This window comes from Halosolutus sp. YCN4 (assembly GCF_059736495.1).
On the sequence record NZ_JCASSM010000002.1, the window covers coordinates 837,392 to 885,878 of the forward strand.

At 66.6% G+C, this 48,487-nt stretch carries 46 protein-coding genes and 2 tRNA genes (1 of these 48 only partly in view); 28 read left to right on the top strand and 20 right to left on the bottom strand.

Annotated elements, in window-relative coordinates:
* Both AC6I6X_RS10425 and AC6I6X_RS10430 read left to right on the top strand, forming a co-directional pair.
* On the top strand, nt 1–152 hold the 3' portion of the coding sequence (locus tag AC6I6X_RS10425) for a molybdopterin molybdotransferase MoeA (RefSeq protein WP_497930441.1). 1,075 nt of this gene lie to the left of the window's left edge; only the last 152 of its 1,227 coding nucleotides appear in the window; its start codon lies off the left edge, out of view; the stop codon is at nt 150–152.
* Entirely contained in the window at nt 149–814 is a 666-nt protein-coding gene (locus tag AC6I6X_RS10430; protein ID WP_497930442.1) for a nucleotidyltransferase family protein, read from the top strand. Before AC6I6X_RS10425 ends, AC6I6X_RS10430 begins: the two co-directional genes overlap by 4 nt.
* Nucleotides 815–871: 57 nt before the next feature.
* Here the strand turns inward: AC6I6X_RS10430 and AC6I6X_RS10435 are convergent, their stop codons facing one another.
* Together AC6I6X_RS10435 and AC6I6X_RS10440 are read right to left on the bottom strand one after the other, a co-directional pair.
* Nucleotides 872–1,678, bottom strand: a complete 807-nt coding sequence (locus AC6I6X_RS10435; protein ID WP_497930443.1) for a hypothetical protein — start codon at nt 1,676–1,678, stop codon at nt 872–874.
* A gap of 164 nt (nt 1,679–1,842) precedes the next feature.
* Nucleotides 1,843–2,028 (bottom strand): 30S ribosomal protein S17e, encoded by a 186-nt coding sequence (locus AC6I6X_RS10440; RefSeq protein ID WP_497930444.1) that lies wholly within the window; start codon nt 2,026–2,028, stop codon nt 1,843–1,845.
* A gap of 304 nt (nt 2,029–2,332) precedes the next feature.
* Between AC6I6X_RS10440 and AC6I6X_RS10445 the strand changes: the two genes are divergently transcribed.
* Nucleotides 2,333–2,575 carry a DUF7979 domain-containing protein gene (locus tag AC6I6X_RS10445; RefSeq protein WP_497930445.1) on the top strand — a complete coding sequence of 81 codons (243 nt, stop codon included), beginning with the start codon at nt 2,333–2,335 and terminating at the stop codon, nt 2,573–2,575.
* A 73-nt stretch (nt 2,576–2,648) separates the two neighbouring features.
* Here the strand turns inward: AC6I6X_RS10445 and AC6I6X_RS10450 are convergent, their stop codons facing one another.
* The 5 genes from AC6I6X_RS10450 to AC6I6X_RS10470 all read right to left on the bottom strand — a co-directional run bounded on the left by AC6I6X_RS10450 (nt 2,649) and on the right by AC6I6X_RS10470 (nt 7,645).
* Nucleotides 2,649–2,813, bottom strand: coding sequence for a DUF8073 domain-containing protein (locus tag AC6I6X_RS10450; protein ID WP_497930446.1), 165 nt, complete (start codon nt 2,811–2,813; stop codon nt 2,649–2,651).
* A gap of 170 nt (nt 2,814–2,983) precedes the next feature.
* Nucleotides 2,984–3,166, bottom strand: a complete 183-nt coding sequence (locus AC6I6X_RS10455; RefSeq protein ID WP_497930447.1) for a 30S ribosomal protein S17e — start codon at nt 3,164–3,166, stop codon at nt 2,984–2,986.
* Nucleotides 3,167–3,362: 196 nt separating this feature from the next.
* Nucleotides 3,363–5,159 carry an archaea-specific SMC-related protein gene (locus AC6I6X_RS10460; RefSeq protein WP_497930448.1) on the bottom strand — a complete coding sequence of 599 codons (1,797 nt, stop codon included), beginning with the start codon at nt 5,157–5,159 and terminating at the stop codon, nt 3,363–3,365.
* Nucleotides 5,156–5,806 (bottom strand): rod-determining factor RdfA, encoded by a 651-nt coding sequence (gene rdfA, locus AC6I6X_RS10465; protein WP_497930449.1) that lies wholly within the window; start codon nt 5,804–5,806, stop codon nt 5,156–5,158. The genes AC6I6X_RS10460 and rdfA overlap by 4 nt, the downstream gene beginning before the upstream one ends.
* Before the next feature lie 540 nt (nt 5,807–6,346).
* Nucleotides 6,347–7,645: an amidohydrolase family protein gene (locus AC6I6X_RS10470; RefSeq protein WP_497930451.1), complete on the bottom strand. Its 1,299-nt coding sequence runs from the start codon at nt 7,643–7,645 to the stop codon at nt 6,347–6,349.
* Between the two features lie 150 nt (nt 7,646–7,795).
* Here AC6I6X_RS10470 and AC6I6X_RS10475 point away from each other — a divergent pair, with 150 nt between their 5' ends.
* Both AC6I6X_RS10475 and thrC read left to right on the top strand, forming a co-directional pair.
* Nucleotides 7,796–9,151, top strand: a complete 1,356-nt coding sequence (locus tag AC6I6X_RS10475) for a dihydroorotase (RefSeq protein WP_497930452.1) — start codon at nt 7,796–7,798, stop codon at nt 9,149–9,151.
* 183 nt (nt 9,152–9,334) lie between these two features.
* Nucleotides 9,335–10,594 (top strand): threonine synthase, encoded by a 1,260-nt coding sequence (gene thrC / locus AC6I6X_RS10480; RefSeq protein ID WP_497930453.1) that lies wholly within the window; start codon nt 9,335–9,337, stop codon nt 10,592–10,594.
* A gap of 187 nt (nt 10,595–10,781) precedes the next feature.
* On the opposite strand, the gene AC6I6X_RS10485 is transcribed toward thrC, so the two are convergent.
* Nucleotides 10,782–11,819: an LLM class flavin-dependent oxidoreductase gene (locus AC6I6X_RS10485; protein WP_497930454.1), complete on the bottom strand. Its 1,038-nt coding sequence runs from the start codon at nt 11,817–11,819 to the stop codon at nt 10,782–10,784.
* 249 nt (nt 11,820–12,068) lie between these two features.
* A complete protein-coding gene (locus tag AC6I6X_RS10490) occupies nt 12,069–13,709 on the bottom strand; it encodes an N-acyl-D-amino-acid deacylase family protein (protein ID WP_497930455.1) in 1,641 nt (546 codons plus the stop codon).
* Between the two features lie 122 nt (nt 13,710–13,831).
* Between AC6I6X_RS10490 and AC6I6X_RS10495 the strand changes: the two genes are divergently transcribed.
* The 3 genes from AC6I6X_RS10495 (at nt 13,832) to AC6I6X_RS10505 (ending at nt 16,933) form a co-directional block, all read left to right on the top strand.
* Entirely contained in the window at nt 13,832–15,064 is a 1,233-nt protein-coding gene (locus tag AC6I6X_RS10495) for a Zn-dependent hydrolase (RefSeq protein ID WP_497930456.1), read from the top strand.
* A 112-nt stretch (nt 15,065–15,176) separates the two neighbouring features.
* On the top strand, nt 15,177–16,505 hold the full coding sequence (locus tag AC6I6X_RS10500; protein WP_497930457.1) for a 5'-deoxyadenosine deaminase: 1,329 nt from the start codon (nt 15,177–15,179) through the stop codon (nt 16,503–16,505).
* Nucleotides 16,506–16,636: 131 nt separating this feature from the next.
* Nucleotides 16,637–16,933, top strand: coding sequence for a sulfurtransferase TusA family protein (locus AC6I6X_RS10505; RefSeq protein WP_497930458.1), 297 nt, complete (start codon nt 16,637–16,639; stop codon nt 16,931–16,933).
* Between the two features lie 173 nt (nt 16,934–17,106).
* Here AC6I6X_RS10505 and AC6I6X_RS10510 read toward each other — a convergent pair whose 3' ends face one another.
* The 5 genes from AC6I6X_RS10510 to AC6I6X_RS10530 all read right to left on the bottom strand — a co-directional run bounded on the left by AC6I6X_RS10510 (nt 17,107) and on the right by AC6I6X_RS10530 (nt 23,852).
* Nucleotides 17,107–19,479, bottom strand: coding sequence for a xanthine dehydrogenase family protein molybdopterin-binding subunit (locus AC6I6X_RS10510; RefSeq protein WP_497930506.1), 2,373 nt, complete (start codon nt 19,477–19,479; stop codon nt 17,107–17,109).
* Between the two features lie 164 nt (nt 19,480–19,643).
* Nucleotides 19,644–20,213 carry a (2Fe-2S)-binding protein gene (locus AC6I6X_RS10515; RefSeq protein ID WP_497930459.1) on the bottom strand — a complete coding sequence of 190 codons (570 nt, stop codon included), beginning with the start codon at nt 20,211–20,213 and terminating at the stop codon, nt 19,644–19,646.
* A 180-nt stretch (nt 20,214–20,393) separates the two neighbouring features.
* Nucleotides 20,394–22,838 (bottom strand): xanthine dehydrogenase family protein molybdopterin-binding subunit, encoded by a 2,445-nt coding sequence (locus AC6I6X_RS10520; protein ID WP_497930460.1) that lies wholly within the window; start codon nt 22,836–22,838, stop codon nt 20,394–20,396.
* Nucleotides 22,831–23,370, bottom strand: a complete 540-nt coding sequence (locus AC6I6X_RS10525; RefSeq protein ID WP_497930461.1) for a (2Fe-2S)-binding protein — start codon at nt 23,368–23,370, stop codon at nt 22,831–22,833. Before AC6I6X_RS10525 ends, AC6I6X_RS10520 begins: the two co-directional genes overlap by 8 nt.
* Nucleotides 23,371–23,471: 101 nt before the next feature.
* On the bottom strand, nt 23,472–23,852 hold the full coding sequence (locus AC6I6X_RS10530; protein ID WP_497930463.1) for a Rid family detoxifying hydrolase: 381 nt from the start codon (nt 23,850–23,852) through the stop codon (nt 23,472–23,474).
* Between the two features lie 224 nt (nt 23,853–24,076).
* On the opposite strand from AC6I6X_RS10530, the gene AC6I6X_RS10535 reads away from it, so the two are divergent.
* The 7 genes from AC6I6X_RS10535 (at nt 24,077) to yqeB (ending at nt 31,532) form a co-directional block, all read left to right on the top strand.
* Nucleotides 24,077–25,483 (top strand): NCS2 family permease, encoded by a 1,407-nt coding sequence (locus tag AC6I6X_RS10535; RefSeq protein ID WP_497930464.1) that lies wholly within the window; start codon nt 24,077–24,079, stop codon nt 25,481–25,483.
* A gap of 175 nt (nt 25,484–25,658) precedes the next feature.
* Nucleotides 25,659–27,044, top strand: a complete 1,386-nt coding sequence (locus AC6I6X_RS10540; protein WP_497930465.1) for a uracil-xanthine permease family protein — start codon at nt 25,659–25,661, stop codon at nt 27,042–27,044.
* A 125-nt stretch (nt 27,045–27,169) separates the two neighbouring features.
* Nucleotides 27,170–28,840: an adenine deaminase gene (ade, locus tag AC6I6X_RS10545; protein ID WP_497930466.1), complete on the top strand. Its 1,671-nt coding sequence runs from the start codon at nt 27,170–27,172 to the stop codon at nt 28,838–28,840.
* 148 nt (nt 28,841–28,988) lie between these two features.
* Nucleotides 28,989–29,360, top strand: coding sequence for a DsrE/DsrF/TusD sulfur relay family protein (locus AC6I6X_RS10550; RefSeq protein ID WP_497930467.1), 372 nt, complete (start codon nt 28,989–28,991; stop codon nt 29,358–29,360).
* Nucleotides 29,357–29,710, top strand: coding sequence for a DsrE family protein (locus AC6I6X_RS10555; protein WP_497930468.1), 354 nt, complete (start codon nt 29,357–29,359; stop codon nt 29,708–29,710). Before AC6I6X_RS10550 ends, AC6I6X_RS10555 begins: the two co-directional genes overlap by 4 nt.
* Nucleotides 29,711–29,712: 2 nt before the next feature.
* Entirely contained in the window at nt 29,713–29,958 is a 246-nt protein-coding gene (locus AC6I6X_RS10560) for a hypothetical protein (RefSeq protein WP_497930469.1), read from the top strand.
* Nucleotides 29,955–31,532: a selenium-dependent molybdenum cofactor biosynthesis protein YqeB gene (gene yqeB / locus AC6I6X_RS10565; protein ID WP_497930470.1), complete on the top strand. Its 1,578-nt coding sequence runs from the start codon at nt 29,955–29,957 to the stop codon at nt 31,530–31,532. Before AC6I6X_RS10560 ends, yqeB begins: the two co-directional genes overlap by 4 nt.
* Nucleotides 31,533–31,597: 65 nt before the next feature.
* Here the strand turns inward: yqeB and selD are convergent, their stop codons facing one another.
* Both selD and AC6I6X_RS10575 read right to left on the bottom strand, forming a co-directional pair.
* On the bottom strand, nt 31,598–32,626 hold the full coding sequence (gene selD, locus AC6I6X_RS10570) for a selenide, water dikinase SelD (RefSeq protein ID WP_497930471.1): 1,029 nt from the start codon (nt 32,624–32,626) through the stop codon (nt 31,598–31,600).
* On the bottom strand, nt 32,623–32,877 hold the full coding sequence (locus AC6I6X_RS10575; protein ID WP_497930472.1) for a sulfurtransferase TusA family protein: 255 nt from the start codon (nt 32,875–32,877) through the stop codon (nt 32,623–32,625). The genes selD and AC6I6X_RS10575 overlap by 4 nt, the downstream gene beginning before the upstream one ends.
* A 140-nt stretch (nt 32,878–33,017) precedes the next feature.
* Here AC6I6X_RS10575 and yqeC point away from each other — a divergent pair, with 140 nt between their 5' ends.
* Together yqeC and hpt are read left to right on the top strand one after the other, a co-directional pair.
* A complete protein-coding gene (gene yqeC, locus AC6I6X_RS10580) occupies nt 33,018–33,770 on the top strand; it encodes a selenium cofactor biosynthesis protein YqeC (protein ID WP_497930473.1) in 753 nt (250 codons plus the stop codon).
* A gap of 205 nt (nt 33,771–33,975) precedes the next feature.
* Nucleotides 33,976–34,572, top strand: coding sequence for a hypoxanthine/guanine phosphoribosyltransferase (hpt, locus tag AC6I6X_RS10585; protein WP_497930474.1), 597 nt, complete (start codon nt 33,976–33,978; stop codon nt 34,570–34,572).
* A 914-nt stretch (nt 34,573–35,486) separates the two neighbouring features.
* Here hpt and AC6I6X_RS10590 read toward each other — a convergent pair.
* Together AC6I6X_RS10590 and AC6I6X_RS10595 are read right to left on the bottom strand one after the other, a co-directional pair.
* Nucleotides 35,487–35,560: transfer RNA gene (locus AC6I6X_RS10590), tRNA-Ile, on the bottom strand.
* A 68-nt stretch (nt 35,561–35,628) separates the two neighbouring features.
* Nucleotides 35,629–36,237 (bottom strand): FxsA family protein, encoded by a 609-nt coding sequence (locus tag AC6I6X_RS10595; RefSeq protein ID WP_497930475.1) that lies wholly within the window; start codon nt 36,235–36,237, stop codon nt 35,629–35,631.
* Nucleotides 36,238–36,485: 248 nt separating this feature from the next.
* Here AC6I6X_RS10595 and AC6I6X_RS10600 point away from each other — a divergent pair, with 248 nt between their 5' ends.
* Nucleotides 36,486–38,132: a DUF255 domain-containing protein gene (locus AC6I6X_RS10600; RefSeq protein ID WP_497930476.1), complete on the top strand. Its 1,647-nt coding sequence runs from the start codon at nt 36,486–36,488 to the stop codon at nt 38,130–38,132.
* A gap of 82 nt (nt 38,133–38,214) precedes the next feature.
* Nucleotides 38,215–39,018, top strand: a complete 804-nt coding sequence (locus AC6I6X_RS10605; protein ID WP_497930477.1) for a TrmB family transcriptional regulator — start codon at nt 38,215–38,217, stop codon at nt 39,016–39,018.
* A gap of 83 nt (nt 39,019–39,101) precedes the next feature.
* Here AC6I6X_RS10605 and mptA read toward each other — a convergent pair whose 3' ends face one another.
* The gene (mptA, locus tag AC6I6X_RS10610; protein ID WP_497930478.1) at nt 39,102–40,034 is read right to left on the bottom strand and encodes a GTP cyclohydrolase MptA; all 933 of its coding nucleotides are present in this window, start codon (nt 40,032–40,034) and stop codon (nt 39,102–39,104) included.
* 341 nt (nt 40,035–40,375) lie between these two features.
* Here mptA and AC6I6X_RS10615 point away from each other — a divergent pair, with 341 nt between their 5' ends.
* The 4 genes from AC6I6X_RS10615 (at nt 40,376) to AC6I6X_RS10630 (ending at nt 43,833) form a co-directional block, all read left to right on the top strand.
* A complete protein-coding gene (locus AC6I6X_RS10615) occupies nt 40,376–41,296 on the top strand; it encodes a nucleotidyltransferase domain-containing protein (protein WP_497930479.1) in 921 nt (306 codons plus the stop codon).
* Nucleotides 41,297–41,675: 379 nt separating this feature from the next.
* Nucleotides 41,676–42,410, top strand: coding sequence for a DNA-directed RNA polymerase subunit epsilon (locus AC6I6X_RS10620; RefSeq protein ID WP_497930480.1), 735 nt, complete (start codon nt 41,676–41,678; stop codon nt 42,408–42,410).
* Between the two features lie 98 nt (nt 42,411–42,508).
* The gene (locus AC6I6X_RS10625; RefSeq protein WP_497930481.1) at nt 42,509–43,060 is read left to right on the top strand and encodes a cysteine hydrolase family protein; all 552 of its coding nucleotides are present in this window, start codon (nt 42,509–42,511) and stop codon (nt 43,058–43,060) included.
* 137 nt (nt 43,061–43,197) lie between these two features.
* A complete protein-coding gene (locus AC6I6X_RS10630; RefSeq protein ID WP_497930482.1) occupies nt 43,198–43,833 on the top strand; it encodes a DsbA family oxidoreductase in 636 nt (211 codons plus the stop codon).
* Between the two features lie 31 nt (nt 43,834–43,864).
* Here AC6I6X_RS10630 and AC6I6X_RS10635 read toward each other — a convergent pair whose 3' ends face one another.
* Nucleotides 43,865–44,695: an NAD(+)/NADH kinase gene (locus AC6I6X_RS10635; RefSeq protein WP_497930483.1), complete on the bottom strand. Its 831-nt coding sequence runs from the start codon at nt 44,693–44,695 to the stop codon at nt 43,865–43,867.
* 304 nt (nt 44,696–44,999) lie between these two features.
* Between AC6I6X_RS10635 and AC6I6X_RS10640 the strand changes: the two genes are divergently transcribed.
* The 5 genes from AC6I6X_RS10640 (at nt 45,000) to AC6I6X_RS10660 (ending at nt 48,079) form a co-directional block, all read left to right on the top strand.
* Entirely contained in the window at nt 45,000–45,239 is a 240-nt protein-coding gene (locus tag AC6I6X_RS10640; protein ID WP_497930484.1) for an amphi-Trp domain-containing protein, read from the top strand.
* Nucleotides 45,240–45,242: 3 nt separating this feature from the next.
* Complete coding sequence (locus tag AC6I6X_RS10645) at nt 45,243–45,605, top strand: hypothetical protein (RefSeq protein ID WP_497930485.1); 363 nt, start codon at nt 45,243–45,245, stop codon at nt 45,603–45,605.
* A gap of 240 nt (nt 45,606–45,845) precedes the next feature.
* The gene (locus AC6I6X_RS10650; protein ID WP_497930486.1) at nt 45,846–46,274 is read left to right on the top strand and encodes a universal stress protein; all 429 of its coding nucleotides are present in this window, start codon (nt 45,846–45,848) and stop codon (nt 46,272–46,274) included.
* Between the two features lie 126 nt (nt 46,275–46,400).
* Entirely contained in the window at nt 46,401–47,858 is a 1,458-nt protein-coding gene (locus AC6I6X_RS10655; protein ID WP_497930507.1) for a hypothetical protein, read from the top strand.
* 150 nt (nt 47,859–48,008) lie between these two features.
* A tRNA-Gly gene (locus tag AC6I6X_RS10660) sits at nt 48,009–48,079 on the top strand.
* Nucleotides 48,080–48,487: the final 408 nt, after the last annotated feature.

Sequence of the window (48,487 nt, forward strand, 5' to 3'; positions counted from 1 at the left end):
ACTCGCCGCTCCGGGTGTACGACGAGCAGTTCGATCCGAGCGTCCTGTCCTCGAGCACGCGCGCGAGTCGCGCGGACGGACTCGTCGTCACTCGAGAACCGCTCGAAAAGGGCGCGGACGTCGACGTCGTTCCGTATCCGGTGCTCGAATGACCCGGGAGACGCTTCCGGTGGTCGACCCACCGCCGGTCGCGGAGACCGACCCGGACGCCGCCGTCCAGGGGATCGTCCTCGCGGCGGGGACCAGCAGTCGGTACGGATCGGCGAACAAGCTACTCGACCCCCTCGACGGTGGCCCGCTGGTTCGACACGCGGTCGCGACGCTCGTCGACTCCCGACTCGACGCGATCGCGGTCGTCCTGGGCCACGACGCCGATCGCGTTCGGGCGGCGCTCGAAGCGTACGACGACGAGGTCCGATTCCTTCGCAACGGCGACTACGAGCGCGGGCAGAGCACGTCGGTTCGGGCGGGCGTCGAGAGGGCTCGCGAGACGGGCGCCGACGCGGTCCTCTTCGCGCTCGGCGATATGCCGTCCGTCGCTCCCGCGACGATCGATACCCTCGTCGCTGCGTACGATCGCGAATACGGGTCAGTGCTCGCGGCCGGCTACGACGGGTCCCGGGGCAACCCCGTCCTGTTCGGCTCCCGGCACTTCGACGCGCTCGAGTCCGTGTCGGGCGACGTCGGCGGCCGCGACGTCCTTCGACGGGCGTCCGATGCGGCCGTCGTCGAGACGGGGGATCCCGGCGTTCTTCGCGACGTCGATCGGCCGGCGGACCTGGAGCGCGTGACTCGCGATTCGGACCCCTCGTAAGAACGCGTCGAGTACGCGGTGCGACCGGCCGCCCCGATCGAGTCGACGACGGGCGCGTTACGGCTCGTCCGCCTCCTCCGCGAGGTAGAGGCTTCGGCGAAGGAGCAGCGGCATGAGCGTCCCCGTCCCCATGATCTCCGTCTCCGATCGGTCCCTGTCGCTCTCGGACCGCCGGACCCGGTAGGAGTCGAGTTCGTTCCGGTTGTCGGTCACGCGTTCGATCACCTCGAGTACGTCCCCGGTCATCTCGTCCCGGTAGGTCGTGCCGGGTTCGACGCCGATGACCGGGACGTCCGCCGGCCAGTCCCAGTCGAAGTCGCGAACGTACTGTCCGAACTGCCAGACGAGATGCTCGAGATCGGTGTCGTCGTCGGTCACCTCCACCGCGAGGTGCTCGAGTTTGCGATCCCAGTAGTCGATCACGCAGGTCTTGAGATCGTCCTGTAGCGCCTCCTCGACGAGCCGTTTTTCGATCGGATACCCGATCTCGATGCCGACGATCGCGTGGTGGTCGAGGTGCGTGAGACAGCGCTGACACTCCATCTCGTAGACGGGGATCCGCAACGGGTTCTCGACGGAGAGGTGGGCCATCTCTTTGCCACAGTTCGGACACCAGAGGAACAGGACCCCGCTGTCGACGGTCGTGAGTTCGTCGAAGACGGTCAAATCGTCGAACGCCTTCTCTCCGGGCAACGACTCAGGTTCCGCCGGTTCCTCGGTCGACGTGGTGGCGTTTGCGAACTGTGCCAACTCGTGGTCTTTCAGCAGGGACTTGATGACCGAATCGTGCGACGAGTGCGATTCCGCGTCCCGGATCTCCTCCAGTTGCGCTTTCGTCCACTCCCGTATCCTGATCGTGGCCATTGACTATACGCTCCGTATACACACGGATAATTGTTTCTCCCGTTTACCGCGTCGCACGCGGCGGCGAGGGGGTCTGTCGATCCGCGCGCGTGGCGACGGGGTCTGTTGACCCGATCCGTGTCATGGTTGTCGATTCGGTTCGTGCCGTCGACGCGACCGTCGGATCACTGGCCGTCGTCGCGCTTTCGAGTGACGTAGCCGGCGATCCGATTTCGAACGCGCTTCGATTCGACGTCCGTGAGCTTCTCTACCTGGGACTTGTTCTCCTCGAAATCGGCCGAGAAGACGTCCGGATACCGCTCGAGAAGCGTATCTCCCACGCTGATGATGTGCTCCGAGTCGTCGAGCATTCTTCTGTGTGAGTGTGCGTGCCAAACACAATAACGTTTGCCAGACGATCACAGACGTGACCCGCCGTGCGAGTTCCCGTCCGGGACAGTTCGATCGCGACCCCCTGGCCGACCATCGTATCGCGGCCAGTACCCGTCCCGGCCACTGCCGTACACGCATTCACTACTCTCCGTGTACTGACCGGATTCGGTGCCCTCCCGTCCGTCGATCGGCACGACCGAGTCCGACGACGGTTACGATCGGTTACCGGCGCCGGTATCTTGATTAACCGGGACCGAATCTGTGTGGGTGGTAGCAAGTAGCATGAGTTCTCGAGTCACCGTTACCAGAATCGAATCGATACCCTCGTCGCTCGACGTTCGACACATCGACGAACTCTCGGAGCGGGCCAGGGACTGCTTCTATCGAGTGGTCTCCGAGGGCACCCCCGTCGCCGTCGACGCGGAGGTCGAGGCGGAACTCGCCCAGTACGACGTGGTCAAGTTCACCGAGTACTATCGCGTTTCGCTGACCAGTTCTCACGCGAGCGGTCACGTTACCGCCTGAGTCTCGCGGATCGATCGGTGAGGGTACGTCCCGCCCGGGACGCGGAACGTCTCGGCGTTTCGACCCCGTCGCGTCACTCGCCCGTCGTTCGCTCGTCTTGAATCCGCTTCGCCACATCGGAGACGGTCACGTCGTCGCAAGAATCGCCCAGTCGGACGGTGACGAATCCGATACTCCCGAGTTCGTTCAGCACCCGCCGCGTCTGCTCGCACTCGAGGTCGAGCGCGCGGGCGACCATATCGGCTTGTTATCTAGCACCATACAATCGGTGGGACGGAAAACATTCTCCAGTTCCTGCCGAGCGAGGACGGCGTCCCGTTCGACCGTGACTCATGAGACCGCACGCCGCGGCCCGTGCTACGACGCACGACGGGCGTTCCCGGACCCGTACGAAACCGGCGCGGGGAGTCACTTCGACTGTTTCTGCCGGGTGATGTAGCCGGCGACGCGGTTCCGGAGGCGGTTCGAACCGACCGAGGTCGTGTTCCGGACGACCTGCTTGTTCGCGCTGAATTCGGCCGTGAACGCATTCGGATACTGCTTGAGGAGCCGATTACCGATGTCCATCACGTCGTTGGGATCGGATGTCATTCGACACCGTTCGTTCCCCCGAGACGAGAATAAAGGCTTTGCTCGCGGCGTCTCTCGTGGGCTATCGAAAGCACGGACGGCCCTCGCGACGACTCGGTATCGGATCGACGGCGTCATACGGATCGCTGTACCGATGTACCGGCGCAACCGCCGCTCGGATCACGGTTGCGCCGGAAATGACTTACAGTAAACCGTATCAGTCGGCGTCGATCGACTCGCGACTCGCGACCGACCAATCCGTCGGATCGATCGTCCGCCCGTCGCTGGTCGTGTGTTCCGGATAGGTGGTGAACACGAGGTACTCCGTCCGTTCGTTCAGGTACTCGACGAGCGTCCGCAGGTTCTCGTCCGCGAGGCTCCCGACGCCGTCGACGAGCATGATCGGCACTGCCTCGTCGACGTCGAACGACTCGTACCCCGCGAGCGCGGCGATGAACCCGATCAGTTCGAGTTCGCCTTCGCTGAGCGCGTCGAGGTCCGCTTCGCGTCCCTCGCGGGCCACCACAAGGTCGAAGTCGCGGGTCAGGTGTGCCGACTCGAATCCGGTTTCGAAGCGCTCGCTGATCTCCTGGATCGAGTCGCTGAACTCGTTTCGTGCCTGCTGTTTGATCTCCTGTTTGCGGTTGCGGAGGTCCTCGATCTCCTCCCGAATCGCCGCCCGCTCGTCTTCCAGCACCTCGATCTGGTCGGCCCGGGATTCGAGTTCCTCGAATTCGTTCCGCGCGTCTTCCAGTTCCGCCTCCCGGTACTTGATCTCGCTTTCGACGTCGGTGAGCCGATCGACCTGCTCGTCGACCGTCTCGCTGAGCCGCTCGACGCGGTCGTCCGCACGCTCGAAGCGGTCACGGGTCTCCTCGAGACTCTGTCGTCGATCGGCGAGTTTCTCTTCGAGGTCCTCGATTTCGGTCTCCAGGTCCCGTTTTCGCCGCCGCGCCTGGGCACGTTCCTCCCGTCGCGCCTCGAGTTCCTCGACCCGGTCACGGTGGGTCTCCAGCCGGGTTCGATTCTCGGTGATCTTCTCCCCGAGCGCGTCCAGTCGGTCCTCGAGGGCCGCCCGGTCCACGTCCGTCCCGCAGGTCCAGCAGACGACGGCGTCGCCGGTGAGTTCCCGGTTGACGTCGGTGATGAGATCGACCCGGTTCTCCTCGAGAACCATCTCGTTGGCCGAGTAGACGGTCTGCAACACCTCCAGGACCCGCTTTGCCTCCTGGCGGTTCTCGCGGGCCGCCTCGAGTTCGGATTCGACGGTACCGTCGTCCTCGATCTCGATGTCGTCGAGTTCCGCGCGACGATCCTCGAGGCGCGTCTCGATGCGGTCGATCGTCTGCGTGAGCCGTTCGAGTTTGTTCTTCGCCTGACTGCGTTCCGACTGGGCCTGGCTCAACTCGCCCTGGACCGAATCGGGCTGGTCCGCGTCCACGTCGCCTGCGGCGTCCGCCAGTTCCTCGCGGCGATCGCGGAGGTCCTCGACGTCGTTCTCGAGTTGCGTCACGCGCTCCTGGATCGCGGGGAGCCGTTTGCGCGCCTCCCTGGCCTGTGCCAGTTCGGAGTCGACCCGCTCGCGCTCGCGCTTGCGATCCGCGATCTGTGCGTCGATGTCCTGGAAGTCGAGCGGCCGTAGCAACACGTCTTCCAGGTTCTCCCCCGAGCGAACGGCCCGGCGCACCTCGTTTCGCTCGCCGAGACAGGCGAACAGCGCGGTCCGGGCGACGTCGTACTTGGACTCGAGGTACGGCGTGCCCTCGGCGTTCACGACGCCGTTTCTCCGGTGGAGTTCGACGTCGACGGTCTTTTCGGGGGTCTGAAGGTGGACGCGCCCGTGATCTTTCCCTTCGGTGAGCGTCGTCGCCGTTCCGAGGGCGGTTTTGAGCGCCTCGATGAAACTCGATTTTCCCTGCCAGTTCGATCCCTTGACCGCGTTCAGTCCGGGTTCGAGTCGTGCACTGCCCTCGTAAATGCCGGCGATGTTCTCGATGTCGACGTCCCAGGTCATGCGTGTGTCTCCGTGCTCGCGCTCGTCTCGCTGTGCTCGTCGCAAACGTAGCCGCGGTCGAGGGCCACCTCGAGCGGAACTCGCGTGGGGCACTCGTCGCATCGCAGGTGAATCTGGACCTCGACGGACGACGAGTCCGTCCCGGCGAGTTCGCCCTTGGTCGCGAGCGACGAGAGCGCCTCGTCGACCTTTTCGGTGACGACCTGCCGGGCCACGGCGACGCTGTCGCGCTCCCAGTCCGTGCGAGCGCTCGATCGATCTTTGCTCCCCGCCAGGCAGTCGTTCAGGTGGGTCCGCATCGTCCCCCAGGACACCATGTCCTCGAGGAGGGCCTCGCCGTCGATTCCGGTCGCCGAGAGCCGTTCTGTCGTCTCCTCGCGGACCAGGTCGTCGTCGCCGGTCAACGCCTCGTAGTCGGCGTCGATCCGCGCCTCGTGGGCCTCCCGCCCGTGCTCGTCGTAGACTCGCTTGAGGAGTCGCTTGTTGAACCACTCGGTCAGGCGTCGATAGCCGACCGCGGAGTGTCCGTCGTCCCCCGTCCAGCGCGCGAGCAGGCCGTCGTGTAGCGACTCGTGGCGAGGATCGGCCGTCTCGAGATCGTAGCGATCGATCGTCGCGTCGACCTTACACCCGTATTCGGGAGCCATCCGATCGACTCTTCCGTCCGGGATCTTATAAGCCTGACTATGCGTATACGGCCCGTTGGCGGCCGCTGGCCCCGATTGCTGGCGACGACTCCGTTCGAGGATCGACCCCGACCGGTACCACTGGCACCACTATCGTCGGCGGGTGGTTCCCCTCGTCATGATATACACCCTTAGGGTGTATATCCTGATCGCTGATCCGCCCGGTCGAGTGAAATCACACCCTTAGGGTGTATATTCGATCGCGTTCCGCGATGTGAGGGGCGGAGCGACTCGCCGCGTCTCGGGTCCACCCGTCAGTGCCTGCTCGTGGCGTTCATCGGCGTGTACGCCTCTGCTACGCGCTCGTCACCGGGCTCCGTCCGGTGACACGGAAACCGGTACGGAGGAGCGTCGATCGCACACGGACGGCTGACGGGTTGAACGCGCGGGAACTGATGGCTGGCCGGCGATTCTCGGCACTCGTACGGATTGCTGTAACGATGTACCGGCGCAATCGCCGTCAGGATCGCGGTTGCGCCGGAAATGACTTACAGTAAACCGTCAGAGTCGCTCCCACAGCTCGGCGCTGGCGGCACCGACCGCCGCCACGTCTTCGTCGTCGACGGCGTGGACGCCCTCGCCGCGCTCGTAGACGACGTCCCCGTCGACGATCGTCCGAGTGACGTCGGCCCGACTCGCCGCGCTCACGACGTAGTAGGGCGCGCTCTCTCGCAGGACGGGGTTCGGCCCGAGATCGAGGGTGACGAAGTCGCCCCGCTTCCCCGCCTCGATGCTCCCGATCCGGTCGTCCATCCCCATCACGGCCGCGCTCCCGATCGTCGCCCACTCGAGCGCGGTCGCCATGTCGAACCCGCTCGGGTCGTTCTGCTTCAGTTTGTGGATCCCGACGGCGGTGCGCATCGTCTCGAACATGTCGGGATCCCAGCCGTCGTCCCCGATGCCGATCGTCACGTCCTCTTCCTGCATCTTCTCGACGTTCGCGATCCCGACCGCGTTGTTCGTGTTCGAGTAGGGGTTGTGCGCCACGGCGACGTCGTTCTCGGCGAGCACCTCGATCTCCTCGTCGGTCGCGTGGACGCAGTGTGCGGCGATGACGTCGGCGTCGAAGAACCCCATCGACTCGAGCGCGTGGACCGGGCGCTCGCCGTACTCCTCGATCGATCGATGGACGTCGACCAGCCCCTCCTCGAGGTGGATCTGGATCGGGCGATCGTCTGCAGTTGCGCGATCGACGCACTCGCGGACGACCTCCTCCGGGTTCGTAAACAGCGTGTGGAGGCAGTAGTGGCCGGTCACGCGATCGTACTCGCCTTCCTCCTCGTCGATGAACCGTCGATTCTCGTCGAGGCCCGCCGTGGCTTCGTCCCGCGAGTTCCGCGCCGTCGTTTCGAACGCGATCAGGCCGCGGATCGGCGTCTGAGCGACGCCTTCGGCGACGGCGTCCAGGCCGCCCGGGAGGGTGTTCGGCCCGGAGTAGTTGTCACAGAACGCGGTGACGCCGCCCTCGAGCATCTCGTTGCACGATCCGAGCGCCGAGAGGCGCGCGTCCGCCATCGTGAACGCTTCGTCTACGTTCCACCAGATGTCGACCAGCGCCTCGTAGAAACTCCGCGGCGACGCCTCGAGCGGCGCACCCCGGATCGGCAGCGCGTACATGTGGGTGTGGCAGTTGACTAGCCCGGGGATGACGACCTCCGAGCGCGCGTCGACGACGTCCTCGCCCGACGCGTATCCGTCCGCGACGTCGACGATTTCGCCGTCCTCGACGACGACGTGTACCTCTTCTCTGACCTCGCGCTCGTCGTTCACGGTGACGAGCGTCCCTGCGTTGAGTATCACAACGTGTGACTCTCTATCAATCCCCAAAAAACTATCTCCGGTCCGTCTCACGCCAGTTCGGGGCTTGGAACCGGTATCGCGGCACTTCAGGGGTCGGAACGGTACAGCAGACCTGAACTGTTATGAGACTCCCGCATGAGTGTACGAACCATGACGGACTGTCTCGTGGAGAACGCGCAGATCGTGACGAACGCGGGCCTCCAGCGCGGATCGATCGCGATCGAGGACGGGTCGATCGCAGCGATCGGACCGGACCTGTCTGTGTCCGGGGCCGACGCGGAGACGGTCGTCCGGGCCGACGGGATGGTCGCGCTCCCGGGCGCGATCGACGTGCACACCCACATGCACGACGCGGACCTGTTCCCGAAAGACATCGACATCGGGACACAGACCGCGAGCGCCGTCGCGGGCGGGGTGACGACCGTCGTCGAACTCCCGACGCAGACGTCCGTCACCACACCCGCGGCACTTCGAGAGAAACGGGCCACGTGCGAGGGACGGGCCCGCGTCGACTTCGGACTCGTCGCTGGAAACTTCCAGGGCGGCGACGTCGACGTCGAGGGGTTCCTCGAGGCCGGCGTGCCGGCGTTCAAGACCTTCACGGCGGAGCCGTACCGCGCGGACGACGCGGCGATCCTCGAACTCATGACCGAGGTGGGTGCCGCCGGCGGCACGGTCCGCGTTCACTGCGAGTCGCAGGCGATACTCGACGACGCGCGAGCGCGACTCGACGGAACCGATCCGGAACTCTACCCACAATCGCGCCCGCTCGAGGCCGAACTCGAGGCGATCGGCCGCGTGGGGTGGCTCGCGGAGTACGCGGACTGTTCCCTGCACGTCGTCCACATTTCGAGCGGAAGCGGGGCGACGGTTGCCGATCGATTTGCGTCCCGCGCAAAGGTTCCGGTGACTCTCGAGACGTGCCCGCAGTACCTCGCGTTCTCCGCGGACGACGTCGCGGACAAAGGGCCGTTCCTGAAGGTCAACCCCGGGCTGAAGTCCGCGGCCGAGGTCGATCGGCTCTGGCAGGCGGTCCGGGACGGCACGATCGACCTCGTCGCGACGGATCACTTCCCGACGCACCGGGAGGACCGCGAACGGGGCTGGGACGACATCTGGGAGCCCTACGCCGGCTTGCCGGGCGTCGAGACGATGCTCGAGTTCCTCGCCAACGAAGGGGTCGACGAAGGTCGTCTCTCGTGGCCGCGGCTCCTCGAACTCGTCTGTGCCCGACCCGCACGCGAGGCCGGGGTCTTCCCGCGAAAGGGCTCGCTCGCGGTGGGGACTGACGCCGACCTCGTCCTGCTCCGGAACGACGCCCACGAGGTTTCGGCGGACGACCTGGCGTACAACGGCGGTTGGACCCCCTTCGAGGGGCGGACCTGGAACTGGCGGGTCGATACGGTCATCGCCGACGGAGCGATCGCGGCGCGCGATCACGACGTGCTCGCGGAACCGGGCGACGGCTCGTTCCTTCCGCGGGGTCCTCGCGCGTCGGCGGAGTAACGGATCGGCCGGCCGATCGGCGACACGGGCCGATCGATCGGTCGGCACGCCGTCGACCCCGCCCCGTACACGCGGCGTATACCCCCGCGAACGCCCGGGACGGGGACGCGAATTTCGGTGGCACACGGCCTTGCAGGCCAACGGAGGCGAGTCTTTATGTGAGCCGCCTCTGTTGTTCAGGACATGGCGATGGACCACGTAACCACGCTCGAGTGTACCATCTGCGGGCGAGAGTACGATCCGGACCAGGTCATCTACACCTGTCCGGAAGAGGAGGGCGTCTCGGGCATTCTCGAAGTGAAGTACGATTACGACGTCATCCACGACAACTTCGACGCCGACCTCGACGGCAGCATCGACAGCCAGTGGAAGTACGAGGCGTTCCTGCCGGTCGACGACGACGCCGATATCGTGACGCTCAACGAGGGCGGGACGGACCTCTTTGACGCCCCCAATCTCAGCGAGGAACTCGGGGTCGAGACGCTCGTCAAGGACGACGGCCGGAACCCGACCGGCTGTTTCAAGGACCGCGCGAGTTCCGTCGCGGTGACGAAAGCGAAACACGCCGGCCGGGACATCATCACCTGCGCGTCGACCGGCAACGCCGCGGCCTCGCTGTCGGGCTACGCCGCCCGCGGGGGGCTGGACTGCCGGATCTTCGTCCCCGGCGACGCCCCCGCCGGCAAACTCGCCCAGCCGCTCGTCTACGGCGCGGACGTGCTGGCGGTCGAGGGCTCCTACGACGAGGCCTACGACCTGAGCGTCGAGGTCACCGACGAGTACGGCTGGTACAACCGCAACGCCGCGATCAACCCCTTCCAGGTCGAGGGCAAACGTACCGTCGGCCACGAACTCGCCGAACAGTCCACGGTCCGCGGCGAGATTCCGGACTGGGTCGTCTTCTCGATGGGCGACGGCTGTACGATCGCCGGCGCCTGGAAAGGGTTCCGCGAGTTCTACGACCTCGGCTACGTCGAGGACACGCCGAAGATGCTCGGCGTCCAGGCCGAGGGGGCGTCCGCGATCCACGACGCGTTCCACGATCACGACGACGTCGACGACATCGCCGACACGCTGGCCGACAGCATCGCCGTCGGTCGGCCGCGGAACACGATCAAGGCCTGCCGTGCGCTGGAGGAGAGCGGCGGTACCTCCCTGCTCGTCGCGGACGAGGAGATCCTCGAGGCCGAGAAACTGCTGGGAAGCACCGAGGGGATCTACACGGAACCGGCCGGTGCGACGCCGCTCGCCGGCGTCAGGCGCGCGATCGAGGACGGAATCATCGACTCGGACGAGACGGTCGTCGTCAACTCCACCGGCTTCGGCCTCAAGGACACCGAGAGCGCGAAACGGGCCACCGGCGACGTGATGCGGATCGATCCCGACATCGCCGAGGTCCAGCAACGCTACGACGTCCCGGAGTCGGCTGCGGCCGACGACTGAGATCGGTCGCGTCGCCTCCGATCGTCGCTTCGGCGACGAATCGGCCGTCCCCGGATCGTCGCCGCCGACCGGCGAATCGAACTCGGTCCGTCGTCGATTCGTCCGTCACTGCCCGTTCGATTTCGTCGAAAATTCGCACGTTCAGCCCGAAACGCACGCAGCAGTGCCCATCGCGGCGATCGAGTCCTCAGCGGTAGCCGTCCGCGAACTCGTCGATCATGAGCTTCGGATCGTCGCCCAGCGGGTAGAGGATCGGGCAGAGACAGCCGTTGTCGGCGTACTCCCGGACCTTCTCGCGACACTGCTCGGGGCGGCCGCTGGCCGTCAGCTTGTGGACGACCTCGTCCGGGATGAGGTCCATCCCTTTCTGGATGTCGTCCTTGTCGGCCGGCCAGCCGCCGATCGCCTCGCCGACCTCGTCGATCAGGTCCTGGCTCACGCCGCTGGCTTTCATGATGTGGGGCTGCTGGCCGAGATACTGCGTGATGAGTTCCCTGGCGTTGTCCAGGGCCTGCTCCTCGTCGTGGTCCATCGAACAGACGATCAGTTGCGGACGATCGATCTCGTCGAGCGAGCGATCGGATCGGTCCGCCCCGGTCGCGAGCGCGTCGAGGGCCTTCTGGTTGTACTCGGGGCTGACGAGGTAGTTCATGAGCGCGCCGTCGGCGAAGTGGCCGGTCAACTCCATCATCTTGAACCCGGTCGCGCCGACGTAGACGGGGACGGTGCGGGGCCCGGCGTCGCCGTGGACGACGTCGAGTTCGATGTCGCGGACGGAGACGTGGTCGCCGTCGTAGGTCACGTTCTCCATGTCGAGCAGTCGTTTCGTCACCTCGACGGTCTCGCGCATCGCTCGCGGCGCGTCCGATCGATCGACGCCGACCTTCTCCGCGAGGGGATCCCACCAGGCACCGATCCCGCAGAGGATCCGGTCCGGGCCGGCCAGTTCCTCGAGGGTGCTCATCGTCTGTGCGATGAGGGCCGTGTTGCGCGTCCAGTTGTTGATGACCCCGGAGCCGATCTTGATGTCGTCGGTGACGGCGGCGTAGGCCGCCATGGGAGTGATGGCGTCCCGGGCGAGGCGAGATTCGGCCTGCCAGACCTCGTCGAAGCCCTGCTCCTCGGCGTACTGTACCAGTTCCATGTTCTCCCGGATGGGGTGTTTGTCCTGAAGGTAGAGTCCGACTCTGTCGCTCCCGTCGCTTGCCTCGTGACTGTAGCTCATGGAGTCGTCCCCAAATAGCATAGCAGGTGATATATAACTATGGGGGGGAGGTAGCACGGGTCTGGGCCGACGGGGCCGCGCCCGTCCGGCGGGACCGATCGATCTCGGTCCCCGTCCGGCCCCTCGAAACAACAGTACCTCGCGGCGAGCACCTCTGCAATGTGCTTCGCGGCGATCGAATGTCGCACACACCGGGTGCGCAGAGGCGGTCGAAGACAGCCTGTGTCGAGCAAAGACGGTGTGTGACGTTCAGAACGAATCGCGGGATCGAGTCGGACGGGTCCGGCCGTCCCACTCCTCGGTCGATCGGAGCACGGAACCGTTGCGGACGCCGGTCGGATCGCCGCCCTCGACGGCGATTTCACCGCCGACGAGGACGTATTCGAAGTCCTCGGTGAGCCGGTAGGGATCCTCGTAGGTCGGTCGTTCGACGACCGCGTCGGGATCGAAGACGACCAGGTCGGCCACGTAGCCCTCCTTCACGTAGCCCCGATCGGGGAGGCCGAGCAGGTCCGCCGGTCGTCCCGCGGCCTTGTACACCATCCGTTCGAGCGACAGCGTCCCCCGTTCCCGGACGTATCGTTCGAGGATCCGGGGGAACGTGCCGATCGCACGCGGGTGGGGTTTGCCGCCGAAGATGCCGTCGGTACAGAACGTCCCGCGGGGGTCGTCGAGGAAGCGCTCGATGTCCTCCTCGGCCATGACGAAGTCGGCCATCGTCACGTCGAGGTCCTCCTCGACGAGCAGGTCGCACATCGCGTCGACCGGGTCGCGGTTCCGTTCGGCGGCGATGTCGGCGATCGTTTCGCCCTGATGCCGTCCGCTCGCCGTTCGCGTGATCAGGATGTTGTCCCACGTGCCCGCCGCACGAGCGAGGTTCTCCCAGTCGCTCTCGTCGTCGTCGATGTCGGCGGCGATCCGATCGCGCACGGAGGCCTCGCGAAGGCGCTCGCGTATCGCCGCCGAGTCCCCCTGTCGCGCCCACGGGGGTAACAGCGCCGTGAGCATCGTCGATCCGGCGGTGTAGGGGTACTGGTCGAAGGAGACGCGTTGCCCCCGTGCTTCGGCCTCGTCGAACAGCGAGCGGACGTCCTCCGAGGCACCCCAGTTGTGCTGTCCGCCGACCTTGAGGTGCGAGACGTGGGCGTCACAGCCCCCGCGGTGACAGATGTCGAGGTAGCGCTCGATCGACTCGACGACGTGGTCGGTCTCGTTCCAGACGTGCGAGATCATGAACGAGTCCCGATCGCCGAGGGTCGCCGCGAGCGCCTCCAGTTCGGGGTCGCGACCGTAGGAACTCGGCGGGTAGATCATCCCCTTCGAGAGGCCGAACGCCCCCTCGTCCAGCGCGGTCCCCAGTTCGGCCCGGACCGTCTCGAGTTCGCCGTCGGAGAGCGGCCGATCCTCGAAGCCGGCCACGAGCGATCGGAGGTTCCCGTGCGGGGCGTAGACGGCGCAGTTGACGGCGGGGTCGGCGTCGCCCAGTTCGTCGAGATACCCTGCGACGGTCGACCACGGCCACTCCCCCTCGATCCGGCCGTCGAGCGACTGGATCCGGTTCGCCCACTCCGCCTTCAGGTCCGTCGGGACGGGTGCGACGCTGACGCCGTCCTGGCCGAGGACCTCCGTCGTGACGCCCTGGGTCACTTTCTCCGGCGCTCCGGGTTTGTCGAACAGTCGCAGTTCCGAGTGGGCGTGCATGTCGATGAAGCCCGGCGCGAGAACCGTGCCGTCGAGGTCGATCTCGCGATCAGCACCGGCGGGATCGGGAGCGATTCGACGGATTCGACCACCTTCGACGAGGACGCTGGCGGTGACGGTGTCGCCGCCGCTCCCGTCGAGAACCCGCGCACTGCGGAACTCTATGGACTCGGTGCTCGGAGCCGACATACCAGAGGTATCGTGTATCGGCGATTTGATTCTTTTGGTCGTCACACCCTCGACGGACCGATCGGAGCGCCACACTGCAGTTCGTCGGAATGTTAAAGACCGTGGGCTCGGTGTGATGGCATATGACAGACGCCACGATCGACGAGCGCCGGTTCCGCGATCGGTTCGACGAGTTCAACGAGATCGGCGCGACCGACGCCGGCGGCGTGAATCGCCCCTCGCTCTCCGACGAGAACAAGCGGGCGCGCGATACGCTGGTCGAGTGGTTCCGCGACGCGGGGCTCGAGGTGCGCATCGACGAGATGGGGAACGTCTTCGGCCGCCGCGAGGGGCGCGATCCGGAGGCGAACGCGGTCCTGTTCGGGTCGCACGTCGACAGCCAGTACAACGGCGGCCGGTACGACGGCGTCGTCGGCGTTCTCGGCGCGCTCGAGGTCGTCGAGGCGTTCGACGACGCCGGGGTCGAGACCGATCGGCCGCTCGAGATCGTCGCCTGGAGCAACGAGGAGGGCATCCGGTTCCAGCCGGACATGCTCGGTAGCGGCGTCTACACCGGCGTCTTCGACCTCGAGTACGCCTACGATCGGGAGGACAAGGAGGGGAACCGGTTCGGGGACGAACTCGAACGGATCGGGTACAGGGGCGAGGAACCCTGCGAACCGGACGATCTGCACTGCTACTTCGAACTGCACGTCGAACAGGGGCCGTTCCTCGAACAGGCGGACCTGAGCGTCGGCGTCGTCGAGGGCGTCTTCGGCTTCTCGTGGATGAACGCCGCCTTCGAGGGCCAGGCCAACCACGCCGGCCCGACGCCGATGAACATGCGCCACGACGCGTTCGTCGCCACGGCGGACGTGACGTCGGCCGTCCGCGAGATCACGGCCACCGAGGGGACCGACCTCGTCGGGACGGTCGGTAGCGTCGACGTCTGGCCCAACGCGATCAACGTCATTCCCGAGCGCGTCGAGTTCACCCTCGACTTCCGATCGTACGACAACGCCGTGGTCGACGCGGCCGTCGAACGCATCCAGGACGAGATCGAGTGGGCGGCAGAGCGCGAGGGTCTCGAGTACGAGTTCGAGGAGATCATGCGGGTCGACGCCGATCCGTTCGACGACGAGTGCATCGAGACCGTCGCGCGGGCGGCCGAGGATGCCGGCTGCGAGTACACGCGACTGGTGAGCGGCGCGGGCCACGACGCCAACTACCTCAACAAGATCGCGCCGACCAGCATGATCTTCGTCCCGAGCGTCGACGGCATCAGTCACCGGGAGAGCGAGTACACCGAGTGGGAGGACGTCGTCGCCGGCGTGGAGGTCCTCCTCCGGGCCGTGAACGAGCAAGCGTCCGCCTGAGGGGCCGCGTCCGTCTGCGGCCCCGATCGCGATCCGCGCGATCGGGTTCCCGGACCCGTCCGCGACCCGGCAGTAGCAACCATTTTCAATTTCGACGACGAGTGGGTGACGTATGCTACTATCCGGAACGGTGATCGCGGACGCCGACACCGTCATCGAGGAGGGGTGCGTGGTCGTCGCGGGGTCGCGGATCGAGGCGGTCGGCCGGCGGGCCGATCTGGTCGATCGGTATCCCGATCACGAGGAGCGATCGTACGACATTCTTCTTCCTGGTTTGGTCGGCGGCCACATTCACTCGGTCCAGAGTCTCGGCCGCGGGATCGCGGACGACTCGGAGTTGCTCGACTGGCTCTTCGAGTACATCCTCCCGATGGAGGCGTCGCTGTCGCCCGAGGAGATGGAGATCGCGGCGAAACTGGGCTACCTCGAACTCGTCGAGAGCGGGACGACGACGTGTATCGATCACCTGTCGGTCAACCACGCCGATCGGGCGTTCGAGGCGGCCGGCGAAATCGGGATTCGCGGCCTGCTCGGGAAGGTCCTGATGGATCGGCGATCGCCCGCGGGCCTCGCGGAGGAGACCGACGATGCGCTCGCCGAGACGGAACGGCTCATCCGGGAGTACCACGGCTCGTTCGACGATCGGATCCGGTACGCGGTGACGCCGCGGTTCGCCGTCTCCTGTTCCGAGGCGTGTCTCCGCGGCGCGCGCGACCTCGCTGATACGTACGATGGCGTCCGGATTCACACGCACGCGAGCGAGAACCGGAGCGAGATCGAGACGGTCGAATCGGACACCGGAATGCGCAACATCCACTGGCTGGACGAGGTCGGCCTCACCGGGGAGGACGTCGTCCTCGCCCACTGCGTCTGGACCGACGAGAGCGAGCGCGAGGTCCTCGCCGAAACCGGGACGCACGTCACCCACTGCCCGTCCTCGAACATGAAACTGGCGAGCGGTATCGCGCCGATTACGGACTACCTCGATCGCGGCATCAACGTCGCGCTCGGGAACGACGGCCCGCCCTGTAACAACACGCTCGATCCGTTCACGGAGATGCGCCAGGGGAGTCTCCTCCAGAAGGTCGATCGGCTCGACCCCGTCGCGGCCCCGGCCGAGACGCTGTTCGAGATGGCGACGATCAACGGTGCGAAGGCCGCCGGCTTCGAGCAACTCGGCGCGCTCCGGGAGGGCTGGCGGGCGGATATCGTCGGGATCACGACCGACGTGACGCGCGCGACGCCGATCCACGATCCGCTCTCTCACCTCGTCTTCGGGGCCCACGGCGACGACGTCGTCTTCTCGATGGTCGACGGGCAGGTACTGCTGGACGACGGCGAGGTGACGACCGTCGACGCGGACGCGATCCGCGATCGGGCGAACGAGGTCGGCCTGTCGCTGGAGGAGCACCGCGAGGCGGCCGACGAGGTGCGGCCGTAGAAGCGCCGTCGACGGACGTCCCGGGAGGGAATCGCAACCGGTGGAGACGAGTCGCGGTTCCGGCTACCGGCCCCCGCGAGCCACGGCGACGGCCACCAACAGTTATGGGGCGCGTGCTCGTAGCGATTCCCGTGCAGATCGACGTCAGCGGACTGGTCTGTCCGCAGCCGGTGAGCGTCGTCCGGCGCTGTCTCGCGGAACTCGAACCGGGCGACGAACTCGTCGTTACGGGGGATTATCCGCCGGCCGAGCGGAGCATTCGACGTACGTGCTACAAGCACGGGTACGCGGTCGCCAACGCCGACGGAACCGGTTCGACTGCGGACGATGACGACACGGACACCGCCCGAGCGGAGACGTTCACCCTCCGCATCCGCGTGGCCGATCGGGCCACCTCGCGCGCAGACGGGGCGGAATCGGTTCACTGATCGGTTACCCACCACCAGTGGCCCGGATAGTCGGACGCGTACTCGCAACGAGAGTGCTCGCCGGCCGTGTACGCATCGTATGCGGTGTGTTCCCGGAAGACACTCGAGGATTCGATGGCGATCGATCGCCGTTCTACTACACCCAGAACCCGCAGGACGACACCGGAGTCGACCTAGTTTGTCGTGTCGCGACGATCGATCGCGGCCTTGACGTCCTCGGGGGTGATCGGGAGCATGGTCAGCCGCACCCCGACGGCGTCGCGGATGGCGTTGCTCAGCGCGGGCGGAATCCCGTTCGTCGGCAGTTCGCCGATCGACTTCGCGCCGAAGGGCCCGGTCGGCTCGTGGGTTTCGACCAGGATGGTCTCCATCGGCGGGTGGTCCGTCGTCCGGGGCATCCCGTACTGGCGGAAGCCGGTGGTCTGGGGGCGCCCCTCGTCGTCGAATTCCAGGCCGCCGCTGGTCGCGTACTCGAGGCTCATGTGCTGGCCGCCCTCGACCTGGCCCTCGGCGAGCGGCGGGTTGATCGCGACGCCGCAGTCGGCGGCGTAGACCAGTTCGTTGAGTTCGAACTCGCCGGTCTCCTCGTCGACGGTGACGTCCACGAACTGCGCGCCGAACGGCGGCGGGCTCTCGTCGGTCGAGTGGTGGCCGTCGCCCATGATCTGCTCGCGCTCGTCGTGGCCGTAGGTCGCCTCGTAGCCGATCTCTTCGAGGCTCACGCTCGCGCCCGTCTCCTCGCTGTACACCTCGCCGTCGCCGGTCTCGAGGTTCGATTCGGGCTCCTCTAAGAGCTTCGAGCCCCAGTGGAGGATCCGCTCTTTCGCGTCTTCGGCGGCCTTCTTGACCGCCGTGCCGCTGATGTAGGTCGTCGACGAGGCGTAGGAGCCGTAGTCGAACGGGGTGACGTCGGTGTCCGAGGACGTGACGACGATATCGTCCGGCCGACAGCCGAGCACTTCGGCCGCGACCTGGCTGAACATGGTGTCGTTGCCGGTTCCGGTGTCGACGCCGCCGACGTGAAGGTGGAACGAGCCGTCCTCGTTCATCTTGATCTTGGCCGCGCCGAGTTCCCTGCCCGCGACGCCGCTTCCCTGTGCACAGATCGCCATGCCGACGCCGCGGTGGAGATGGTCCTCGTCGGGTTGTTCGACGTCGTCCCAGCCGATCGCGTCCTTACCGCGGTCGATACACTCGCGGAGGCCGCACGATCGGATCCGCCGGGCGAACCGATCGTCGTCCTTGAGGATGGTCGAGACGTCGTCGAGATCGCCCTTTCGGATCGCGTGGTTCCGCCTGAACTCGATCGGGTCGACCCCGAGGTCGCGGGCGACCTCGTCCAGGTGTGCCTCGACGGCGAAGTGGCCCTGTGGCGCGCCGTAGCCGCGCATCGCGGCCCCCATCGGCAGGTTCGTGTGGACCACGTCCCCCTCGAACCGGATGTTCGGAACGCGCGGGTACAGCGGAAGCGCCTTGGTGCCGACGTTCGAGCCGACCGTCATCCCGTGAGTGCCGTACGCTCCGGCGTTCGATCGCGCGTAGAGATCCATCGCCACGATGGTGCCGTCCTCGGTCACCGCCGATCGCATCGTCAGGTCCATCGGGTGACGCGATCGGAGCGCGTAGAACTCCTCCCGTCTCGTCATCTCGAGCTTGACCGGTCGGTTCGCCGCCAGGTGGAGCGCGAACGTGATCGGCTCGATCGCCATCTCCTGTTTCGCGCCGAAGCCGGCACCCACGCGCGGTTTTTCGACCCGGATGTCCCGGATCGGGACGTCGAAGACGTGCGCCAGCTGGCGGCGCGTGTGGTTCGGCACCTGCGTCGCCGTGATGAAGGTGTACCGGTCGTCCTCGTCGGTGTAGGCGATCGTCGTGTGGGGTTCCGGGACGCAGTGGGACTGGTAGGGCGTCTCCAGTTCGGTCTCGTGGATCCGGACGTCGTCGCGATCGAACGCGGCCTCGACGTCGCCGATCTCGCCCTCGAAGTGCGACTCGAGGTTGCGCTCGTAGTCCGCGCCGCTCTGGGCGTTCTCGACTTCGTCGTCCTCGAACAGTCGCGGGGCGTCCGGTTCCAGCGCCGCCTCGACGTCGAAGACGGCCTCGCGCACCTCGTACTCGACGTCGATCGCGCGGGCCGCACGGTCCGCGAGTTCGCTCGTCTCGGCGGCCACGGCCGCGATCGGGTCCCCGACGAACCGGACGTGTCGCCTGAGCACGCGCATGTCCCACGGACTTGGCTCGGGGTAGGACTGCCCGGAACTCGAGTACAGTGTGTCGGGAACGACGTCGTCCCAGGGGGTGACGACGGCGTACACCCCGTCCATCGCCTCGGCGTCGCTCGTGTCGATGGCCGTCACGTAGCCGTGTGCGATCTCGCTCCGGACGACCGTGCCGTGGGCGAGGTCGGGAAACCGGCGGCTGTAGTCGGCCGTGTACCGGGCCTCGCCGGTGACGATCTTTCGCGCGTCGTCCTTCTCGACGTCCGTCGTGAGGTTCACGCGCTCCGCTCTCGGCTTGCGATTGTTTGCCGGTTCGTCCCACTCCATCGGGGGCCCCTCGCCGTCCGCCTCGTCCGCGGACGCCTCCGTCTCGGTCATTTCTCCGGAGGCACCCGCGTCTCGCGGTTCGTCCCGCTCGATCCCTTCCATCCCGCCGTCCCCCTCGACGGCGTCGGCGTCCGCGTCGGCCCGGTCGGCGTCGTCGGGCGTACTCATCGGTCGGTCTCACCTCGCCGATCGGCCCCCGTCGGTCGGTCGCCGGCACAGTGACAGTCACAGCCCCGGTCGGCCGCCGATCGCCCGCCGTCCGCGGCGACTGCCTGTTCCGCCAGGCGATCCGACGCGTCGAGGACCGCCTCGACGATCTTCTTGTACCCCGTACACCGACAGAGGTTGTCCGAAAGGGCCTCGCGTACCTCGGCCTCGTTCGGGTCCGGATTCTCCTCCAGCAGCGCCTTCGATCGCATGATCATCCCCGGGATACAGAAGCCACACTGGAGCGCCGAGTTGTCGACGAACGCCTGCTGGACCGGGTGGAGGTCGTCCTGGGTGCCCAGTCCCTCGATCGTCTCGACGGTCGCGCCGTCGACGTTCGTGACGGGCGTCACGCACGACATCGTCGGCTCGCCGTCGACCTGGACCGTACACATGCCGCACGCGCCGGTGTCACAGCCCCGCTTCGCGCCCGTGTACCCGTTTCGACGCAACACGTCGAGGAGGAGGTCGGACTTCGATACCTCGAACGTCCGCTCGTTACCGTTGATTGTACAGTCGATGTGCATATCGCTCACTCTACGGGTGATGCTAACACTATGTACTCACCATCGCGCGCTGGCACCTAAATAATTGTCGAGGTTTCTGCTCTGTACTGGTTCGTAAAAAACCACGTCGGCGAGGGGTGGCAGTTCGCCGCGGGGGCGATCGGAACTCGATTCGCCTCGGCTTCCGGATCGAGATGCGATTCAGTCGCCGTTCTCGAGCGCTGATTTGATCTTCTCCGCGGTGATCGGCATCTCCGTAATGCGGACGCCGACCGCCTCTCGGATGGCGTTGCTCAGCGCGGGCGGGACCGTGTTCGTCGGCACCTCGGCGACGGACTTCGCGCCGAAGGGGCCGGTCGGTTCGTGGGTCTCGACCAGGATCGACTCGATCGTGGGCGTCTCCGCGGCCGTCGGCCAGTCGTAGTCGTCGAAGCCCCGCACTTCCGATCGGCCCTCGTCGTCGAACGTGATGCCCTCGCTGACGGCCATCTCGTAGCTCATGTGGTTCGCGCCCTCGACCTGCCCCTCCGCCATGCCGGGGTTGATCGCGACGCCGCAGTCGACCGCGACGACGAGTTTGGCGACCTCGAACTCGCCGGTTTCCTCGTCGACGGTGACGTCCGCGAACTGCGCGGCGAACGGCGGCGGGCTCTCCTCCGTGCAGTGGGTCCCCTTGCCGAGGATGTGTTCGCGCTCGTCGTGACCGTAGGCGGCCTCGTAGCCGATCTCTTCGAGGGTTACGCTCGCGCCCGTCTCCTCGCTGTACACCTCGCCGTCGCCGGTATCGAGGTGCGATTCGGGCTCCTCTAAGAGCTTCGAGGCCCAGTGGAGGATCCGCTCTTTCGCGTCTTCGGCGGCTTTCTTGACGGCCATGCCGCTGATGTAGGTCGTCGACGAGGCGTACGCGCCGTAGTCGAAGGGCGTGACGTCCGTGTCCGACGATTTGATGACGATGTCCGTCTCGTCACAGCCGAGCACCTCGGCCGCGATCTGGATGAACGCCGTGTCGGCCCCCGTTCCGATGTCGACGCCGCCGACGTGGAGGTGGAACGAGCCGTCCTCGTTCATCATGAGCTGTGCCGCGCCGAGTTCGTCGCCCGCGACGCCGGTTCCCTGGGCCGAGAGCGCCATCCCGATACCGCGGTGGAGATGGTCCTCGTCGGGCTGTTCGACGTCGTCCCAGCCGATCGCCTCTTTCCCGCGCTCGATACACTCGTCGAGGCCGCACGATCGGATCCGCCGTTCTGCGCCTTCGCCGCCCATCATGCCGGCGATCTCGTCGAGGTCACCGACCTCCATGTAGTGGCGCTGGCGGAAGTCGACGGGATCCAGGTCGAGGTCGCGCGCGACCTCGTCGAGGTGTCCCTCGAGCGCGAGGGTCCCCTGCGGTGCGCCGTAGCCGCGCATCGCGCCGGTCTGTGGCGTGTTCGTGTGGACGATGTCGGCCTCGAACCGCGCGTTCGGGACCTTCGAGTACAGCGGCATCGGCTTGCTCCCGACGTTTCCGGCGACCGTCATCCCGTGGCTCCCGTACGCGCCCGTGTTCGAGAGGGCGTACAGGTCGATCGCTTCGATTGCGCCGTCCTCGGTGACCGCGGTGCGCGCTCGCACCGTCATCGGGTGACGCGAGCGCATCGCGTGGAATTCCTCTTCGCGCGTGGCCTCGTAGAGGACGGGCCGATCGGCCGCCAGCGAGAGCGCGAGCGGAATCGGCTCGACGACCATCGCCTGCTTGCCGCCGAAGCCGCCGCCGACCCGGGGCTTCGAGACGCGAACGTCTCGAATGGGGACGTCGAACAGGTGCGCCAGTTGCCGGCGCGTGTGGTTCGGCACCTGCGTGCTGGTGACGAGGACGTGGCGATCGTCCTCGTCGGTGTACGCGAGGGTGGTGTGGGGCTCGATCTGGGCGTGTGACTGGCGGATCGTCTCCCACTCGGTCTCGTGAACGTGGACGTCGTCGCGCGCTACGGCCGCCTCGACGTCGCCGATCTCGCCCTCGATCCGGGACATCCGGTTCCGGCTGTAGTCGTGGCCGACGATCTCGTTCTCGACTTCGTCCTCCTCGAACAGCCGCGGCGCGTCCGCGGAGTGGGCCTCCTCGGGATCGAGCACGTACTCCGCTTCCTCGTACTCGACCTCGATGCTGTCGGCCGCGGCGCGTGCGGTTTCGGCGTCCTCGGCCGCGACCGCTGCGATCGGATCGCCGACGTACCGGACGTGCTCGTTGAGCACGTTCATGTCCCACGGACTCGGCTCGGGGTAGGACTGGCCCGCGCTCGTGTACTTCGCGTCGGGCGTCTCCTCGGACCACGGCGTCAGGACGGCGTGGACCCCGTCCATCGCCTCGGCCGCACTCGTGTCGATACCCGTCACGTAGCCGTGTGGGATCTCGCTTCGCACGACCGCGGCGCGTGCGAGGTCGGGGAACTGCGTCTCGTAGTCCGCCGTGTACTTCGCCCGGCCGGTGACGAGTTTCGGATCGTCGTCCTTCTGGGCCGGTCGCGAGACGCTGGCTCGCTCGTGGGGGGCCAGATCGTTGTTCGCGGGTTCGTCCCACTCGAGGGGGTGTTCCTCCAGTTCCGGGGACTCTCCCTCCGGGTGCGATGCGGCACCGCCGTCGGGTGTCGGCTCGTCCGAATCACTCATGGGTCTCACCGCCGCGTTCGGTCCCGGGAGCGGTGGTCGTGGGGGACGTACCGCCGTCGGTCGCGACGGTCCCGCCGTTCACCCGCTCCGCGGCGTCGAGTATCGCCTCGACGGGTTTCTGGTAGCCGGTACACCGACACAGGTTGTCGTCGATCGCCGCCCGGACCTCCGCTTCGCTCGGGTCCGGGGTCTCCTCGAGCAACGCTTTCGTCTGGATGATCATGCCGGGGATACAGAAGCCACACTGGACCGCGAAGTGATCGACGAACGCCTGCTGGATCGGGTGGAGGTCGTCCTGGGTGCCCAGCCCCTCGATCGTCACGATCGTCGCGCCCTCGGCGTCCTCGACGGTCGTCCCGCAGGCCATCCGGGCCTCGCCGTCGATGAGCACCTTCGAGGCCCCGCAGACGCCGCCGTCACAGCCGCACTTCACGCCGGTGTACCCCTCGCGTCGCAGGGCCGTCGCGAGGTCCTCGTCCGGGGCCGCCTCGATCGCCAGCGCGTCGCCGTTGACGGTCAGGTCGAACTGCACAGTGATCCCTCCTGTGAGCGTGTCACTAGCATGCGTGTCGTAGTGTAAGATGGGAGACAGCGCTACAAATAAGTATGGTTGCCCGGTGGCTGTCGACTCGCTCACCCGTTCGCCGCGATCGCTTCGATCTCGACCCCGACACCCTTGGGCAGGTTCGCAACCTCGACGGCGCTCCGGGCGGGGGGTTCCGCGTCGAAGAACTCGGCGTAGGTCTCGTTCATCTCGTCGAAGGTCTCGATGTCGTCGAGGAAGACGGTCACCTTGAGGACGTCGCTCGTCTCGAGGTCCTCCTCGGCCAGGACGGCTTCGACGTTGCTGAGCGCCTGTTCCGTCTGGACCGCGATCGGTTCGTCGTCGAGCAACTCCCCGTCGGCGGTCATGGGGATCTGCCCGGCCGTGAACGTGACGTCGCCGGTGGTCGTCGCCTGACTGTAGGCCCCGACCGCGGCCGGTGCGTCGTCGGTACTGATCACGCGCTTCATACGCCTCGATACCGGTCCGACCGCTTAAACGTTGTCCAGGTCGGGGTATCTGCGTGCGTTTTCCGCTCTCCGATCGCCGCAGTTGGGCCCGTTTCGTGCGTCGATCCGGTCGCAACAACTGTGTGCCACGGACCGATCGTCGTGTGTCACAGGGGCGAGACGGGTGTGCGGACGTGGGTGTCGGAGCGTCGATCAGGGAAAATTATATAATGGTATGGTGTGGCATGGCGCATATGTCAGATTCGACCGGTACGCAGTCCTGGCTAGGGGAGTACTTCGGATTCGAGGAGCACGGGACCGATTTGCGGACGGAACTGATCGCGGGTGCGACGACGTTCCTGACGATGTCGTACATCATCGTCGTGAATCCCGCGATCCTCTCCGAGGCGATCCAGATCGATGGCTACTCCCAACAGGAGGTGTTCCAGATGATCGCCATCGCGACCATTCTGGCGTCCGCCGTCGCCATCCTGGTGATGGCGTTTTACGCGAATCGGCCGTTCGGATTGGCCCCGGGGATGGGGTTGAACGCGTACTTCGCGTTCACCGTCGTGATACTGCTCGGCGTCCCCTGGCAGACGGCGCTCGCGGCCGTCTTCGTCGAGGGCGTGATCTTCATGGCCCTGACGTATTTCGGCGCGAGACGGTACGTCATCGAACTGTTCCCGGCGCCGGTCAAGTTCGCCGTCGGTGCGGGGATCGGCCTGTTCCTGCTGTTGCTCGGCCTCATCGAGATGAACGTCATCGTTCAGTACGAGGCGACGCTGGTCCAGTTGAACGACGTCGCGACGGACCCGGTCGCACTCGTCGCACTCGCGGGACTCGGGTTCACGTTCATCCTGTACGCACGAGATATCACCGGCGCGATCATCATCGGGATCCTCACGACCGCGATCGCGGGCTGGGGGCTCACGCTCGGCGGCGTCGTCGATCGGGGCGTCCTCGCACCGGCGCAACTCGCCTCGCCGCAGTACGACATCACGCCCCTGGCCGGGGCCTTCCTCGAGGGCTTCGGGCAGATCGAACCGGCGACGTTCGTCCTGGTCGTGTTCACGTTCTTCTTCGTCGACTTCTTCGACACCGCCGGGACGCTGATCGGCGTCTCGCAGTTCGGCGGCTTCCTCGACGAGGACGGCGACCTCCCGGAGATGGAGAAGCCGCTGATGGCCGACGCGGTCGGCACGACGTTCGGGGCGATGGTCGGCACCTCGACGGTGACGACGTTCATCGAGAGTTCGACCGGGATCGAAGAGGGCGGACGGACGGGAATGACGGCGCTCACCGTCGGCGTCCTCTTCCTGCTCTCGCTCGTGGCCGTACCGCTGATCGCCGCGATCCCGCAGTACGCGTCGTACCTCGCGCTGGTGGTCGTCGGGATCATCATGCTCCAGGGCGTGACGGACCTCGACTGGGAGGACCCGGCCTGGCTCATCTCGGGCGGACTCACCATCACCGTCATGCCGCTCACGGCCTCGATCGCCAACGGACTGGCGGCGGGGATCATCAGCTATCCGGTCATCAAAACGACGATGGGGGAGACGGAGGACGTCCGACCCGGGCAGTGGGTCCTGGCCGCGGCGTTCGTGCTCTACTACTACGTCTCGGCGGGCGGCGTGATATCCGGAACGTAGGGGGACGACGTCGAACTGTGGCCTTTGCGCGGCACATGCTGGACAAATACGCCGTCTTAATACGAATTTCCCGGAATCGATGGACGATCGTGGGAGTAATACGAACCGCTGTGGGTAAATGTGGTTGTAACAAAGATTTTATCACTACCCAGGGAGATTTGTACCGTGTTATCCCATGTCATCCAACGATGGATCCATCGAACTGGCGTACGAGCTAGAAGAGAAACCGCCGACGCTCAGGGCGATCTTCCTCGGCTTGCAACACGTCTCGGCGATGTTCGTTCCGACGATCGCCGTGGCCATCATCGTCGCCGGCGCGATCGGGGTCGGCGCCGCCGACACGACCTACCTGATCCAGATGGTCCTGATATTCTCCGGGCTGGCGACGCTCTTGCAGGTGTTCCCGATCGGTCCGGTCGGGGCGCGTCTCCCCATCGTCATGGGGTCGAGTTTCGCGTTCGTCGGTGCGGCGATCTCGATCGGCGGACAGTACGGTCTCGACGCCGTCTTCGGTGCGATCGTCATCGCGGCGCTCGTCGAGGTCCTCATCGGCTGGCAGTACAAGCGAGTCAAACAGCTGTTTCCGCCGCTCGTAACGGGCCTGATCGTGATGATCATCGGCCTCTACCTGATCCCGGTCGGGATGGACTACGCGGCCGGCGGTGTCGATGCCGCCGACTACGGCGCGCCGTATCACCTCGGACTCGCCGGACTCGTCCTGGCGATCACCGTCGGAATGAACCTCTTCATGGAGGGTATCTGGCGCATCCTCAGCATTCTCATCGGGATCGTCGTCGGCTACGTCGCGGCCGTCGCCATCGGTATCGTCGACTTCGGCGCGGTCGCGGAGGCGAGCTGGTTCGCGCTCCCGATTCCCGGTCGGTTCGGGTTCGCGTTCGAACCGATCGCCATCCTGACGTTCACCGCGATCCACATCACAGCCGCGATCGAGTCGATCGGCGACATGTCCGGCATCACGGCCGCGGAGGGGCGGAACCCGGACGACTCCGAGATCCGCGGCGGTCTGTTCGTCGACGGAATCGGGAGTTCGATCGGGGCCATCTTCGGGGCGTTCCCGCTGACGACGTTCTCGCAGAACGTCGGCATCATCAACTTCACTGGCGTGATGAGCCGGTACGTGGTCGGCGTCGGCGGCGTCGTACTGCTGTTGCTCGGGTTCGTTCCCAAGGTCAGCGCCGTCGTCGCGACGATCCCCCAGGCCGTCCTCGGCGGCGCGGTGCTGGTCATGTTCGGGATGGTGATGGCGAGCGGACTGCGACTTATCTTCCTGAACGAGCGCATGAACCGGCGGAACATGGTCATCATCGCCGTCTCGATCGGACTCGGCCTTGGCGTCGAACTTCGACCCGAGATATTCGAGGCGATGCCGGAGGGCGTCGACATCTTCTTCGGCAACGCGGTCATCATGACCGCGTTCGCGGCCGTCCTGCTCAACTCGCTCGTCCCGCGTCCGGACGGGGAGTACGAGATGGGCCTCGAGGAACCGGTCGACGGCGACGACCGGTCTCCCGCCGACCCGTCCGTCGTCCAGGAGGACTGACGGAGACGACACATGGTCACCGAGTGGACGTTCACGCGACCTACGCACGGGCCGATCGATCGCCCGGCCGATCGGGTGTCGGCCACGACGGCCGGCGGCCGGACCGCCGCTGCCGGAGGTGACGAATGACTCGCGTCGACACGCTCGTTCGCGGGACGCTCGTCAACGTCAACACGGGCGTGCTCGAGGACCGCGCCATCGCGATCGACGACGGCGAGGTCGTGGCGCTCGAGGAGCGGCCGGCGGATCGCGAACTCGAGGCCGAGTACGTCGCTCCGGGACTGATCGACGCGCACAAGCACGTCGAATCGAGCATGGTCACGGTGCCCCAGTACGGCGACGCGATGGTGCCTCGCGGGGTGACGAGCGTCGTCCACGACCCCCACGAGATCGCGAACGTCCTCGGCGCGGCGGGCGTCCGGGCCGTCTTCGAGGACGCGACGAAGACGCCGCTGAAGGCCCGGTTCAGCGTCCCCTCGAGCGTTCCGGCCTCGGGCCTGCAGGACGGCGGCGCCACGCTCGACGCGGACGACGTCGCGGCGTTGCTCGATCACGACCACGTCGTCGCGCTCGGCGAGGTGATGGATCTCCCCGCGCTCGTGTCGGGCGAGACGGGCCTGCACGCGAAGATCCGGGCCGCCCGGGAGCGCGGACTCACCGTCGACGGGCACCTGCCCCGGGTGACCGGCTCCGACCTGCAGGAAGCCGCGCGCTACCTCGACAACGACCACGAGAGCATCACCGAGGCCGAGGCGCGCGAGAAGGTCGATCTCGGATTCCGGGTCTACCTGCGCGAGGGGTCGTCGTCGAAGAACCTCGCCGACCTCGTCGGCCTCGTCGACGAGGTTCCCACGCGGCGGTTGTCGCTGTGTTCTGACGATCGGGACGTGGTCGACCTGGTCGAGAACGGCGGCGTCGACTTCGCGGTGCGCAAGGCGATCGACCTGGGCGTCGACCCGGTCGAGGCGGTGCAGATGGCGACGCTCAACACGGCCGAGGCCTACGACCTCCCGTTCGGCCGGATCGAACCCGGCGCGCCGGCCGACCTGGTGTTGCTCGAGGACCTCGAGACGTGGGCCGTCGAGCACGTGCTCGTCGACGGGGACCTCGATCCCACGCGTACCGATCGCGACCCGCCGTCGACCGCGCTCTCGTCGGGAACGGTCGAGTTCGATCCGGTCGCGGAACGCGACCTGGCGCTCGAGGCACCGGATTCGTCGACTGAGCGCGCCGACGTCCGGGTGATCGACATCACCCGGGGGATCCAGACCGGCCGCGCGGAGGCGTCCCTGCCGGTCGTCGACGGCGCGATCGAACCGCGTCCCGACGACGACGTGCTCTCGATCGCAGTTATCGAGCGCCACGGACGCGACGGCGGGATCGGCCGCGGCTTCGTCCGCGGACTCGGTCTCGAGCGGGGGGCGATCGGGTCGACGGTCGCCCACGACGCACACAACTGCGTCGTCGCGGGGACGTCCGTCGACGCGATGGCGCAGGTCGCGAACCACCTCCGGGACGTCGGCGGCGGCATCGCCGTCTACGATCCGGATCGGGATGGCGAGGGGATCACGGCGGTTCCCCTGCCCGTCGCTGGCCTGATGTCCGACCAGCCGTTGCCGGTCGTCTGCGACCAGTTCGAGACGGTGATCGATCGCGCCGAGGCACTCGGACTCGGTCGTCACGGACTGATGACCCTCTCGTTCCTCGCGCTCGAGGTGATCCCCGAGTACCGACTGACGAATCGGGGGCTGGTCGACGTCGAGCGCTGGGAGCACGTCGACGTCGTGATCGAGTGACCGGCGACTCCCGGCCGCCGTCTCCGGACTCATCCACCCGTCCCGCCGATCGGCCCGTCCGCCTGCGGCCACCCCGCCGATCGACCCGTCCACCTGCGGTATTGGGCCATGCTAACTCTTATTATCGTTCTCTGCCAACCGTTCGGACATGATCCACGTCGGGTTCTTGCTCACCGGCGGGCCCTTCGACAGCGAACGGTGGCGGACCGCCTACGAACTCGGGCGGGCGGCGCTCGACGCCGGGCACGAGGTCACGTACTTTCACTATCTCGACGGCGCGTACGTCCCCGTCGCCGACCAGCACCTCCCCGACTGCTCGGACGCGGGGCTGTTCGACGAGATGCCGACCGAGAAGTTCCAGGAGTTGATCGCCGACGGCGCGGCGGTGATCTGCTGTGGGCTCTGTGTCAATGCCCGCGGGATCGACGCCGAGACCGACTACCCGGACGGCGTCGAGGTCGGCCTGCTCCCGGATCTCGCGGACACGATCGGCGAGGCCGACAGGGTGATCTCGCTATGAAGCGCGACGTCGTCGTCATGCTCACCCGGGCGCCGTACGGCCGGGTCCACGTGTCCGAAGGGCTCCGGGCCGCCCGCGGCGTCGCGGCCGGCTTCGATCGCCACGACGTCTCGGTCGTGTTCACCCAGGACGGCGTCTACGCCGCTCGCGAGGCGATCGATCGGGACGCGCTCAACATGACGGGCCACCTGGCCGACCTGAACGCGGAGGACGGAGAACTGTTCGTCGACGCGGCCTCGATGCGGAACCGGGACGTCACGAGCGACGAGATCGCCCCCGACGTCAGCGTCCGATCGGGCGAGGCGATCGCGTCGATGATCGAACGCGCGGACCACACGCTTGATTTCTGACCATGCTCTACCTGATCGACGAACCGATGGCCGAGATTGGCTGTCGAACGGCAGCGACCGACGGCGACGTCGTCGTCGTCCTGATACAGGACGGCGTCCTGCTCGATCCGGACGTCGACGCGCCGACGCTCGCGGTCGAACGGGACGTCGAGATGCGCGGGGTGACCCTCCCCGAGCGGATCGACACCGTCACGTACGACGAACTGATCGAACTCGTGGTCGACCACGAGGTGAGGAGTTTCGTATGACGCTGTTCGATCGCCTCGACGACCTCGTCGAGCGGGGGCGACCGGCCGCGATGCTGACCGTCGTCGACAAGGACGGCAGCGCGCCGCGGGACGTGGGCGCGAAGATGCTCGTGACCGCGAACGAGGAATACGGCACGATCGGCGGCGGGACGGTCGAAGGACTCGCCGTCGAGGAAGCCCGCGAGGTACTCCGCGGCGACGCGGAGCCCGGGGTCCGAACGTACGAACTGCGCCCCGGCGGCAACACCGGCATGGTCTGTGGCGGCTCGATGGACGTCTTCGTCGACCGGATCCGTGGCCGCTCCCGGCTTTACGTCGCCGGCGGCGGTCACATCGCGGTCGAACTCGCCGCGATGGGCGAGCGACTCGGCTACGACGTCACGGTCGTCGACGATCGCGAAGCGTACGCGGACCCGGAGCGATTCCCCGACGAGACGGACGTCGTCTACGGGAGCTACGACGAGGTGCTCGCCGACCGCCCGATGACGTCGGAGACGGCGGTCGCGGTCGCGACGCGAAGCGGGACGTTCGACCAGCAGGCCGTCGCCGCCGCGCTCGACGGCGGCGCCGGCTACGTCGGCCTCGTCGCCAGCGAGGACAAGGCCGCACACGTCGTCGACTCGCTCCGCGAGGACGGCTACTCGCGTCGCGACCTCGTCCGCGTTCGCTCGCCCGTCGGCCTCGACCTCGGCGGCGGCGGCCCCGCGGACGTCGCGCTCTCGATCCTCGCCGAGATGCACCGCGATCGCCACGGGGCCAACGGCGATCGCGCGACCCGCCTGAATCTCGAGGATCTCGTCGTCGTCCGGGGCGGCGGCGACCTCGGGAGCGGCGTGGTCTATCGTCTCCACCGGGCGGGGTTCCCGGTCGTCGTGACCGAGACGGCCCGGCCGACGGTCGTCCGTCGCGCGGTCGCGTTCGCGAGCGCGATGTACGAGGAGAGGATCACCGTCCAGGGCGTGACGGCGCGTCGCGTCGCCGGCGTGGACGAGGCGATCGCCGTCCTCGAAGACGGCGAGGTGCCCGTCCTCGACGATCCGAACGCCGCCGTCGTCGACGATCTCGACCCCCTGGCCGTCGTCGACGCGATCATGGCGAAAGGGAAGACCGACACCGGGACCCGGCGGGACCTCGCGGACGTCGTCGTCGGCCTCGGTCCCGGATTCGAGGCCGGCGAGAACGTGGACGCGGTCGTCGAAACCGATCGCGGCCACGAACTCGGCCGCGTCATCTACGACGGCACGCCGCGTCCGTACGACGGCGAACCCGGCGAACGGCGGGGGTACACCCACGAACGCGTCCTCCGTGCGCCGAGCGCGGGCACCTGGTCGCCGGCCGTCGAGATCGGGGCGCGCGTCGAGGCCGAGTCGATCGTCGGGCACGTCGACGACGACCCCGTAGTCACGGAGATCGGGGGACTCGTCCGGGGCCTCGTCCACGACGGCGTCGCCGTCTCCGCCGACGCGAAACTCGGCGACGTCGACCCGCGCGAGGACGTCGATCACACGAAAATCTCGGACAAGGCACTCTGTCTCGGCGGCGGTGTTCTCGAGGCGGTGCTCAATCTCTCGTGAGCGCTCCCGGATCGCCTCGATCGTCTCGCGGGGGTCCCCGCGTCGACTCGATCGTCTCGTGACCGTTACTCGCGGATCGACTCGATCGTGGGATCGACGAGCCTCGCGCCGGTGCCGTCGGTGACGCGGCCGACCTCGCGATAGAAGACGTCCGCAGCTGTGAGCGCGTCCTCGAACGCGTCGGTCCGCGACTCCGGGATCGACAGCAATAGGCCGCCGCTCGTCTCCGCGCTCTCCCCGTCCTCGAGTCCGTAGCCGAAGAGCCGCGAGAGTTCGAGGGTCCCGTCGATGACGGGCAGGTGCGTGAGTTCGACGCCGACGGCGGCGTTCTCGGCGAGGACGCGGGCCTGTCCGAGGAGGCCGAAGCCCGTGACGTCGGTCGCGGCCGTCGCGTACTCGCGGGCCGCGAGCATGGCGTCCCTGTTCGGGGTCGTCATCCACGCGAGCGCCTCGTCGGCGACGCGCTGGACGGGTCTGGGCGTCGCGTCGGCGATCGTCTCGGCGAACTCCCCGTCCCGCACTCGATGGCCCCCCATCGCGGCCTGGGTCCCGAGCGGTTTGGTCAGGTAGAGGCGTTCGGTCGGCGACGCGTCGCCCGTCCGGAGCAGGTGTTCCGGCGACGCGGTCGCGGTAACGGACCCGCCGGCGACCGGCCACGGGTTCATGATGGTGTGGCCGCCCGCGACGACGCCGCCCATCTCGTCCACCGCGTCGACGATCCCCTCCAGGATCTCCGTGGCCGCGTCCGTCACCGCTCGCGGGAGACCGAGCACGACGAGAAACGTCAGGTCCTCGGCGGCACCGGTCGCGAAGGCGTCGCTGGCGGCGTTGCACGCGGCGACGCGGCCGAACGCGTACGGGTCGTCCACGATCGGCGTGAAGAAATCGATCGTCGTCACGAGACTGCGATCGTCCGCGATCCGGCGGGCGCTCGCGTCCTCGCCGACGCCGAACTGCAGGTCCGTCTGCGGGGCCGACAGGCCGACGTCCGCGAGCAACGAGTCGAGGTCGTCCTGTCCGACCTTGCACGAGCAGCCGTGCAGTTCCGCGTACTCGGTCAGGGCCGGCGAACGATCGGCCGCCTCGTCGGTCATCGGTCCCCCTCGATCGGATCGTCCGCGGTCGGCCGGATCAGCAATTCGAAGCCGCCGTCGGCGTCGTCGGGTGCCGGCCGATCTTCGACCTCGTACCCGTGTTTCGTACACGTTCGACGGAGGTTCCGCTCGGCCGGCGGATAGTCGCCGCGAACGAGCAGTTCGTCGCCCGCCTCGAGGTCGCCGAGGCGTCGCCGGACGATGAGCGCGGGACGCGGACACACTTCTCCGGTGACGTCCACTCGTTCCATGCGACACTCTACCGAGGCCGTCGGAATAATTGTGTCGCCGCCGTCGGATCGAGGCGAGCGCTTCGGCTCAGGGCGTCCCCGCCGGATCGAAACGTTCGCATCGCCGTAACGCTCATCCCGTCGGCCCGACAGGTGCAGGTATGAACCTCGCCGACACGCTCGGACTCGGGGACGAGGAACTCGTCTCGTTCGTCGGTGCCGGCGGGAAAAAGACCGCCATGGGACGACTCGTCGCGGCGGCGGACGATCGCGGTCTCGCGGCGGCCTACGCCACGACGACGCACATGCCGCCACCCGCGGCCCTCCCGCTCGTGCTCGCCGATCCAGACCGCGTTCGGCCCGTTCTGGACGAGGTGCCAGCGCCGATCGCCCTGGCGAGCGATCGGGTCACCGATCCGGACCGCGTCGACGAGAAGGTTCGCGGCTACGACCCCGCCGTCCTGAGTTCGCTGTTTCGAGACGGGGCCGTCGACTGGTTCCTCGTCAAGGCCGACGGGGCCAGAATGCGCGAATTCAAGGCTCCGGGGCCGGACGAACCGCCGATTCCTCGGGCCAGCACGTGCGTCGTCCCGGTCGCCTCCGTCCGGGCCGTCGGCCGTCCGCTCACGGCGGACGTCGTTCACCGCGTCGATCGGGTCGAGCGCCTGTCGGGGCTCACCGAGGGGGACCCGCTCACGCCGGACGCCGTCGGGCGAGTCCTCGCACACCCACGCGGCGGACTGAAGCACGTTCCCGACGACGCCACGGTCGTCCCGATCGTCAACAAGGCGGACGACGACAGCCTCGAACGACGCGCGAAAGCCGTCCTCTCGGCGGCGCTCGAACGCACCTCGCGGTTCGATCGCGGGCTCGTCTGTTCGTTCGAATCGGACAGCCTCACGGTCGTCAGGTGACTGATTCGAACGTCTCACGACCCATGGGAATCTCGGTTCGAACCCGTCCGCCGCCGCGTTCGAGACGAGCGGTTTTATTTGGAGAGCGATCGTCCGTGAGGCGAGAACGGGAGCGACGGACCCGCGACTCGATCGCGGTCGCACGGCGACCGCTGGCCCGAACCGCTGACCAATATCTTTTATTCGGTCTGCGAGAACTACCGACATGGATAAACTGGAACGGTCGATGCACGAGGCGCCGATCATCGAGAAGGGCGACTACGAGTATCTCGTGCATCCGATCAGCAACTGCGTCCCGAAACTCGACCCGGCGCTGCTCCGGGAAGTCGCGTCGCGCATCGTCACGACGGCCGACCTCGAGGACGTGGACAAGATCGTCACGCCCGCGGCGATGGGCATTCACATCTCCACCGCCGTCTCCTTGCTCACCGACATCCCCCTCGTCGTCATCCGCAAACGCGAGTACGGCCTCGACGGCGAGGTTTCGCTGACACAGCAAACCGGCTACGCCGAGAGCGACATGTACATCAACGACGTGGAAGCGGGCGATTCCGTGCTTCTACTCGACGACATGCTTAGCACCGGCGGGACTCTCCGGGCGATTACGGACGCACTCGACGCGATCGGGGCCGACATCGTCGACATCGTTGTCGTCATGCGCAAGGTCGGCGGCGAGGACGCTCTCGAGGGCATCGACCACGACGTCACGTCGATCCTCGATATCACCGTCCGGGACGGCGTCGTGACGATCGTCGACGACGCAGTGCCGTCTCCGCGCGGTGATCGCGATCGAACCCAGTAGCAGCGACGCTCGATCGGGGCCTCTGGACTGACTACCTGTTGCAGAGCGATCGCTGTGGGCCGCGGGGTCGTTTATAGATAAAAATCCTAGTATATTCAAAAACTGGAATGATACGAGAACTACTTCCTCCGAAGAACGTTGTTCGTCGCCTTTCCATCTCGTCTCTGCACCAGTCGTCGAACGATCCGTTTCGCCGCCCGATATTCGCTATCTCTCCGTTTCGGCGGCTCGTAAGCGATAGATTCGCCTCTCCTGTAGCACGACGTCGGTTTCGAACCGCGAAAACGACTTCCGTCGGCATTCGGCACCTGAAGTGGCTGATTTTGCGTGGCAGGTCATCCTCACAGTCACTGGTGGCGATCGCGTCCATAACGTCTCGTACAGACCGCTGATCGTTCCATCTAGAAAATTACACAAAATGTAAATATATTATTCATTCTGGTACCTTTGGATAGAGGTGTGTATAGCGTCGTTCTCACCGATCGGTTCAGATCGTTCTCTCGTGGGTCCGAAACACGGCGTCCAGCGATCACCCGGCGTTCGGAACTCATCGAAACCGCGTATTCGGACGGGAACCGATCCGCGCGATCGAGTCGTTTTTTCACTGCCGAACCGATCGGCCCCGCCCCGTCAAACCGGCGTAAGCCAGCACGGTCGTCCGTCTCGCGAGAACGCCAGCCCTGGGAGTGTCGATCGAATTGAATTTCGACTTCGAGGTCAGTCCGGGTAATTCGCTTCGCTCACCGTCCGGGATGCGACGTCTTCGCAGAAGTAAGGGTTAACTCGGATTTGAACCACCTGAAGACGGATTCACTCGCTTCGCTCGTGAGCGTGCGTCTTCCGTAATTCAAATCCGAGTTCGATCAACGTTTGACGCTCACGGCTCACTCCATTCGCGTTGTTCGCGTCAAAAGTGGGCCAACTCGGATTTGAACCGAGAGCCTCCACCTTATCAGAGTGGCGCTCAACCTGATTGAGCTATTGGCCCGCGTCGGCATCAGTTAGTTGTCCGCTGGTATGTTTAAGCGTTTCTTTCTTCGGGGGCCGTGAGAATCGCTACCGAGCGAGGGGGTCGCGATCGTCGCCCTCGTCTCCGTCCCCGTCTCGATCGTCCTCGCCGAAATCGATCGTATATGATTCGTCGGCGCTCGAATCGACGGAATACGCGTCCTCGCCGAGGTCGTAGGTACCGCCGTCGGTCGATTCCGTCGAGTCGACGCCGGTTCCGCGAGCGTCGTCGTTAGGGAACCCGAACGTCCAGACGTTGCCCGAGACGAAGCCGTCGGCCTTCTTGTCCGCGTACGGGACGATCACGAAGCGTTTGAGCGCCATCCGGATCGGAACGCGGCTGATCGGGAGCACCAGCAGGAACCCGAGCAGATCCGTGACCAGCCCGGGAGTGAGCAGGAAGGCTCCGGCGGCGATCAGCAGTCCGCCGTCCAGGAGTTCGTTCGTCGGCGGCGTGCCCTGGGCCAGCTGGCGTTGCATCTTCCGGATCGTCCGCCGCCCCTCGGCGCGGACCAGCAGCATACCGACGAGTCCAGTCAGGACGACGAGCAGGACCATCCCGACCCAGGTCACGAAGCCGAACTGGGTGACGATGACGCCGAGTAGCACCGCGTCGAGAAAGGGGATGAGCAACAGCGCGAAGATCCACCGGAGCATGCCTCGATATAGCCGACGAAGGGTGAAAACCCTTTACTCTCGTCGCGTCGCTCGCTCTTCGTTCCGGGAACGGGTTGTCTCTCCGAACCAGCGATTATGCCCTCCTTGAAACTCCCGCCCGCGTCGGCTGGCCGGACAGGCTACTGTGGGTAACTTTCGTGGCGATATTGTCGATCGAACGGCAGTGTCACATCGTTTCGATCGATTCACAGCGAAGGGCTTACGCCCGCGACACCCGAGGCACCGGTATGGACGATCCGACACGCGTCGAGTGGCGCGAGTGGGGCCAGGACGCCTTCGACGAGGCCGATGCGGCGGACAAGCCCGTGTTGCTCTCGCTCACTGCGACGTGGTGTGACCACTGCCACGAGATGGACGCGGAGACGTACGCGGAGCCCCGAATCGCGGCGAACGTCAACGACAGCTTCGTCCCCGTGCGCGTCGACGTCGATCGCCACCCTCGGGTGCGCGATCGGTACAACATGGGCGGGTTCCCATCGACGGTCTTCTGTGCGCCCGACGGCGGCGTTCTCACGGGTGCGGGCTATCTCGGCCCCGACGGGATGCGGCAGGTGTTAGACAGCGTCCGGACCATGTGGGAGACGAAGGGGAGCGGCGCGGCACGGATCCCGCGCCCGCTGCGGGAGGACAACCCGCCTGCCGGCGACCTCACGCCCGAGATCGAGTCGGCGATGCTCGGCCAGTTGACCGAGACCTACGACGAGGTCGCCGGCGGCTGGGGCGACGGACCGAAGTTTCCGCTCCCGGACGCCCTCGAGTTCGCGCTCAAGCGCGATCGGGAGATGGCGCTTCGCTCGTTCGACGCCGTCGGGGCGAACCTGCTGGACGAGTACGACGGCGGCTTCTACCGCTTCGCGACCGATCGGGACTGGTCGGGACTCCAGCACGAGAAACTGCTCGACTCCAACGGCGCGCTCGTGCGGGCGTTCGCCAACGCCTACCTCCACACCGGCGCGGACGAGTACCGCGAGCCCGCCGAGCGCACGATCGAGTATCTGACGACGACGCTGTGGAACGGCAGTGCGGACGCGTTCGCGAACAGCCAGGCCCCCGGCGAGCCGGTGGCCCACGGACTCGACGCGACCGATCGGGCGACTGCCGACGAACCGCCGGTCGACGAGGGCGTCTTCGCCGGGTCGAACGCGCTCGCGATCGAGGGGCTGCTCACGTACTACGCCTACACGGACGACGAGCACGCCCGTCGGTACGCCGAGCGGGCGCTCGCGACGCTCCGGGGGGACCTGCTCGAAGGGGGCGTCGCACGCCACGAGCGCGACGCGACGCTCCAGGCCGACACCGACCCGACGTGCCTGCTCGCGACCCAGGCGCGCGTCCTTGGCGCGCTCGCGACGGCCGCCAGCACGATCGAGACGGACCTGCTCGAGGACGCCCGTGCGGTCGCGGACGCGACGATCGACCGGCTCCACGACGAGGACTCGTTCCTCGACGGCCCGGCGACGGGCGTCGGCCTCTGTGACCGGCCGCTGCGGCCGCTGGATTCCAACGTCGCGTTCGCCGACGGATTGCTCGAACTCGCGGTGCTCTCCGGCGAGGACCGGTACCGGACGTACGCCCGCGAGACGCTCGAGGCGTTCGCGGGAGCGAGCGATCGGTTCGGCGTCCAGATCGCCCGCTACGGGACGGCCGTCGCTCGCCTGCTCGAGGGACCGCTGGTGATCCGGGTCGCCGAGGAACCGGGAACCGACCTCCACCGGGCGGCGCTCCGACTCGCCGACCACGAGAAAGTCGTCGTCCCGGACGCGACCGACGACCTCGAACCGGGAACGGCACGGGTCGAACGCGACGGTCGCCGTTCGACGCCAGCCGAAACTCCGGAACAGTTGAGCAACCGCGTTCGGGACATGCACGAGTAACGTGCGGCCCTGAGGCGGCCGAGATCGATCGAGCGGCAAACCACCACAGCGTTTATGTTTCTACAGTCAGTGGTGCTTGCATATGGCTAGCCTCAGGGACCTCGGGCTCTCCGAATACGAAGCCCGGGCCTATCGAGCACTGCTGAACACTGGCCCGACGACCGCGAAGGAACTCTCGCGCGCGAGCGACGTCCCGATGGGTCGGATCTACGACGTGCTGAACAGCATCGAGCAGTACAACCTCGTTCGTAGCCAGACGGCGAGCCGCCCGAAGAAGTACGTCGCCGTCGAACCCTCGACCGCCCTCGATCGGCTGCTCGACGACAAGAAACGCGAACTCGAGGAGAAGGCCGAACAGTACGAGTCGATCGTCGACGACCTCGCCGACGAACTCGATGCGGCCGAACCCGTCGAGGAGCAGTTCTGGACCGCCGCCGTCGGCCCCGAGGAGACGATCGACCTCCTCCTCGAACGGCTCGCAGCTGCGGACCGGGACATCGTCATGGTCGCCGCGGATCCGGTCCCCCAGATGGACATTCGGACGGTCGGCGACGAGGTCCTCGCCCAGCTCGAGGACGCCCTCGATCGCGGCGTCTCGGTCGACATCCTGATGACCCGGGATCTCGTCGCGTCCCTCTCCGAGAACGTCGGCAAACGGTACCGGGAGACGTTACAGGCGCGACAGGACTTCGACGTGCGGACGAGCGAGGAGGTCACCGGCTCGTTCAACATCATCGACGGCGTCGAAGTCTGTATCCAGGTGCCGAACCCCCTCTCTTCGAGCGAGGCGTTCGGGATGATCGACCTGAAAGATCCCGAGTTCGCCGCGGACGTCCACGACGAGTTCACGCCACACTGGCAGGGCGCCGAACCGCTCGAGTTCTGATCGATCGTCCGGAGCAACTTTGCCGGCACGTTCGCGGTCCAACGACGGCCGATATCTTCTATGCGGGGTTCCTTGTGCGGCGTTCAGTGTTCGCTGTTGACTTCTTCACGCAGGGTCGCCATCTCGACGACGCGTTCGGCGTGAGCGTTGTGCTGGTGGATCGACTCGTCGTTGGACTGTTTCATCGTGATGACGGCGTCGTCCGGGAGGTGATCGAACTGGTCGACGACGCCCTCGGCCATCGATCGGACGCAGTCCTCGACGAACTTCGCGTCGGCGTGGGCCGCGTAGGTCATGTGGTCCTCGTCGGGCCGTTTCGCGAGGTTGTAGATCCGCGCGCTCATCGAATCGCGAGCGACGTCGATGAGGTCGTTCAGGTCCACCGCGGGGTCGCCGCCGGCCTCGATCGTCAGCGTGGCGTGGCCGCGCTGGGAGTGGCCGGGCTGTGGGACTTCCTCCAAGAACTGGGTGATCGTCTCCTCCTCGACGCCCAGGTTCTCGAGGGTGTCTTTCGCTCTCGCGGCGGACATCCCCTGCGAACACGGGCAGACGGTCATCCCGGTGACCGTGGCACCGATCTCCTCGCGGGTTCCCTCCTCGGTCGCCGTCGCGGCGGCCACGATATCGACCGTGTGCTGGGTCTCGCGATCGCTCGCGGGCGTCTGCTCCCGGCGCATGAACTCGGCCTCCATCGAGACCTCCGCGCGCGTAGTGTAGTCGTGCTTCTCGAGGAGTCGTTCGGCGGCCTCGCCGCAGACCTCCTCGACGCGGTAGGCCTCGTCGCGGGTCGCGTCCTCGAGAATCTCGTCGATGACCTCCATGTTGCGGCTCATGTCCGCCCCCTTGCGCCAGGCGGGCAGGTCGACGAAGACCTCGAACTCCGCGGTCAGCACGATCGGGCGCTTGTCCTCGCGGGCGATCTTGACGAGTTTCTCGACGCCGGTGACGCCGACCTGGCTCAGGCCGACGGTGACCTCCGGTGACGTGGCCTGCACGTCCGGCAGTTGGTGACTCATTGGCCGCATTCAGGGTAGCAGGCGATTATGGCTTTCGGAACCCGTAGTATACGGACGACGACTGAGTCGACGATGATTTTCGGCGGTCCGACCTCTCGTTGGGGCTCGATCGTCCATTAAGTACTTCTGGTCACAAGGTGAAGATACGACGGGAGATCGCCGCTTCTCCGGATGCCATCCCACGGAGCGACAGCGTCACGTCCGATTGACTACGTCACGTTCGATCGGTCGGTCACCGATCGTCCTTTAAGTGCCTCTGGTCACAAGGTGAAGCTACGAAGGGCTTTTCGAGGCGCCGATCGAACCGGACAGCCGACGCTCCGCCGGTCGCTGTCCCATCCATGACGTTCGTCCCACAGCGCGTCCACGAGACCGTCGCGGCGCACCTCGACGCGATCGAAACCCGCCACGATGTCGCCGTCGCGTTCGCGGCCGCCCGCGGGAGCCACGCCTGGAACGCGGCCGCACCGGACAGCGACTACGACGTCGGGTTCGTGTTCGTCCCGACCGATCTTCGGGTCTACGCCCACCTCGACGGTCCGGACGACGTCATCACGATCGGTCGCGGCGAGTTCGAGTACCAGGGCTGGGACGTCCGGACGGTCGCCGCCCTGCTCGCGGACTCCAACGACGGCGCCATCGACCTGCTCCGGAGTCCGATCCGATACCGGTCTGCGTACGACCCCGGCGAACTACGGGCGTACGTCGAGCGGACGTACAACCCGATCGATCTCTATCACGCCTGGCGCGGCATCGCGACGAGCAACTACCGGAAGTACCTCTCCGACCACCTGGTTCGTACCGACGACGCGATCTTCCCGATCGTCGAGCAGCGCGACGACGAGTACGTCGTCGAGGCGGCCGACGGACCGACGACGATCGATCGGGGCGACGACCGGTACGCCGAAACGCGGACGCGGCCGACGGTGAAGCGCAACCTCACGATCTGTCGGGCGGCGATGTCGGCCCGCTACCTGAAAGCGACGGGCGAGCGCGGGGGACACGATCTGCCGACGCTCAATTTCGGTCGGTTCCTGGCGGAACAGGCACCGGCCGTCTTCGACGCGGATCGGATCGCCCTCGCGAGGGACCTGCTCGAACGGAAACGACGCGGTGAGGGTGCGGCGACGATCGGCGACGCCGTCGGACGGGAATTCGCACGCCCGCCGCGGGAGATCGACCCCGCGATTCACGCACGCGACGGCCCCGATCACGATCGGCTGGACGCGTTCGTCGACGAGATGATCGGGGCGGTCCAGTGATCGAACCGTCGAGGCCGATCGTTCTTTAAGTGGTTCTGGTTACAAGCTGGAGCTATGACGGGAGGACGGCGATTCTGAGGGTTTCTTCGCTACGTAGCGACTGGACCGTTCCGCTCGGTTGAGGCCGGTCGGTCCGATCGTCATTTAAGTACTTCTGGTCACAAGGTGAAGCTACGAAGGGCTTTTCGGCGCACTCGATCGGAACGCGACAGCCTCGCGATCGGACCGCGAGTCGTCCCGTACGGGCCTGCGATTGTGATCGTTGGTCGCGGCTCTCGCGATCGGCTCGAAGACGTATCACGAGGACTGTCAGTCCCGGTTAGAGGTCCGGCGAAACGAGCGAGCCTTTTTCCGTCTCCCTGTCCGAGCGGAACACGAGATGCAATACGACGGTGCCGACCCCGGGGCGGGCGGTGAGCAAGCGGTGGCCGTCGGCGAGGGCTCCGACCGCCGCCTCGAGATGCGTCCCGGCTCCGGGTCGCTCTCACGAGCGGAGGTCCAGCGGGACTCGACAGTCCGTCGATGGGGCGTCGTCACGCCGAGCGCGACTGTCATCGGGCGTGCCGAGTCGCCAGACGCGGATCTCTCGGAGAGCATTCGGCGACTCCACGACGAACAGCACGGCGCGACGCCGGGCTACAGCGAACGCGCTCACCACCTCGATCGACTGCGGACGACCCAGGCGCTGTGTAACGCGCTCGATCTGACGCCGTGGCAACGGGACCTCGCGCTGGGCGTGATGGACGAGATCGACCTCACCGAGTTCGGCAGCCAGCGGGCCATCCCGAAGGTCGCGCTGGTGGTGATCCGCCACGTCGTCGACGTCGATCGCCAGCGGTACTTCGGCCTCGACGACATCGACGCGCAGGCGCTCTCGCCCGATCGGATGGACGACCTGTTCGGCCAGTACCGCGCCCACGACATCACGGAGGAGCCGGCGTTCAGGCGGCTCGCGGCCGAGTACGGGCTCGACACGACGAGCCTGAATCGACTCCGACGCGTGCTGAAGGCCCAACTCGACGACGACCTCCCGGCCTACGGGCGGAACCCGTACCGGGATCCGAACCTCCCCGAATCGACGGGCGGCGATGCGACCGATTCCGAAGAGACGTAACCCGCTTCAGGCGTGAGCGCCGGGTCCACGCTGGAACGACGGTCTCGCCCTTCTCATGCAGGTGAGCAGTTGACGCTCTCTGCAGACCTCGGTCAGTCATGACGGATGTAGTTATCGTCCTCGACATGCTGAATGACTTCGTGACCGGCGAAATCGCCGCGGAACGGGCCGAACGGATCATCCCGACGCTCCGTGACGAACTGCTCCCCAGCGCTCGTGCACACGGGGTCCAGGTCGTCTACGTGAACGATGCCCACCGACCCGAGGACACCGAACTCGACGTCTGGGGCGAGCACGCGATGGCCGGCACGGAGGGGGCCGAGGTGATTTCGGAACTCGCTCCCACCGACGCGGATGACGTCTTCGAGAAGCGCTTCTACGACGCGTTCTACGGCACCGGTCTGGACGAGCACCTTCGAACTCTGGGTGTCGATCGGATCGTCGTAACGGGGCTCCACACGAACATGTGTGCGCGTCACACGTCCGCGAGCGCGTTCTTCCGCGGCTACGACATCGCTGCGCCAGCCGACTGCCTCGAGGCGTTCAGCGAGGAGGCCCACCAGGATGGACTCTCCTATCTCGAGGACGTCTACGACGCCGAACGAACCACGAGCGAGGAACTCGTCGAGGTGTGGGAGCACGACGGATAAGCGAGACGGGTGTCGATGCCCGGCGACCCGCCAGATCGGTCCGCCCTCGCTCGTTCGTTCGGGGCGCTCAGTCGTCCGGGGATCGCTCGTCCGTCCGAGAGGAGTCATTTTTGACGCTGGCGCCGCTACCGTCCGGTATGGTCTCGACCTCCTCGGACTCCGAGTCGCTCGTACTCTACGCCGACTACGTCTGTCCGTTCTGTTACCTTGGGAAACAGTCCCTCGAACAGTACCGCGAGAGCCGCGACGAGCCGCTCGCGATCGACTGGCAGCCGTTCGACCTCCGGCGCGGGAAGCGCAGGCCGGACGGCTCGATCGACCACGACGTCGACGACGGGAAAGACGAGGAGTATTTCGCGCAGGCGCGGGAGAACGTCCGTCGGCTCCAGGACGAGTACGGCGTCGAGATGGCCCAGGAGATCGCGATCGAGGTCGACTCGCTGCCGGCCCAGCAGGCCTCGTGGTACGTCGTGAACACGTACCCCGAGGAGTGGGCCGACTTCGACGCGGCGATCTACGAGGCGCTCTGGCAGGACGGGCGCGACATCGGCGACGTCGAGGTGCTGTCCGAACTGGCCGCGGACGCCGGACTACCCGTGGACGAGATCCGGGACGCGATCGACGACGACGGACTCCGGGCGGAACTCGAGGAGCAGTTCGACGCGGCACGGGAGCAACGCGTCACCGGCGTCCCGACGTTCATTCACGAGGGACGGGCCGCCCGTGGCGCAGTACCGCCGGCACAGCTCGAGCGGCTGATCGAGGGCACGTAGGCCCGGCTCCGATCGGCGCGCGTGCGCCGGGCTACTCCAGCTTTTCCAGGCCGTCGAAGAAGTTCACCTGCGGACCGACCAGCCGAACAGGCTCGTCCGCGATCGAGACCGAGACGGTTGCGGGGGGTGTGAGTTCTCGCCTGTTCCGCCCGTCGCTGATCGCGTAGGCAGTCTCGGCGTCGGTGACTCGCAGGGAGAGCGTGGCGTCGCGGTCCACGACGAGCGGCGGCATCGACTCTGGCGCGGCCATCTGCGTGACGACGAGGGTCTCCGCGGCGGGGTGGACCAGCGGCCCGCCCTCGCTGAGGTTGTAGGCGGTCGATCCCGTCGGCGTCGCCACGAGGACGCCGTCGGCGTGGCTCTCGGCGTACCGATCGCCGTCGATCCGAATCTCGACGGTCGCCCCCCCGCCGTGGCCGCGCCGGGGGCCGTGGACGACGATCTCGTTGAGCGCGGGTTCGAGCGTCCAGTCGTCACCGGTCGCCTGCAAGCGCGCGAGGGTCCGTCCCGGGTGGTCTTCGCCTGCGCGGAGGTCGGCGACGAGGTCGCTCACGACGGCCTCCGCGTCCGCCGGGGGGACGGCGTTGAGAAAGCCGACTTCCCCGAGGTTGACCCCGAGAATCGGCGTTTCGCCGACCTCGCGGGCGACGAACAGCAGGGTCCCGTCGCCGCCGATACTCACGACGAGGTCGCGATCGCTCATCGCGGCGACCGGGACGGCAGGGCGATCGACCGCCGCGCCAGTGGCGCTGTCGACGACGATGGAGACCGGGTCGTCGTCGATCGCCTCGGCGATGGTCGCGGCCAGTTCCTGTGCGCGCTCGTTGCCCCGCTGTGCGACCAGTCCGACGTCGACGTCCATCGGTGGCGGATAGCCGTCCCGCACCCAAAAAGGTCTGCTTCGAGGTCCGCCGGCAACGACGCTCACCTCCTCCGGGCGCGTGGCGTCACGGTCGCCGGAACCGCAAGTCGTCTCGACCCCGTCGGCGGGACGGCAGGTCGTCGGGATGTCGGGAGGCCAGATTGCCGACACGACGGGCCGGCGCGTCGGCGTCGCGGAGCGTCGCCCGTAGTGAAATGTTTCCGCGCGCATCCGCACAGTAATCCGGTGTTGGCGTTTCGTTCGCGCCCCATACTTTTGCGGACAGCGTCGTCATGGGGTCCGTATGGCCGAACGGACGACAGCCGACGAGACGATGACCCGATCGGAACTCGCAGCGTACCTCGCGTCCCTCGGCGACGAGTTCGAGGGCGGCGGCGACGAGATCAACGTCATGGTCGGGAACAAGACCGTCGATCTCAACCCGCCCGAGAGCGTCAACGTCTCCGTCGACGTCGTGGAACGATCGTCGATGTTGCGGGGGGATCGCGAGACGATCACGATCGAACTGAACTGGAAGCCCTGATCCATGTCGGTCCTCGCTGTCTCCCTCGCGTTCGTCGTCAGCCTCCTCGTCGGAACCATCGCGATCCTGGCCGGCGTGCGACTCGTCGTCGACAGCGACGCCGGCGTCGGGAACGCCGCACTGACCGCCCTCATCGGTGCGCTCGTCTGGGCGGCCGTGAGCTACTTCCTCGGCTGGATCCCGCTTCTGGGCGTCGTCCTGATGCTCGTCGCCTGGGTCGGCGTCATCAACTGGCGGTATCCCGGCGGCTGGGGAACCGCGGCCGCGATCGGGTTCGTCGCGTGGATCGTCGCGGTCGGACTCGTCTACGCGCTGACCGTCGTCGGGGTCTTTGCGCCCGACGCGATCGGCGTCCCGGGCGTTTGATACGGATCGCTGTCCGTCAGTGCCGGCACACCCGCGACCCGTCTGCGGGTGCGCCGAAACATCGGTACAGCGATCCGTATAAGCCGCGGGGTCGGGCCGGGTCCTTCTCGATGGTCGTTCTCGATCGGCGTCGCGTCTCCCCGGTGCTCTCGTTCGCGTCCGATTGTCCCCGAGTTCCCGGGACGAGGGAACGATGAGAAGGGCTTTCCCCGCGGCGGCCGGACTGCCGACCGTAACGCGATGTACGAGACGATCCTCTATCCGACCGATGGGAGCGAACACGCGGCGACCGTCCTGGATCACGCGATCGACGTCGCCCGGACCCGGGACGCGACCCTCCACGTCCTCTCGGTGGTCGACGACCGGGCGTTCCTCGTGCTCGACGACGACCGCGTCGAGCAGGTCCGCGCCGAACTCGAAGAGACCGCCCGCGAGGCGACCGACGCGGCCGCGACGCGTGCCGGCGACCACGACGTCGAGACGGTGACGGCGATCGACACCGGGAACCCCGCCGAGTGCATCGTCGACTACGCCGACGCGGCCGACGTCGACCTGATCGTGATGGGGACCAGCGGCGACGAGTACGAGCGCAACGTCGTCGGCAGCGTCTCCCAGCGGGTCGTTCGCGAGGCTCCCGTCCCCGTTACCACCGTCGGTCCCGACGTGTAAACTCGATCGGCCCGGGTCCCGACGTTCGATATCGATCGACTCGGGCCCCGTCGTGTCGGCGCTCGAATCACTCACCGATGCCGATACACGCGGTTTGATGTGTCTCCCGACAGTAGCGACGGGGAGATGCGTCGCTCGATCGTGATCGGAGCCGTGTTGCTCGTGCTCGCGTTTCTACTCGTCGGCGGGCCGTCGCTGTTGCTGTCGCTCTCGACGGATCAGACCGCACCCGACGCGCCGACCGAGTCGCCGTCCGAGCCGGAATCGACGCCGGAACTCGTCACGTTCGACGACTCCGAGAGCAGTTTCTGGGAGTATCTCAGTCCTCGGAAGGAGTTCCGGAGACAGAGCCCGATCAACGTGATCGTCCGGGCCGACGTCGAGGACGTCGAGCGGGTACTGATCGACGCGGATGCCGGCGGCGACTGGTCCGAGATCAACGAGTCGGAGGAGGAAGCACTGCCGGAAACCTACTCGCTGACCGGTGGCAACGTCTCTGAGACGGGATCGGTGAACGGAACGCTCGAGGCCGGGGCGACGAACGATTCGGCGGAGAACGCCACCAACGAGACGGAATCCGAACCGTCGGGTCCGCTCCCGGATCTGGACTGGGGCGAAGCCGACGGCGGTACCCGGTACGCCTACGTGGACCCCGGGCCGAACGAAAGCGGATACTGGACGACCGAGAGCCGCCAGCTCGAGGACGGCGACTACTACGGACACCGATACCACATCCGGCTCTACGAGAGCCCCAACGAGGACGACTGGGTCATCATACAGACCCACTCCGAACACTTCGACTGGTTCACCCTCCGGCACCGCGTCCACGGCTCGCAGGACGCCCAGACCAAGGTCGAGGCCGACTTCATGGAACACCCGCGGATCGACGTTCAGGACGACGTGCGCCGCGTGTATCTCGACAACAGGAACTCCGCCGACGCCGACGGCTGGGCTACGGTCGTCGAACTCGCCGGACTGCTCGTCGTCCCGACCCTGATCGGCGTCGGTGCCCGCAGTCGCACTACGATGGCTTCGAGTCGATCCGAGGGGACGGGCGAGCGCCTCGTCCAGCGGACCCCCGACGCGATCGACGACCACCTGACCGACGTCGACCGCCAGCGACTCGCCGCCGCCTCCGCTCGCCTGGAGGCCGGTCACGTCCTCCTGGTCTTTACCATCCTGGCGCTGTACCTCGGCGTCCGAATGGGCGGGCTCGCCCTCGAACGGTACGCCGGATTCCTCACGCCCCACCAGATCGCCGCGTTGCTGTATCCGGTGATCGGGGTCGGGATTCCGATCGCGACGTATCTGATCGCGCGCGGGCTCACGCGCCGACTCGACGCCGCCGTCGTCGCCGCGGGCTCGCTCGCGGTCGCGATCTGGCTCGACTACAGCTTGCTCGAGGTCAGCGCGTTGCCCGTCGACGTCGTCGTCCAGCGGATGCTCGTCGTCGTCGCCCTGGGGCTGATCGCCGGCGGCGCGGCCAAGCGGGCCGCGCAGCGTTCGAAGGTCAACGACATGCTGCTGGTCGGCACCGCGCTGTGGGTACTGGTGCTCGTTGGAACGCTGTTCGGCTACCTGTGACCGATCGAGGGAACTCGGTGGCACGATCGGGGCAGGGACACGCAGTCCGGTTCTTTTAATACGAGCCGGCGTCTCACGTTGATACGAGCGCTGCTGGTGAGTGATTCCGACGGAATCACGATCCTCGGCGCGAGCGACCGACGCGAACGAGCGCTGGTGGTCTAGTGGTAGGACATGAGCTTCCCAAGCTCATAGCCCGGGTTCAATTCCCGGCCAGCGCACTTCACAGCACTTCTCTCGGCCGTTTTCAGGTGTTCCAGCAACCCCCCATCCATACCAATCGAAGCTCACAACACGGGTCCCGAACAGGCACCCCGGCGCCGCCCTGGGTTATCGCCACACTCGTCTCGCACTACAGAGAGTGGTTCGAGCACCGAGTAGCTTTTACAGCACTTCGTCAGAGGGAGAGTGCGATCGCGAGTCTGGATATTCAGGGCCAGATATGTCTGGTCTAATTGACATTGTACGCATTCGCATCATTCCCACAACCCACCTTCTAGATGGCATTGTTCAGATTAGCCTGTTCCAGCAATACGCGAAGCTCTGCAGCCACGTTTCGGCCGTTTCTGGATCGGCGTTTCTAAAACAATTTCCAAATTGATAGGTTCGCCGTTTTACTTCTTGGAAAA

Bases quoted from the DNA above. Each gene is read 5' to 3' on its own strand.
- AC6I6X_RS10430 (WP_497930442.1), top strand. From the start codon at position 149: ATGACCCGGGAGACGCTTCCGGTGGTCGACCCACCGCCGGTCGCGGAG.
- AC6I6X_RS10435 (WP_497930443.1), bottom strand. From the start codon at position 1,678: ATGGCCACGATCAGGATACGGGAGTGGACGAAAGCGCAACTGGAGGAG.
- AC6I6X_RS10440 (WP_497930444.1), bottom strand. From the start codon at position 2,028: ATGCTCGACGACTCGGAGCACATCATCAGCGTGGGAGATACGCTTCTC.
- AC6I6X_RS10445 (WP_497930445.1), top strand. From the start codon at position 2,333: ATGAGTTCTCGAGTCACCGTTACCAGAATCGAATCGATACCCTCGTCG.
- AC6I6X_RS10450 (WP_497930446.1), bottom strand. From the start codon at position 2,813: ATGGTCGCCCGCGCGCTCGACCTCGAGTGCGAGCAGACGCGGCGGGTG.
- AC6I6X_RS10455 (WP_497930447.1), bottom strand. From the start codon at position 3,166: ATGACATCCGATCCCAACGACGTGATGGACATCGGTAATCGGCTCCTC.
- AC6I6X_RS10460 (WP_497930448.1), bottom strand. From the start codon at position 5,159: ATGACCTGGGACGTCGACATCGAGAACATCGCCGGCATTTACGAGGGC.
- rdfA (WP_497930449.1), bottom strand. From the start codon at position 5,806: ATGGCTCCCGAATACGGGTGTAAGGTCGACGCGACGATCGATCGCTAC.
- AC6I6X_RS10475 (WP_497930452.1), top strand. From the start codon at position 7,796: ATGACGGACTGTCTCGTGGAGAACGCGCAGATCGTGACGAACGCGGGC.
- thrC (WP_497930453.1), top strand. From the start codon at position 9,335: ATGGCGATGGACCACGTAACCACGCTCGAGTGTACCATCTGCGGGCGA.
- AC6I6X_RS10485 (WP_497930454.1), bottom strand. From the start codon at position 11,819: ATGAGCTACAGTCACGAGGCAAGCGACGGGAGCGACAGAGTCGGACTC.
- AC6I6X_RS10490 (WP_497930455.1), bottom strand. From the start codon at position 13,709: ATGTCGGCTCCGAGCACCGAGTCCATAGAGTTCCGCAGTGCGCGGGTT.
- AC6I6X_RS10495 (WP_497930456.1), top strand. From the start codon at position 13,832: ATGACAGACGCCACGATCGACGAGCGCCGGTTCCGCGATCGGTTCGAC.
- AC6I6X_RS10500 (WP_497930457.1), top strand. From the start codon at position 15,177: ATGCTACTATCCGGAACGGTGATCGCGGACGCCGACACCGTCATCGAG.
- AC6I6X_RS10510 (WP_497930506.1), bottom strand. From the start codon at position 19,479: ATGGAGTGGGACGAACCGGCAAACAATCGCAAGCCGAGAGCGGAGCGC.
- AC6I6X_RS10515 (WP_497930459.1), bottom strand. From the start codon at position 20,213: ATGCACATCGACTGTACAATCAACGGTAACGAGCGGACGTTCGAGGTA.
- AC6I6X_RS10520 (WP_497930460.1), bottom strand. From the start codon at position 22,838: ATGAGTGATTCGGACGAGCCGACACCCGACGGCGGTGCCGCATCGCAC.
- AC6I6X_RS10530 (WP_497930463.1), bottom strand. From the start codon at position 23,852: ATGAAGCGCGTGATCAGTACCGACGACGCACCGGCCGCGGTCGGGGCC.
- AC6I6X_RS10535 (WP_497930464.1), top strand. From the start codon at position 24,077: ATGGCGCATATGTCAGATTCGACCGGTACGCAGTCCTGGCTAGGGGAG.
- AC6I6X_RS10540 (WP_497930465.1), top strand. From the start codon at position 25,659: ATGTCATCCAACGATGGATCCATCGAACTGGCGTACGAGCTAGAAGAG.
- ade (WP_497930466.1), top strand. From the start codon at position 27,170: ATGACTCGCGTCGACACGCTCGTTCGCGGGACGCTCGTCAACGTCAAC.
- AC6I6X_RS10550 (WP_497930467.1), top strand. From the start codon at position 28,989: ATGATCCACGTCGGGTTCTTGCTCACCGGCGGGCCCTTCGACAGCGAA.
- AC6I6X_RS10555 (WP_497930468.1), top strand. From the start codon at position 29,357: ATGAAGCGCGACGTCGTCGTCATGCTCACCCGGGCGCCGTACGGCCGG.
- AC6I6X_RS10560 (WP_497930469.1), top strand. From the start codon at position 29,713: ATGCTCTACCTGATCGACGAACCGATGGCCGAGATTGGCTGTCGAACG.
- yqeB (WP_497930470.1), top strand. From the start codon at position 29,955: ATGACGCTGTTCGATCGCCTCGACGACCTCGTCGAGCGGGGGCGACCG.
- selD (WP_497930471.1), bottom strand. From the start codon at position 32,626: ATGACCGACGAGGCGGCCGATCGTTCGCCGGCCCTGACCGAGTACGCG.
- AC6I6X_RS10575 (WP_497930472.1), bottom strand. From the start codon at position 32,877: ATGGAACGAGTGGACGTCACCGGAGAAGTGTGTCCGCGTCCCGCGCTC.
- yqeC (WP_497930473.1), top strand. From the start codon at position 33,018: ATGAACCTCGCCGACACGCTCGGACTCGGGGACGAGGAACTCGTCTCG.
- hpt (WP_497930474.1), top strand. From the start codon at position 33,976: ATGGATAAACTGGAACGGTCGATGCACGAGGCGCCGATCATCGAGAAG.
- AC6I6X_RS10595 (WP_497930475.1), bottom strand. From the start codon at position 36,237: ATGCTCCGGTGGATCTTCGCGCTGTTGCTCATCCCCTTTCTCGACGCG.
- AC6I6X_RS10600 (WP_497930476.1), top strand. From the start codon at position 36,486: ATGGACGATCCGACACGCGTCGAGTGGCGCGAGTGGGGCCAGGACGCC.
- AC6I6X_RS10605 (WP_497930477.1), top strand. From the start codon at position 38,215: ATGGCTAGCCTCAGGGACCTCGGGCTCTCCGAATACGAAGCCCGGGCC.
- mptA (WP_497930478.1), bottom strand. From the start codon at position 40,034: ATGAGTCACCAACTGCCGGACGTGCAGGCCACGTCACCGGAGGTCACC.
- AC6I6X_RS10615 (WP_497930479.1), top strand. From the start codon at position 40,376: ATGACGTTCGTCCCACAGCGCGTCCACGAGACCGTCGCGGCGCACCTC.
- AC6I6X_RS10620 (WP_497930480.1), top strand. From the start codon at position 41,676: ATGCAATACGACGGTGCCGACCCCGGGGCGGGCGGTGAGCAAGCGGTG.
- AC6I6X_RS10625 (WP_497930481.1), top strand. From the start codon at position 42,509: ATGACGGATGTAGTTATCGTCCTCGACATGCTGAATGACTTCGTGACC.
- AC6I6X_RS10630 (WP_497930482.1), top strand. From the start codon at position 43,198: ATGGTCTCGACCTCCTCGGACTCCGAGTCGCTCGTACTCTACGCCGAC.
- AC6I6X_RS10635 (WP_497930483.1), bottom strand. From the start codon at position 44,695: ATGGACGTCGACGTCGGACTGGTCGCACAGCGGGGCAACGAGCGCGCA.
- AC6I6X_RS10640 (WP_497930484.1), top strand. From the start codon at position 45,000: ATGGCCGAACGGACGACAGCCGACGAGACGATGACCCGATCGGAACTC.
- AC6I6X_RS10645 (WP_497930485.1), top strand. From the start codon at position 45,243: ATGTCGGTCCTCGCTGTCTCCCTCGCGTTCGTCGTCAGCCTCCTCGTC.
- AC6I6X_RS10650 (WP_497930486.1), top strand. From the start codon at position 45,846: ATGTACGAGACGATCCTCTATCCGACCGATGGGAGCGAACACGCGGCG.
- AC6I6X_RS10655 (WP_497930507.1), top strand. From the start codon at position 46,401: ATGCGTCGCTCGATCGTGATCGGAGCCGTGTTGCTCGTGCTCGCGTTT.